We start from the raw sequence: 47,710 nt of genomic DNA on the forward strand, positions 1-47,710 counted from the left end.
TGTAGTTACCGCGCGCGGGGGGGGGGGGGGGGGGCGGGGGGGCGCCCCCGCCGGGGGGGGCGCGCCGCCGCCCCCCCCCCTCCTCCTGTCGGCGCGGAAATGGTGGCTCCAGAGGGCAGGGCCACACGGTTGGAGCAAAACACGGCGACACCACCCCGATGCAAGCGGCCATCGTCGGCGACTTTGTTGGCGATGTCGTACCTGCGCGTGGTCTCGGGATCGTCGTCGATGTCGACCTTCGCCACGATGAGGCGGCCGTCGTATTCCCTGGCGACATCCGCGAGAACGGGGTCCAGCGCCCGGCACACATCACTCCACACGGCGCCGAAAGCCGACAACGACGGCCGTTCACGGACTGCAATGGCGTTCCCGCGAAGTGTATCGGCCCGCGGATCGAGGACGCAGGGGCCAGTCGAGCTGTGGAATTCGCCGCGAAGACCCGAGCAGGACCACCGGCGACCCCACCACCCCACGGCGAGAGAGCGTGCTTGCACCCGCATCGGTCATCGGAAGTCGCGCGAGCCGCCGGCGAGCACACGTAAGTCCAATGTGGACACTTTGTTCGCGGCGAGGGAGCCGGTGTCCTGAGCGGATGGCTCCGGCAGGCCAGGCCTCATGAGCCTTCGGGTGAGTCCAGTACTTCGGTGGCGAGTCGTTCGAGGTAGCCCGCGAAGCGGGTCCGGTCGGCGGCGGGCCAGTGGCCGACGAGCGCGTCGAAAGCCTGCCGCTGGAATGTCTGCGCCGAGTGCAGGAACTTCCCGGCTTCGTCGGTGAGCTGGAGTGCCGCGCGCCGCGCGTCCCGGCTGGACGTCTCGCGTCGTACGAAACCGTCGCGGACGGCGTCGGTGATCATCCGGCTGGCCACCGAACGGTCGATTCCGAGCTGGCGGGCGACGTCGGCCACCGTCACTTCATCGGGGCCCGCGCCGGCCACCGCCTGGATGACGAAGAGGTTCGGCACCGTCCAGGTGGGCGGTGCGTCCTCGTCGAACCGCTGGACGACGTCCGGTGCCCACTGACGTGCCCAGTGCCGGACGAGCCGGAACAGTGCCGGACCGCCATCGGGCCTTGATGCGTGCATAAGGCACGTTATAACGTGTGCTTTATGCACGCAAACTCGCCTCGTGCCCGGAACCTCGCGTTCGCGGGTGTCCTGCTCGGCATGGCCATGGCGCAGCTCGACGGCCTGGTGGTCGCGGCGGCCTTGCCGTCGATCGCCGCCGACCTGCACGCCGGCTCGGGCCTCGTCGCCGTCACCGCGGCGGGCCTGCTCACCACGACCGTCGCGACGCCGCTGCACGGCAGGCTCGGCGACCTCTACGGCAGGCGCGCACTCTTCGCCATCACGTTGCTGATCTTCGCGGCGGGCTCGGCCTGGTGTGCCGCCGCGCCGGACATCGGCAGCCTGATCGCGGCGCGCGCCCTGCAGGGGCTGGGCGGCAGCGGCCTGATCGTCACGGCGATGAGCGCGCTCGGCGAGCTGTTCGACCGCGACGAGCTGCTGCGCCGCCAGGGCTGGCAGACCGCGGTGTTCGCGGCGGCATCGGTCGGCGGTCCGCCGCTGGGCGGGCTGATCGCCGCCGGGCCGGGCTGGCGGTGGATCTTCCTGATCAACCTGCCGCTGTGCGTGCCCGCGCTGGTGCTGGGGTTGCGCGGGTTGCCGAGGAAACCCAGCCGTGCCAAGGAAAGGTTCGACGTCTTCGGCAGTGTCCTCCTGGTCGTCGGTGGTTCCGCGCTGGTGGCGCTCGGCAGCGTCGACGGGCTCGCCACCAGTCCTTTGTGGACACCCATGCTGGCGGCGGCAGCGGTGGCGTCGGCGGTGCTCTTCGTCCGCCGTCAGCGGAGTGCCGCGAGCCCGTTGATCTCGCCGAAGGTGTTCGCCGACCGGGTGCTGGCCCGCTCCGTCGTGGTCAACGGCCTCGCCGGGGCGGCGCTCTACGGCACGTATACCTACGTCGCTCTTCTCGTCGCGCTCGGTGCGGGAGGCGCCGCGCGGACGGGGCTCGTTCTCATCGCGATGACCGCCGGTCAGCTCGCGTTGTCGGCGTCTTTCTCCGTGCTGGCAAGGAAACGGCCGAGGATGACGGCGTGGGCGCGGTTCGGGTGCGCGCTCGGTGCCGGAGGGCTGGCGTTGTGCGCGGTGGCGCCCGCGCTCGACGACGCCGCGCGGTGGATGGCCCTTCTGCCCGGTCTGTTCGCGATGGGGGCCGCGTTCGCGGTGTGCACGGCGGCGTACACGGTGCTGGGGCAGTCTCGCGCCGCCAGGGAGAACATCGGCGTCACGATGGGTTCGCTGACGTTCGCGCGGCAGGCGGGCGGATTGCTCGGGACCGCGGTGTTCGGCTGGCTCGCCCTCGCCACGACCGGAGGGCTCGAGGCGCCCGGCCTCACCGTCGTCTTCGTGGCCGCGGCCGGGGTCATGATCGCGGCGTGGTGCACGTCACCCGCGCGGGGCGCGGAAGCTGTCACATCCTCCGGCGCTGTCTCGTCCTCCTCGTAACCGCAGGTAAACGAGTTGGAGGAGGCAATCATGCCGCGTATCCCCGCGAAGAAGACCAGCGAAGCCGGGCTCTTCCTCAAGCTGTTCTACAAAATGGCGGGCAAGCGTTACGGCGCCGTCCCGGAGCCGGTGGCGGTCACCGCCCACCACCCGGGGCTGCTGCGGGCGAGCGTGGCGCACGAGATGCTGGTGGAGCGGGCGATGAAGAAGCTCCCCAAGAACGTCTGGGAGCTGGCCGTGTACCGCGTCGCCACGCAGCTCGGCTGCTCGTGGTGCGTCGACTTCGGGACGATGCTCCAGCTGCACAGCGGTCTGGACATCGAGCGGCTGAAGCACATCGACGACTACGCCACTTCACCCGCCTTCGACAAGCAGGAGCGGCTCGCGCTCGCCTACGCCGACGCGATGACGGCGAGCCCGATCACCGTGACCGACGAGCAGGTGGCCGAGCTGGAGGCCGAGTTCGGCAAGGAAGGCGTCCTCGAGTTGACGTACCAGATCGCGTTGGAGAACTCGCGGGCTCGGATGAACAGCGCGCTCGGCATAGTCGCGCAGGGCTTCACCTCCGGCGACGCCTGCCAGGTCCCGCTGCCGTGAACGATTCGTAACCCTCGGCCGTGTCGTCCGACTAGGTACGCGTGTCGTCCGGCCAGGTACGCGTGTCGTCCGATTCTGGACAACGGGAATGGACGACACGCGTACCTCAACGGACGACACGCGTACTCAGGTGGACGACACGTGCGGCGGGTCCGACCTCGGGCGGACTCCGCGACTCCGGCCCCGGGGCGACGCGCGGGCAGGCCCGGAAAGCCAGGATTCCCTTGTCACGAAAGGGGAATCCATCATGCACCTGCTCGCAGCCGAGCGGATCAAACTGCTCAGCACCCGCTCGCCGTGGGCGTGCGCGCTGCTCACCCTCGCGGTTACCACGGGATTCGCGATGCTCGTCGCGGGCGGCGCCAGCGAGTCGAAGGATCTGCCGACGGTCGCCACGACGCAGTTCGGCTACCGGTTCGGGCTCGCCGTCGTGCTCACCCTGGCCGCGCTCGCGGTGACCACCGAGTACCGCACCGGCACGATCCACACGACGTTCCAAGCCGTTCCGTCGCGGACCCCGGCGCTGGTCGCGAAGGCGGCGGTCGTCGCGGGTTTCGCGTTCGTACTGGGGGAAGTCGCGGCGTTCGGGTCGTGGGCCGCGTGCCTGGCGGTCGCGCCGTCCGGTGCGGACCTCGCGCTGGACAGCGTCGCGGACTGGACGATCCTCGCGGGCACCGGAGTGGTGTACGCGCTGGGCGCGGTCGCGGCGGTCGGCGTCGGCCTGCTGATCGAGCACAGCGCGGGCGCCGTCGCGGTGTGCATCCTCTACCCGCTCGCGGTCGAGGACCTGATCAGCGCGATCCCGGAGGTCGGCGAGCCGATCCACCGGTGGCTGCCGTTCAACGCCGCGACGAAGTTCCTCAGCGGCACCGGCGGCGCGAGCGGCGGACGCAGCGGCGGCAACGCGAACGTCCTGTCCGACTCGCCGCTGCCGCAGCCGTTCGCGCTGGCCTACTTCGCCGCGTTCGCGTTCGCGGTCCTGATGGCCGGGATGGTCACTGCTCGACGACGGGACGCGTGATGCCGGTGAGCTTGTCCGGGTTGACGACGTCGTAGAAGGCGACGATCTTCCCGTCCCGGATGCTCACCGCCTGCACGTGCTCGTCCATCGGCAGGAAGCCGTCCTCGGCGGGCGCCGGCGGCATGTAGATGCCGAGGTCGCCGTTGACGAGCACCGCCGCGCCCCGGCCGAACGCGCCCGGCGGGTACTTGCGCTGCAGGCCGGTGTAGAAGCGCACCAGCTTGTCCGCGCCCACGATGATCTGGCGCGTGGTGCGGCCCTTGCCGTTGGAGTCGCCGATGAGCACGACGTCGGGATGCAGCACCTCGGCCACCGCGCGGACGTCGCCGGTCATCAAGGCGGTGACGAACTTCTCGAGGACCTTGGCCTGCTCTTCGAGGTCGACACGCGGGGGCGGGTCGGCGTCGGCCAGGGCGCGCCTGCCGCGGGAGCCGTGCTGGCGCGCGGCTTCCGTGCTGCAGCCCAGGATTTCGGCGATCTCGCCGAAGGGCACGGAGAACGCGTCGTGCAGCACGAACGCGACGCGTTGTTCGGGGGTGAGCTTGTCGAGCACCACCATCGCGGCCATCCGGACGCCGTCGTCGCGGACGGCGGCTTCCAGCGGATCCTCGCTCACCGGCTGCCCGAACGGGGTCACGATGGGTTCCGGCAGCCACTGCCCGACGTACCGCTCCCGCTGCACCGGCGCCGACCGCAGCCGGTCGAGGCAGATCCGGCCGACCACGGTGGTCAGCCAGCCCCGCAGGTCGCGGATGCCCGCGCGGGTGCTCTCGGCCAGCCCGCTCAGCCGCAGCCAGGACTCCTGGACGGCGTCCTCGGCGTCGGACCGGGCGCCCGTCAGCCGGTAGGCGACCCCGATCAGGTGAGACCGGTGTTCGGCGAACTCGGCGGCGAGTCCGTCCAGGGCCGTGGGCGTGCTCATACATCGAGTGTGCCGTATGGCTCCGGAACGGGGAGAACTAGAGTGGTTCCCGTGGCGGGACGTATTCGGGAGAGCGATATCGCGGAGGTGCGGGAGCGGAACCGGATCGACGAGGTCGTCGGTGAGTACGTGGCCCTGCGCCGCGCCGGTGGCGGCAGCCTGAAGGGGCTGTGCCCGTTCCACAACGAGAAGACCCCGTCGTTCAACGTGCGCCCCACACACGGCACCTTCCACTGCTTCGGCTGTGGCGAGGGCGGCGACGTCATCAAGTTCATCCAGAAGATCGACCTGATCTCGTTCGTGGAGGCGGTCGAGCGGCTCGCCGACCGGGTCGGCATCCGGCTGAACTACGAGGGTGGCGGCGGCAGCGTCCAGCGGGATCGCGGCACCCGCTCGCGGCTGATCGAGGCGCACCGGCTGGCGCAGGAGTTCTACGCCGAGCAGCTGCTGACCGACGAGGCACGGACCGCGCGGGACTTCCTGTCCGAGCGCGGGTTCGACCAGAACGCGGCACGCACGTTCGGCTGCGGCTACGCGCCGGGCGGCTGGGACAAGCTGACGAAGTTCCTGCTGACGCGCGGGTTCGAGGTCAAGGAGCTGCTCGCGTCCGGGCTGTCGAAGGAGGGCCAGCGCGGCCCGATGGACCGGTTCCACCGGCGGCTGGTGTGGCCGATCCGCGACGTCGGCAACGACGTCGTCGGCTTCGGCGCGCGGCGGCTGTTCGACGACGACCGCATCGAGGCGAAGTACCTCAACACCTCGGAAACGCAGATCTACAAGAAGTCGCAGGTCATGTTCGGCCTCGACCTGGCGAAACGCGAGATCGCCAAGCGGCACCAGGTGGTGGTCGTCGAGGGCTACACCGACGTGATGGCGATGCACGCGGCGGGCGTGCCGACCGCGGTCGCCTCGTCCGGGACGGCGTTCGGCGAGGATCACATGAAGGTCCTGCGGCGGCTGATGATGGACGACGACGCCTTCCGCGGCGAAGTGATCTTCACCTTCGACGGTGACGAGGCGGGGCAGAAGGCCGCGCTCAAGGCGTTCGAGGGGGACCAGACCTTCGCCGGGCAGACCTACATCGCGGTCGCGCCGGACGGGATGGACCCGTGCGAGCTGCGCCTGGCCAAGGGTGACGCCGCGGTGAAGGACCTGGTCGCGCGGCGGACTCCGCTGTTCGAGTTCGCGATCAAGAGCATGCTCAAGCAGTTCGACCTGGACTCGGTCGACGGCCAGGTCGCGGCGTTGCAGAAGACCGTCCCGATGGTCGCCTCGATCAAGGACAGGGCGCGGCGGGACGGTTACGCGTCGAAACTCGCCTGGTGGGTCGGCTGGCAGGACGTCGCCCAGGTGGTGAACCGGGTCCGTGGCAGCGCGGGCGCGGCAGACAAACGAGGCGGCGCGGCGGTTCCCACGCGACGTCAGTCCCAGCGGCAGCAACAAGAGGCCGCGGCGTCCGCCGCCGCGGAGGCGCAGGACCTGCCCCGGCCCGCGCCGGACGACCCCCGGTTCATCGGACAGCGCGAGGCGCTCAAGGCCGCGCTGCAACAGCCCGCGATCGCCGGGCCGGAGTTCGACTCGCTGCCCGAGGAGGCGTTCACCCACCCGGTGTACGTCGCGCTGCACCTGGCGCTGCTCAAGGCGGGCGGCGCGGCGTCCGGCCTGACCGGACCGGCGCTGCTGGACGCGGCCACGCCGCACTGTCCACAGGGGACGGTCCGGCGGGTGCTCAGCGAGCTGTCGGTGGAACCCTTGCGCGCCAAGGGTGAAGTCGATTCCCGCTATATCTCCGGAGTCCTCGCGGGCGTCCAGGAGAACCTCGTCGGCAGGCAGATCGCCGACATCAAGTCGAAGCTGCAGCGGCTGTCGCCGGTCGAGGCGCCGGACGACTACCGCGCGTTGTTCGGCGACCTCGTCGCGCTGGAGCAGTACCGGAAGGCGCTGCGGGAGCAGGCGAGCGGCGGCTGGGAATGAGCCTGCTGCGCCGGCTGCTCGGCGACCGGACCCCGGACGGTTTTCCCGGCGAGCTGGCCGAGGGCGAAGACGTCGTCGACAGCGCCCGCGTCGAAGGTGGCGGGCATCTCGTGGTCACCGCGCTCGGCCTGTGGGTCCCGGACGGCGACGGCGCGCGGCGCGTCGGCTGGCACCTCGTGGGCAAGGCGGCGTGGGCCGACGGCGTGTTCACGCTGACCGAGTCCGAGGAGGCCGGCATGGCCGGGGGAGCGGTCCTGCTCACCGACCGCGCGCCGGTGTCCTTCCGTCTTCCGGCGCCGGGCAAGGTGCCGCACCACGTGCGCCTGCGCGTCGACGGCTCGGTCCGCTCGCGGCACCGGCAGGAGCTGGCAGGCGGTGGCGCGTGGTTCGTGCAGCGCAAGATCCCCGGCCGCGACGGCGTCGTGCTGCAGGCGCGGCCGGACCCTGGCACGGACGTCGAGCTGGTCGCCGCCATCGCCGAAGAGGTCGCCGCGAAGCTGGCCAACCCCCGCGATTAGCAGTACGCTCGTACTGGTTGCAGCAGTACGAGCGTACTGTTTGCTGCGCGGAGGTGAGCCATGTGGGATCCCGCCAAATACCTCGACTACGCCGATCTGCGGGCGAGGCCCTTCTACGACCTCGTCGGCCGGATCGGTGCGACCGCGCCCCGCCGCGTCGCCGATCTCGGCTGCGGGCCGGGAAATCTGACCGTCGACCTGGCGAAGCGCTGGCCTGAGGCGATCCTGGAAGCGAGCGATAGTTCACCCGAAATGGTGGCCGCGGCGCGAGGGCGCGGCCTCGACGCGCAGGTGCTCGACGTGCGGGACTGGGTGCCTGAGCCCGACACCGACGTCGTCGTGTCGAACGCCGTCCTGCAATGGGTTCCCGGCCACGAGGAACTGCTGCGCCGCTGGGTCCGGCAGCTGCCGGAGGGGGCCTGGCTCGCCGTCCAGGTTCCCGGCAACTTCGACGCGCCCTCGCACGCGCTGACCCGCGAACTCGCCGCGTCGCCCGCCTGGGCCGACGTGCTCGGCAAAGGCTTCCTGCGCGACGAAGACGCCGTCGGCACTCCGCGTGACTACGCCGACCTGCTCGCCGACGCCGGATGCGGCGTCGACGCCTGGGAGACCACGTACATGCAGCCACTGTCCGGCCAGAACGCGGTGCTGGAGTGGATCACCGGCACCGCGCTGCGGCCCGTCCGCGCCCGGCTGGACGACGCGGACTGGCGGCGATTCCGCGCGGACCTGATCCCGTTGCTGGACGAGGCTTATCCGACGCGCCCGGACGGGACGACCTGGTTCGAGTTCCGGCGGGTGTTCTTCGTGGCCAGGGTCTGAGCGTTCACCGGCCCCGGCCGAACTTCTCGGACAGCTTGGCGCGGGCGATCCCGGCGGCGCCCTGGACCATCGGGTGATCGACGATCCGGCGGTAGGCCTGCACGAGCTGGTCGTACCGCGCCCTGCCTGCCTTCGCGCCCAGCACGTAGCCAAGGCCCGCACCCAGCAGGAACTTCTTCATCCGCCCCACGCCTCCTGTCGATCTTGCCCCGACGGCCATTGTCCAGGAAAACCGGCCGCGGTGGGCGGGACGGTTAACAGGGGGGTGCCGTGCGGGGGCTCGGCGGCATGGGCTAAAGTTCTTCTCGTCGGACGGAGAGAGCAACTCCGGCGGCGCGAGAAGTGAATAACGATCCCCTGTAGCTCAACTGGCAGAGCATTCGGCTGTTAACCGGAGGGTTCTTGGTTCGAGTCCAAGCGGGGGAGCGCAAGCCCAGGTCAGTGACCTGGGCTTATTCGCGTTCAGGGTACCAGGGGCGATTTCGATTGCCCGGGACGGGCCGGGAGGTGGCGTGGCGCAGGAATCCGAGCAGCCTTTGCCGGGGGTGGACCTGGAGCGTCCCAGTGTGGCGCGGGTCTATGACTGGTACCTCGGTGGTACGGCCAACTGGGCCATCGATCGTGAGTTCGGCAAGAAGGTCCTGTCGGCGTTTCCGGCCGGGTTGTACTGCGCCAGGGCCAATCGCGCGTTCCTGCATCGCGCGGTGCGGTACCTGGTGCGGCGGGGTGTGCGCCAGTTCGTCGACATCGGCTCGGGTGTTCCCACGATGGGCAACGTGCACCAGATCGCGGACGAGGTCGCGCCGGACTCCCGCGTCGTCTACATCGACCACGAACCCGTCGCGGTCGCGCATTCCCGGATCCTGCTGGAGCGTCACGGTGATCCCGGCCGTCACGCGGTGATCCACGGCGATCTCCGTGACCCCGACGTGCTCTGGCAAGCCGTCGCGGACACCGGAGTGGTCGATCTCGGCGAACCGCTGGCCCTGCTGGTCACCGCGGTGCTGCACATCCAGCAGCTCGGCCCGGACGGCAGGGATCTGGGGCCGGAGGCCATCGCGCGGTATCGGGAGATGCTGCCCTCTGGCTCCTTTCTGGTGCTGTCCCAGCTCACCCATGAGGGACTGCCCGCCGACATCGCCGGCCAGCTGCACGCGGTCATCCGGATGTACGACAACGACGTCAGCAAGCACGTGCTGCGGTCGAAGGCGGAGATCGGCGCGTTGTTCGGCGACTTCGAACTGGTGGAACCCGGCGTGACGTGGACGGCGGCCTGGCACCCCGAGGAAAGCGGGCCCGACACCCCCGTCATCGACTTCGCCGATCCTGGCGAGGCCGCGATGCTGGCCGGGGTCGGGCGCAAACCCTGACCGGCGGCGCGAGGCCGTCGTCCGGTCAGAACACGGCGATGGGGTTGACCGCGATGCCGGTCAGGCCGTGGACGCGCGGCGGGGCGACGGTGAGCAGGAAGCTGTAGCGTTCGAGCTCCGCGCACAGCGCCGCGAGGTCGTCGAGCTGCGATCCGTCGATCAGCGGCATCGCCATCCGGCCCAGCGCGACGCCGTGCAGCGGGGACGGGCCGCCGGGGTCGAGCGGCGGGTAGGCGTCGCCCCGGTCGCCGGTGTAAAGGGCGACGCCGCGGCGGTGCATCCAGCGCACCGCGTCGAGGCTGATTCCCGGAGTCGGTTTTCCCGGAAGGAGCGGGTCGGCGGGCCAGCCGAACCGTACGGCCAGCGCGTCGCCCGGCCGTACCTCGACGCCTTGCCGCTGCTCGGCGTCCTCGAGGTCGCGTGCGGTCACCGCGTGCCCGGACGGGAGCGGTTCCTCGATCGCCAGATCGAGCAGAACCCCGCGCGTCACGATTCCGGCGGCGAAGGCCGTCGTCGAGGCGAAGGTGACGCCTTCGGCTGTCACGACCTGGTTCCGCGGACGACCGGGGTAGACCTCGTCGCCGGTCGACCAGTGCGCCAGCGCGTCGATGTGCGTCGACTTCGCGTGACGGTTCGTGAGCAGCATCAGATCGGCCGCCACGCCGATCCCGGTGTGGGACATCATCTGCTGCACGGGGGAGACGTCCACCGTCGTGGGCGCGAACGGGCTGCTGATCATCGGGTTGGGCGTGATCGGCTGCGCCAGCGACGCCCATCGGCCGGTCCGCACCTCCGCGGCGGCGTTCGCGCGCACGTCGTCGGTGATGAGGTTGAGCGTGCCGAGTTCGTCGTCGGATCCCCACCGGCCCCAGTTGCCGGGCAGGTCAAGATCAGTCGGATTAGCCACGCGGCCAGGATCGCGGAAGAGGATGCCGCGGGGAAGCGGGCCGGGCAGGTCCGGGACTTTCGGACACCACGAGGTCGCCGGCGGGGCATATCCCGCCCCGGGCGATGCCGAACGTTGCGGTGTGGTCAGGAGCGGGGCACCGCGTCGGCCCGCTCCAGTGCTCCCATCAGCGCGCCGACACACATTTCCCGCAATTCCGTCCGGGAGAAGGACTGGGTTGTCAGCCATTCCACACACAGCACGCGGACGAACAGCAGCCATCCGGTCAGCGCGGCGGACATCAGGTCCCGTGCGTGCTTCGTCAGACCGGAGGTGTCGAGGAGCCGTTGCCGCAGCACGGCCAATTCACCGGTGATGACGGCCTGGATCACCGGATCGCCCGCCAGGGTGTGGTTGGCCGCCAGGACCGTGTTGCGATGGGCCAGGAAATAGTCGAAATGCGCGTCCAGGCCCGCGGTGATCTGTTCGGCCATCGGGACGGCCGGGTCCGGTTCGGTTTCCGCGAGCAACCGGTCGGCCGCCTGCTGGTACACGGCCGCGAACAGGTCGCGTTTGGTGGGGAAGTGCCGGTAGAGCAGTGCCCGGGAGATGCCGGCGTGCCCGGCGATCTGCTCCATCTGTACCGCGTCGTAGGGCTGGGCCGCGAACGCCCTGGCGGCGACGTCGAGGAGCTGAGCACGGCGCTGGGCGGGATCGAGCCTGCGGCGGGGCGTCACGCCGCCAGCTTAGTTGACACCTGCCTACCACGGCCGTACGGTCAGTCTTAGTAGACAGGTGTCTACTTATAGTGAGTGAGGTATTCCGTGCAGGTTCAGCGCATCACCATCGAGCCGGCCGACGCTGTCGGCGCTCTGCCGTCGTCCGGCTACGCCGGGGCGTTCGAACTCAGCCATCCGGTCACCGGCGACCGTTCACCCGAGCAGTGGGCGCGCGCCGTGTGGGAACAGGCTCCGGCGCTGGTGCGCCGGCTCCTGCTTGGCGGGTGGCGGATCGGCCTCGGCCTGCGTCTCGGCCCTCGGGACACGCCGGCACAGGTGCTGGGCTGGACGCTGACCAGCGCGACCGGGCAGGTGGCCGTCCTTGATGCGCGGTCCCGGCTGCTGACCGCCCGCAACGTCGTCGAACTTCGCGGTGCCCGGGTGCGGTGGACTACGTTCGTGCGCTTCGACACGCGGCCGGCGAGGGTGCTGTGGTCCCTCGCCGTGCCCGTGCACCACGTCATGATGTCCTACCTGCTCCGGCGCGCCGCGGAACAAGAACAAGGCTGACGCGCCGGAGCCGGTACGGCCCGGCGTACCCGTAAACAGCCGACCGAACGGATCACGGCCTATGCTGCGCGACGTGGACATCACTCTACTGTGGATAGTCGTCGCGCTGCTGGCCCTGGGCATCGTCGCGGGCGCGACCCGGGGATCGGGCACCAGGTCACTGGAGTACCGGCTGGCCAGGGTGGAACGCAAGCTCGATCTCGTGCTCGATCACCTCGGCGTCACCGAGCCTGCCGACGATCTCACCGCCGAAGTGACGGCGTTGCTGGCCCAGGGCAAGAAGATCGTGGCGGTCAAACGCTATCGCGAGGTCACCGGCGCCGACCTGCGCGATGCCAAGGAGGCGGTGGACCGGATCGGCCGCGGCACGACCCGGTGACCTCAGGCGAGCCCGCCGCCGGAGCGTCGCCGGGTGACCTCGGCGATGCTCGCCCAGTCGAGGTCCGCGCCGATCTGCTCGACCGCGGTGGCGAACACGTCGCGCAGGACCGGTCCGGTGGGCAGTTCGACGCCGAGTTCACGGGCGGAGCCCAGTGCGAGGTCCAGGTCCTTCAGCCCCAGCGTCGTGGTGAATCCCGGCGGCGTGTAGGTGCCCGTGGCGATGGCGTCGCCGTAGCCTCGGTAAACCGGGCCGGGAAAGACGGAGTCGGTGATCATCTCGACGAACCGCCCGGCGTCCAGACCGGCGCGCTGCAGTAGCGTGACCGATTCGGACAATGCCTGCAACGCGTGGATGATCAGGTAGTTGACCGAGATCTTCGCCGTCGGCGCGGCGTCCACGGCGTCACCGAAGTCCCAGACCCGCCGCCCGATCGCGGCGAGCATCGGTTCCGCCTCGGCGCGCAGGCCCGCGTCGCCGGAGACCAGCACGGCCAGCTTCCCGGCCAGCACGGCTTCCGGGCGGCCGACCACCGGGGCACTGAGGTAGCCCCCGCCGAGCGCGGCGAATTCGCGGGCGGCCTCCGGGCTGACCGTCGCGTGGTTGACGTGGGTGAAGCCCTCCGGCGCGGAGCGGATCCGCTCCGCGGTGAACACCTGCCGCACCGCCTCTTCGTTGCTCAGCATGGAAAAGACGGTTCCGGTGGCGATCGCGTCCTCGGGCGCCTCGCCCCGGGTCGCGCCCCGCGCTACCAATGCGTCGGCTTTGTCCGCGCTACGGCTCCACACGGTGACCTCGTAACCCGCGTCGAGCAGGCGGCCGGCGATGGCATTGCCCATTCTTCCGAGCCCGATGAAGCCCACCCGGCGCGATGTGTTCGGCATGATTGTTTCTCCCTTTTCTCGGAACAGCGTGCGGTCATTGGCCGTCGGCGAGCGCTTCGGTCATTTCTTCGTCGATCTTGCGCAGCAGGGCGCGGTTCGGGCGCAGCGTGCCGTCGAGGTCGCGCAGCTGCCAGTTGTCGTCCACGTCCTGGTCGGTGATGACGGCTTCGACATGCGTGTCGAGCACCCGCATGTGCAGTCCGCGCAGGACGCCGATGAACTGTTCGGCGGCCTTGTTGCCGCCGCGGGTGCCGTAGGTGAGCAGGCTGGCGGGCCGGTCGTGCCATTCCCGGTAGAGATAGTCCAGCGCGTTCTTGAGTACCCCCGGATAGCCCCAGTTGTACTGCGGGAAAACGAACAGGAATCCGTGGTAGCTCTGGACGAGCTTGCTCCAGGCCCGGGTGTGCTCGTGCTCGTACTGCTGCAACGCGGCCTTGACGGGCTCGTCCAGGAACGGCAACGCGATTTCGGCGAGATCGATCAGGTCGTAGCCGAGGTCGCTGTCCTCTTGCAGGCCGTCGCGTGCCCAGGCGGCGATACCGCCGCAGATGCGGGTGGGACGGGTGCTGCCGATGACGACGGCGACGCGCTTCTTGTCTCCCATGGGAGCGCACCCCCTTTGGTTGGTCACACGTACTGTTGGTGTCACGAACCAAAATAGTTGGTGTCACGAACTCGGTCAAGCTAACCTGGGCACTGTGACCACTTCCTCAGCCAACGGCGCCCGGACGCCGGACCTGGACCTGATCGACGGACTCATGCAGCTGTCGTTCATCGTGCAGGCGATCCTGGGGCGCCTCGCCGGAGAACAAGGCCTGTCGGTCACCCAGCTGCGGATGCTCGCCGTGCTCGACGACCGCGAGATCGGCATGCGGCAGCTGGCCGGCATCCTGGAACTGGAGAAGTCCAGCGTCACCGGCCTTGTCGACCGCGCCGAGCGGCGTGGGCTGGTGCGGCGGATCGCGGTCCCCGGCAACCGGCGCGCCGTCCACGTCACCGTCACCGAGGCCGGCCGGGCCGTCGTGCACCTGGTGCGCGAGGCGGTCCGGGCCGAGCTCGGCCAGCTGGCGGGCACGCTGAGCGACAGCAGGCAGGATTCCTTTCGCCGCTCGATGGAAGTGCTGATCCGGTACTACGTCACCCAGCACGCCATTCCGTTGTGAGCCCGGGCCGCGAGATTTCACCGGCACTCTCGGCATTCCCCGGCGTGCCGTCGCCGCGATACCGCAGGGTCAAGGACCCGGATGCGTTCGTGGCCCGGAGGGGTCCTTGCTCATGCGCAGGATCAAGGCGACCGCGTCCTCCGAGTGGGCGCCTGGAGTCAGAACTTCCTGCAGGAGCAGGCCGCGAATCGCGGCAACGGTGACGGTGGCCAGGGTCAGTGCTTCCTTGGCGTCGAGCCCTTCGCGTTCCGCGAGCGAGGCCAGCATCTTGGTCAGGTCGCCGAGCGAGTCGATGAACTCGCGAAATTCCTCCGGGCTGTACGCGGCCAGTCCTACGACGTGGAAGAAGCCGCGAATGCGGGACAGCTGTTCCGGGCGGGTGTAGGCCCGCCAGATCGCCACGACGAAGTCGTCGAAGGTGCCCTGCCGGGCGACCTCGAAGAGCGCCTCGTTGTCACGGGATCGCAGTGCCCCGAGCATGGCGGCCAAGACACCCGGGAGCGACCCGAAGTGGTATCGCAGGAGGGCGTGGCTGGTCCCGGCCCGGGCTGCGACCTCGCGGAGCGACACCTCCGGCGAGGGAAGGGCACCGTCGAAGGCGTCGAGAAGCCGGGTCAGGAGACGCTCGCGTGCGTCGCCGGTGCGTTCCGTGCTTGACAGGATCACTCCCACAGTTTATCCATTGGAAAAGAGAGGTCGAGGGCGTTGTGCTGCGTCACACATGGTCGCAGCAGGCTCGCGACGGCGGAGGGAACGACTCGTGGGAAGACTTCGGATAACCGGCGCGACGGTCGTCGACGGGTCGGGTCGCGACCCCGTCGACACCGACGTCACCGTCGAAGACGGGCGTATCGCCCAGCTCGGTGCCTCCAGCGCATCCGGCGAGCGCCTCGACGTCACCGGACTGACGATGACGCCCGGCCTGATCGACGCACACGTCCACTTAGGACTGTCGAGCCCGATCCAGCCGCAGTTCTCGTTCCGGCTCAGTGCCGCCGAGATCGCGGCGGACATCTTCGCCACGGCCGGCACGACGCTCGACGCCGGTTTCACGACCGTCCGGGACACCGGCGGGATCGACGGCGGTGTCGTCACCACGATCGCCAAGGGCAAGGTCAGGGGGCCGCGCGTCCTGTCGTGCGGACCTGTCCAGTGCCAGACCGGCGGGCACGGCTACTACGGAGCCGACTGGGAACCCACCGAGCTGTGGAGCAGTCATCACGTTCCGGGTCTGTGTGCCCTGTCCATGATGTCGGGCAACGCGGACGAGCTGCGAGGCAACGTGCGCGAGGCCTTCCGTCGCGGAGCCTCCTTCCTGAAGCTCTGTGTGACCGGCGGAGTGGTCGGGGCGCACGACCGGCTGACCGACACCCAGTTCACCGTCGAGGAGATCGCCGTCGCTGTTCAAGAAGCCGCGGCACGGGGCACCTACGTGACTGTTCACGCCCACAACAACGACGGCATCCGGAACGCGGTCGAGGCCGGGGCGCGCTGTGTCGAGCACGGCACCGACCTCGACGAGTCCACGGCCAGCCTGATGGCTGCTCGCGAGGTCGCCCTTGTGCCCACGTTCGCCGTCGTCGAGCAACTGCTGCGGGACACCGCTGGAACCGGCCTCGACGAGTCGGTCCGCGAGCGTGTGCTGGGTGTTCGTGAGCGGATGACCGAGGCGCTCGCTGTCGCAAGGGAAGCCGGAGTGCGGATCGGGCTGGGCTCCGATCTCATCGGTCCGGTGCAGGACCGTCGAGGCGACGAGCTCAGGATCCGCGCGGAACTCGAGACGCCGATGGACGCCCTCGTGGCGGCCACCAAGACCAACGCCGAGATCCTCGGACTGGCCGATCAGGTGGGGGTCATCGCTCCCGGCATGCAGGCAGATCTCGTGTTGTGGAACGGAAACCCGCTCGAAGACCCGGAATTGTTCGCCGACCCCGCCAACGCCGTCCTCGTTCTCCAGGCCGGCCGAGTTGTGAAGGACCTCCGATGAGCACCATGTGGCAGGGTTGCCTCGCCGGCACCGACTACTTCGAGACGCGTTCCAGCGGTGGGCACGACTACGGCGTCTGGGTCACCACGCCACCGGGCTACGACCCCGCCACGACGCGAGCGCCTGTCGTGTATGTGCTCGACGGCAACTGGGCCGTGGGCATGACGGCTCCGCTCATCGTCACCCAGCTCGACCCCATGCAACGGATCCAGCCGTATATCCAAGTCAGCGTCGGCTACGCGGGCGAGGAAGCACGGCACTGGGATCGGCTGCGCAACAGGGACCTCGTGCCACCCGGCGAGCCCATCGCCCAGGAACTCGTCGACGCCGTGGAGATGGGAGTGCGAGCGGGCGCGAGGACACGCGAGGAAGCCGACGCCTACCTCGCCGAATTACGCGACACCCACGCCGACGCGTTCCTGAACTTCCTCACCGCGGAACTGTACCCGCGGATCGAACGCGACTACGGCACAGCCACGAGCGGTCACGGCCTTTTCGGCTACTCCTACGGCGGACTTTTCGGCCTCTACACCTGGCTCACCGGCAGCACGCTCTTCGAAAGCATCGGAGCGGGCAGCCCCGGCGTCACCGGTGAGGACAGTCGGATCTTCGCCCAGCTCCGAGAAATGGGGGACAGCCGGCCTGCCGCCGAGCTGCACGTGACCCTCAACGAGCAAGAGCTACTCGGAGACCTGGCCATCTACCAGAACCTCACGAAGAACGCGGCCACCGTCCTGCACCGCCTCACCTCCCGTGGCGCGGCCGTCACCAGCGCGATCCTGCGCGAAACGCATGTGACCGGCTTGCAGGCCTCCTTCCTCAGCTACCTCAGGACCTGCCGTGCCAGGCGCCGGTAAGGCCACGCCCGCAAGGTGGCCTTACCGGCCCGAGAGTCCTCTGTGGACACTGCTGGTTCAGGCGCATGGGATCCGGGGCAGCAGCAGCCGCGGTCGCTGCTTTTCGGTGCCCTCCCGGGTCTTCACCTGCCCGGCGACCGCGTGCGCCCAGCCGAGACCGCTCGGACACTTCCCGCACCGACGGCTGGTCCTGTCCCTCGGCGAACAACTCGCGCACGGCGTTGTGCACCGCCGCGCGGGTACGGGCCGTACGACCTCCAGGACGAGTTTCTGCCATGCGGCCAGGCTATCCGGCGGGATGAGCGACGGCATCGGAGCTGCCGGTCGCGGCAGGGGTACCCGGCTCGCCGGAGCGGCGTGTCCGCTGCCAGTGGGCGACCAGTGCGCGAGACAGCACCAGCAGCACGGCACCGTTGAGCAGGTGCCAGAGGAAGTGGGTGCCGAGCGGGAATCGGGCGCAGGCCGCGAAATCCAGGGTGCGGAACAGCAGCGCGCCGGCGAACAGGACCGTCGCCAAGGCGAACGCGCGCCAGTGCGCGGCCCGTTCCCGTTCCCTGGACAGGGCGAGCGCCACGGTGCAACCCGCGAGGGTCGCCAGTACCGGAAGATAGGGCAGCGAACCGTTGATGCTGCGGTTGCCGAACACCAGCACGGTCGCGGCGCAGACGCCGGCGAACACCAGCACTCCCAGCCACGCGCGAGACCAGGTCCAGCGCCAGAACCAGTGCAGGTACGCGGCCAGATAGCAACAGACGAACACCCCGATCGGCACCACGTCCAGCAACTGCGACCACGCGGTGGCCACGGTGTGGAAGACGAAACTGCCCACCCCGATCACCGCCATCAACACCACGAGCACCGTGAGACTGGCCGGGACCGGAACCCGGGTTCTGCGCTGCGTCCGCCAGACGATCACCGCCGCGAGGACGAACACCGCGTTGCTCAGCGCGTTGACCGGTTCGGCCCAGAACGCCGGGGAAACCCGCTCGCAATAGTCGTGTAGGTGGTTCTGCCAGTTCACTCCAACTGCTTTCTTCCAGCGAATAGCCGAAAATTCCGAGCGTCGCGGCTTTCCGGGGCGGAGAATTACCTGCGAGGTTTACGCGGAGCATAACGGGACTTTTCGCCGCGGCTCCGCAGTCGTGCCCTTCGGGCCACGAATCGTATCCGCGGTCCCGGGACGATCGCGTGAGGTCCTCCTGGGGGAGGGCCCGGGTCGTTTCGGGGCACGGCCGGACGCGGCCGTGGTCTGACGTCTTCGCGGCCGTCCGGCGGCACCGTGGGAGTCACGCAGCGACTCGACCGCGCCCTCAGTCGGGACAGTCACCTTCGCCGACAGTGGCGCGCGTGTCGACTCGGAGAACCAGTCCGCCGACGGGGCCGCCGTACCTGTTCTTGGCCTGGCTTATGCCGGCTGCGCCTGCGGCTAATCGGCCGCAGGCGGACCGATCGGCAGTTGAAAGAAGACCCAGAGCTCGTGGAGGTCCTGCGGGATTTCCGTCCCCGGGCAGGGCGGCCTCTCGACGAAACCACGTGAGCGGTACAAACGCTGGGCCTCCACCATGAATCGGGCAGTGTCAAGCCTGACAGCCGACGCCCCCATCCGCTGTGCCTCTTCCAGCAGGCCATCGAGCAGGAGCGAGCCGACGCGCAGGCCACGGCACTCAGGCACCACGTACATCCGCTTCACCTCCATGACACCGGGCTCCAGAGACCGCAGTCCCGCCACCCCCACCAACCCGCGGTCCGAGTCCTCCGCCACCAGCAGCACATTGGACGAACCACCGTACTCTCCCAGCGAATCCCGCAAGCCGGAAATATCCGTGGGTGCACCACGAAAACCAAACGTTTCCAGGAACTGCCGATGAGCCTTCGTCATGTAGTCCACCAACAGTGCGGTGACGTCCTCGGCCTCGTCAGCGAGATCGGCAGGTCGGATAGTGATGGACATGTTTCCAGTACCTCCTGGGTGTTCCTGCCCGCTCGACGGGTAGCCGAACTTGTTATCAGCGGTTCGCCACCCTTGCTCGCCTGTCGTTGAGAGTACAGACGCTGTTCATAGAGCCGACCGGCGTAGGTGACCACGACATTTTTCCTACCCGGAAAAACCCGGGGTTTGTCCACCTTGGCCACCATGCCGGGCGTCGATGCGGCACGGGCGGTCGTGTACGGGAGCGGCAGGACCGAGCTGATGGCCGACAACAGGTTGTTGAGTGCCTTCAACGCGTGCGCGGATCCGGCGGGGCCGACGTGCCCATTGCGCGCAGCAGGGGAAGGGCTCCCTCGTAGTCTTCGGCCGAACCGCGCGCCATGATCGTCAGCTCGCCGGTCGCGGCCTTGCGTGGCCCGCCGGAAACCGGCGCGTCCAGCATCGCTACGTCGCGCTCCCGGAGACGCCCGGCCAGCTCCTGAGTGGCGTGGGGCGCCGACGATCTCGCGCCAGGCTTCGAAACCGGTCTGGAAGGCAACGATTCCGGCCCCGGGCAAGGAGATCTCTATCGCTCCAGGATCTCCCTCGGGGTGACGCCCAGGTCGAGGGCGACCTTGATATGCCTCTGGATGTGCCCTACTGGTGGAGAGGTGTTATTCCGAGCGTGCGCAATTCCCGCCGATCCGATCAAGAGGGGCCGGGCGGCCCCTCTTGATCACGACACTATCGTCGCCGGTGACGAGCTACTTGCCCTGGCTGACCGGCGCGGGCGTCGGCCGCCCGGGGACGGGGATGTCGCCGGGGCCCGGCGTCCCGACCGGCGCGGGGATCAGGCACCCGGCGGGGATCGGGGTTGCCGGGACGGCGCCCGGACCGGGATCCCCAATCTGGATCGGGCCCTTCGGCGGCTCGAGGACCGGGCACCCGGACGACGGTGCGGATCCGCCGCCAGCCGGCATGTCAGTGGTGCTGGCGAACGCGGAGCTGCCGGTGCCAAGCATGATGGCCAGGCCGGCGACGACCATGGCGCTGCGCTTCAAGAACAAGGACATCAAGATTCCTTCGGTTGGCTGTGGAGTACGCCGAGGCGGTTGGGCCGCGGCGTACTCAATGAAGCCAGATCGGTATTATGGTCAGCCTATGCCGATCTCCATATGGTCGCCATAAGTCCGTGATGGGATAATTGCGGTGGCACCGATTCGGGGCAGCGCTCCGGTCGGTCCGGGAACAGGAGAGTGGAATAGCATGCGGGTGCTGGTCGTGGAGGACGAGGTGTTCCTCGCAGAGGCGTTGCAGTCCGGTCTGCGCAGGGAAGGCATGGCCGTCGACATCGCCCACGACGGAGCCACCGCGCTGGAATGCGTGGCGGTCAACGAATACGACGTGCTGGTGCTGGACCGTGATCTTCCCGGGGTGCACGGGGACGAGGTCTGCCGTCAAACGGCTTCCGCCCGGCCGGAGTGCCGGATTCTCATGCTGACCGCGGCGGGCCGATCGGCCGACAAGGTCGACGGACTGCGTATCGGTGCCGACGACTATCTCGTCAAGCCGTTCGACTTCCCCGAACTCGTGGCCCGGCTGCACGCCTTGCGGCGGCGCGCAGGCACGGCGCACCCGCCGGTGCTGACCCACGCCGGCCTCTGGCTGGATCCCGCACGTCGCGACGCCCGCCGGGACGACCACTCCCTGCGCCTGACCCGTAAGGAATTCGCCGTCCTGGAACTGCTCCTGCGCGCGGATGGGGCAGTGCTGAGCGCAGAACAGCTGCTGGAGAAGGCGTGGGACGCCCACGCCGACCCGTTCACCAACGCGGTCCGCATCACCATCTCCACGCTAAGGCGCAAACTCGGTGATCCGCCGATCCTGCACACCGCCACCGGCGTCGGCTACTACCTCGCCGCGAGCCCGTGAGCGTCCACGCCACGCTGCGGCGGAGCCGGTTGTCCATCCGGCTGCGGCTCACCCTGCTCTACGGCGGCCTGGTGCTCGCCTGCGGCATCGCATTGCTGACCTCGGTGTACTTCCTGATGCGCTACATCCCGGACTACGCCGAGCCAAAGCTGCTATCCCCAGGGGACAGCCACGAAGCCCTGATGCCCCCCTCGGCTGTGTGCCCCACCCATATCGCCGCTCCGTCCGACCTGATCGTCAGCAAGGACGACTTCCTGACGATGCTGCTGCGAGTGTATGGGGTTGCGCTGATCGGACTGGCCCTGGTCGCACTCCTGCTCGGTTGGATCATCGCGGGGCGAATCCTTGCCCCTGTCCACCGCATCACCCAGACCGCACGCACGGTCGCCGGGCACACCCCGGACGAACGCATCCACCTCGACGGACCCCACGACGAGTTCACCGAACTCGCCGACACCATCGACACGATGCTCGACCGGCTGCAGACGAGTTTCCAAGCCCAGCAACGTTTCGCCGCCAACGCCTCGCACGAACTGCGCACCCCGCTGACCACTATGCGCACCATGCTGCAGGTCGCCGCCGCCCATCCGCAGGACCACGATCTCGCCATCCTCGCCCCCAAGCTGCTGGCCACCAACGAACGCAGCATCGCCACAGTGGAGTCCTTGCTCCTGCTGTCCCGGGCCGACCACGGCATGAACGACACCGAGCCGGTCGACCTCGCTTCGGTGGCCGAACGAGCGCTCGAACAGGTGCACAACGAAGCGACCGCGGGCAGGGTCAGCCTGCGTGGCGAAGTACACCCGGTTCACCTGCGTGGTGACCAGGATCTGCTCCACCACCTGCTGATCAACCTGTTGTACAACGCTATCCGGCACAACCACTCCGGAGGTATCGCGCGGCTAACCATCGTGGCCCGGGACGACACCGCGGTAGTCACCGTCACCAACACCGGTGAGCTCATTTCCGCCGAGGACGCCGACCGGCTGTTCGAACCGTTCTACCGCGCGGGAACCCGCACCCGGGCGAACGGTCATGGCCTGGGCCTGGCCCTCGTCCGTGCCATCGCACAAAGCCACCACGGCACTGCCACCGCCACCCCGAATCCCGATGGGGGGCTGACCACGACCGTCATCCTCCCAGCAACGGACCCCTGACAAAGCACTATTAGGCGCCGGTGGCCGGTGAGCCAGGCACATAGTTCGTTCGATCACCCAGTGGCGCCTGCCGAGTTTTCGCTGGAGTCGATGCCTGTGCGGGCGATGCGGACCTTGATGCCGCGGTCGCGAACCCAGCGTTCGCAGGTCGGGTTGGTCGTAGGCCTTGTCGGCGTGCAGCTTGCCGGGCTTGCGTTGTCGTGGACCGCGTCGCGACTTGATTGCCGGTATCGCCATCACCAGCGGTTTGAGCGCGTAGGAGTCGTTGGTGTAAGACGTGCTCTAAGCGCACACGCCACTGTCCACACACACCCAGGACCGAAACCGGCCTTGCTATTTCCCTCCGGCAAGGAAAACGACCGCCGAGCGATGGTGTTCATCAAGAACAGATCACGTGGTGCCCGTGCCCGAAAGCGCCAGGGGAATGTTCACCGTGACCGTGAGCCCGCCTTCGGGCTGCGAGACCGCTGAGACATGGCCGCTGTGCGCAGTGACGATGGCGCGCACGATGGACAGACCGAGACCGCTGCCCTCGGGATGCCCGGCGCGCTGGGCGCCGCGACGGAATGGTTCGAAGAGTTGCTCGACTTCGTCGGCGGGGACGACCGGTCCGGTATTGCTCACCCGTAGGCACGCGGAATCCTTGACCGGGCGAAGGTCGAGCGTGACCTTCCCCTCGGTGTCCTCAGTGGACGGTATGTTGTAGCGCACGGCGTTGTCCACCAGATTGCGGACGACCTGACCGAGCAGCAGCTCGTCTCCCAGTGTTTCGCAGGGAACCACGTCCAGCTCGATTCGCGGGTTATTCGAGCCGGTCTCCTGCACGGTTCTCCGGGTTATCTCGTCGAAACGGGTCGGCACCAGGCTGTGGAGCCCTTGCTTCCCTCGCATGAGCTGGAGCAAACCGTTGATCAGGGCGATGCTTTTGTCGTTGCTGCGCAACAGATACTGCTTCACGCGAAGCAGTTCGGGCGAATCGACCGAGCCGAGGCCGACCTGGATCGCCGTTCGTGTCACCGCGAGTGGCGTGCGCAGCTCGTGCGAGGCGTTCGCGATGAACCGTTCCTGGGCGTGGAACGCCTGGTCGAGGCGATCGAGCAAACCGTCGAGCGTGTCGGACAGCTCCCTGGTCTCGTCGCGTGGGCCGGTAAGGGCAATGCGTTCGTGGAGGTTCGCCGTCGAGATCCGCCGCGCCTGCTCCGCGATCCGATGGACGCGGTTTAGGACTTTCCCGGTCAGCCACCAGCCGAGCAGGGCCGCGATCGCGCCGAGTGACAGGAAAGTGCCCACGGACGCCCACACGAGCTTGTCCAGTGCGTCATCGACGCCGCTGTCCAGCGGCTGCTGCACGACTTCCGGGACCGGAAGCGGGGGCGCACCGATTTGCGGTATCTGGGGCGTCCGGGGGATCGGCGCCATCAGGTGCAGCAGCGAATCCCTGTTCGCCAGGTAGACCAGTGACACCACCACGGCGCTCGCGGCCACGAACATCACGGTGTACACCACCGTGAGCCTGGTCCGTAAGCCCACCTGCCTCATGGCCCCGCACCTCGCACGCGGTAGCCGACGCCGGGGAGGGTTTCGATCACCGCGGGATCGTCCAGTTTCGCGCGCAGCCTGCTCATCGTGATGCGGACGGCGCTGGTGAACGGATCGGCGTTCTCGTCCCACACCTTGGTGAGCAGTTCTTCGGCGCTGACCACGGCGCCGTCGGCGGCGATCAGCGTCCTCAGGAGGCCGAACTCCTTGTTGGACAAGCTGATGAACCGGCCGTATTGGGTCACCTGCCGCAGTGCGGGGTTGAGTTCGAGACCGCCATGGCGGAGTACCGGAGGCAGACCCGGTCGTTCTCGGCGGCGAAGCGCGTCGACCCGGGCGACCAACTCGTCGAAGTCGAAGGGTTTGGGCAGGTAGTCGTCCGCGCCGAGGCGCAGGCCGGCGACACGGTCGCGGACGTCACCGGCTGCTGTCAGCATGAGAATGCGGGTTGCCGATCCTTCGGCGGCGAGTCGCGCGCAGACCTCGTCCCCGTGCAGACCGGGCAGATCACGGTCCAGCACCAGGACGTCGTACTCGACCAGCTGCAGCTTCTCCAAGGCAGTGGTCCCGTCGTGCGTGATGTCCACCGCCATGGCGTGCCGACGAAGGCCTTCGGCGACGAAGACAGCCAAGTCCTCCTCGTCCTCCACGACAAGCACTCGCACGCTGACCTCCGTTCTCTGCGGCATTTCCGCACTCGGTCGGCTCCAGTATTCCGCGTCCGGTGTTTCACGGACATAACGACTTCGCGAAGCGCCGCTGAAACAGCGGGCACCGTAATGTTCCCCATGTTCGCCACGTGACTTCTGGTGAACGAGATCCGGGGGACCTCCCGGTAATTGCTGGAAGCACATCTGAAACACGTGATTGAGGAGTCTCGCATGAAGCTCACGGTGAATACCGTCAAGCGCGCGGCAGCATCCGCCATCGTGCTCGGTGCTCTCGCTTCGGCAACCGCACTGGCCGCGTCCACGCCCGCTTCGGCCGCTACGAACGGAGGCAAGCTCGAAGTGTGCTCCGAAGGGAACTACGCGTCGTTCGTCGTCTTCCCCGACCGGCCCGGGTACAGCACGTCCCCCGTCGACAAGGGGGCCTGCCGGACGTTCGACGTCCTCGGGAACAGCACTTCCGTCGAGTCCATCGAGGTCCGAGGCATCAACACCGTAACGGGCCAGTCCTTCCTGGTCAATGATCTCCCTGCCCAGATTCGTCCGAGCAAGGGCGGCGCGGTCATCACCCAGGGAAGCGACACGGGTAAGCACTGGGCCATGGTGCCGCAGATTTGATCCCCTGACGGGCTGTCCGGAATACCACCCCTGAATCGAGCCCCATCGATCCACAAAGGACCGAACCGGTAGGCCGGAACGCCTCGTTCGGGGCAGGTATCAGCCGGCGGTGTTTTGCCGGACGGGGATATTCGCCACCGCGAGGTCGGATCGCAGCCGGTCGATCAGGTCACCGACCCTGCCCGGGTCCGTGACCGCGCCGTAGGCGTAAAAATCCGGCCGGACAAGCACAACGGTGACACCGGCCGCGACGAACCAGTCACGGACTTGCTCGTCCCCCGCGGTGAGCGAACGGGTCCGCGCCGATCTGGCGAGGTATTCGCTCGCCTGGTGCGCCTCCACCAGCATCACCGATCGCACGCCGAGCACGTCGCACACCGCGGTTTGTTCCTCGGTCAGATTCACCGCGGGGTCGACGCCGTAACCCAGGAGCAGGAATCCGGGACCGCCCTCGGACACGTCGTCGAGCAGACCGGAGACATCGCCGTCGCGCACCTGGAACTGCGGAGTGAGCGTCGCCCGCACCGCCGGTGGCGTCAACACCGCCTCCCAAGCACCTTCGCCGAGGCGTTCGGGAGGCATCGGCGGCAACGCCTCCCGCGGGTCGCCGTGCGAGGCGAGCATCCGCTTGTCACGCGCTCGCGCCTCGTCCTCGTCGAGCACGCAGATGGTGCGCCCCAACGCCACCGACATCGAGACGGCGTGCTGGAGGTGGTCGCGGCGTTCCGTGGTGTAGGTGTCCAGGATGGCCGGTTCGCATACCCCGCCCAGCACCCGATCCAGCTTCCAGGCGAGATTCGCGGCGTCGCGCAGGCCGGAGCACATTCCCTGACCGGCGAACGGCGGCATCTGGTGGGCCGCGTCCCCGGCGAGCGCGAGCCTGCCCCGCGTCCATTCCTCCGCCCATCGCGCCTGGAACGTGTACACCGCGTGCCGTTCGATCGTGGTGTTCTCCGGTGTGCGCCCCCACGGCTCGAGCAGCCGCCAGGCGGTTTCTTCGGTGTCGAGGCGGTCGCGGTCCTCGCCCGGCAGCCGCATGAATTCCCACCGCCGACGGCCGGGGCCGCCGGAGACGATCGTGGTCGGGCGCGCCGGATCGCACAGTTGCCAGTTCATCGGCGACCAGTCCTGCTCGTCGTGGGGGAGCACGTCGACGATCAGCCAGTCGAAGTGGAAGCCGAGGTCGATCAGGGTGGGATTCAGGTGCCGGCGTACGAAGCTGTTGGCGCCGTCGCACCCCACGACGTAGCGAGCACGCAGCCGGTGGTGCCGCGCGGCGCGATCGGACACGGTCAGCTCGACGTCCCGGTCGCCCTCGCGGATCCCGACGACCTCCAGGCCGCGCGACAGCCGCACGGTGGGTAGCTCGCCGAGCGACCCGGCCAGCACGGCTTCGAGATCGGGCTGCGAGAAGAAGTTCGCCACCGGCCAGCCGCACGAACCGTCCAGCGACCAGTCGATCTTCACCAGTGTTTCGCCGTCACGGTTGCGCCATTCGTAGTGGTCGGGAACCCGCGCGCTGATCTCGCGCACCCGATCGGCCAGCCCCGCCGACTGCAGCAACCGGCCGATCTCGTGGTCGAAGTGGACCGCCCGGGGCAACGGATAGGGCTCCGGCCACCGCTCCACCACATGGACGTCGTGGCCGGCGAGCCCCAGCAGACGGGCGGTCAAGAGGCCGACGGGTCCGGCTCCGACGACGATCACGTCGTGGATGTCCATCTCGGAGACTCCCTCACGTTCGGCAAATCGGTCATTTCGATTGCTATTAATCATGATTAATTATCGGGTATGCTGCCCGAGTCGCGGAGTGAAGTCAAGGATCGGACGCGGCTCATCGTGAGCCGTAGAGGAAGGGGATGGCCCATGGCGGACCTCACGGGTGCACCCGTGGCGGCCCCCGGCAGCCACGTCGGCAGTCGCGCGGAGTACGCCGCGCGTGTTCTGGAGCAACTGGCCGAGCGCGCACAGCCGGGTGAGCGTCTCGGGACGAAGGTGTCGCTGCGGCCGGCCTGTGGTGTTTCCGTCGGCACCTTCAACGAGGCGGTGAAGCTCGCGCAGAGTCGCGGCTGGATCGTTTCCCGATCCGGCCCGGGGGGAGGGATCTTCGCGGCCGAGCGTTCGGCGGTGGTGCGGCTCGGAAACTCCGTACTCGCCCTCGACGGCGATGCGCCGTCGGTGGCCGACGCGGTGCGGATGCGCGACGCCCTCGACCCCCTTCTGGTCGAGGACGCGGTCTGGCATTCGTCGGCGATCGATGTCCGCGAAATGCGGGATCGCCTGCGTGACATGGCGAACGCGCGCGACGACGGCGACCCGGTGGCGTTCGTCCGGGCGAACTGGGCGCTGCACCGGAAAATCGCCGAGGTCAGCCCGAGCGTCATCCTGCGCTCGGTGTACCTCAGCCTCCTCGATATCGTCCAGGCGCACACGCGTGGGGTGGGCGGCACCGAGACCTCACCGCTGCCGCGGTACATCGCCGAGCGCTACTTGCTGCACGAACGTCTTGTCGACGCCATCGAAGCGCGTGAGCACGACGCGGCGCAGCGGCTCATTCGCGAGCACAACAACACGGCGAAGGCGCGTTGAGCGCCCTTTCTTCACGCCGCTGGGCGGAGCGCCGGATCGGTCTGAGCGGACGGCGGAAGGGTGACGACGAGATCGGATCCGCCGGTCGTCCGGGACCCTTACCTCGATTTGTGGTCGCGTGCCGCCGATCCGGGCGGCTGGTGGCCGTGCCGGTCGCCGGAAAACCCCCGCTGTGGGGCGGGGGTGGTTGATTCCGGTACGGGTGTTCAGCGCGAGACGAGCTGGTTTTCCGGGAGTTCGGCGGGGGCGGCCTGGGCCTGCAGCTTCTGGGCGCGCCGGGCGAGGAAGATCATCACGGCGGGGAAGAGGACGTCGCAGACCAGGACACCGCCGGTGTTGCCCGGCGCGTGGTCGCCGTTGGCGAAGAACTGGTAGAGGTGGCCGATCGTGGCGCCCCAGAGGAACATGCCGGCGCCCAGGCCGATCGTCACGCGTTCGCGCAGCGATGCCTTGACGGCGCGGAAGCCCATGATCGCGAGTCCGAGGTTGGCGAAGGCGATCTCGAAAACGAAGGGGGTGCGGGCGAAGCCGATCGTCTCGGCCATGTAGTCCGGGATGGTCAGGAAGCTCAGGGTCATCCACAGGCTGCCGAAGCCGAGTGCGGCGACCGCCCACCACCGCTGCCAGATCTCCAGTCGTTCGAGGCGGGTGTGTGCGCGGCGGGAGCGCACGAGTGCTCCGATGCAGGCGATCACCGGCGTGATCAGCGGGAAGCAGGTCTGGAAGGTGTAGTTCGTCGCGGTCATAGTCTGAGTATTGCATGGTTAATATTAACTTGTCAACACTCGCGGTAGGGTCGGCCGATGGACGACGGACTCTCGGATCTGCTGCACCGTGTGGTCTCCCTGCTGGGGGAGCACGCGCGCCGGAACACCGGCCGGGAAGGAGCGCTCAGCTACGCCCGGCTGCGGCTGCTCGGCGCGCTGGAAGACATCGAGCCGGCCACCCAGCATCGGCTGGCGCGGTCCTTGGGGGTCTCCGACCCCGCGGTCAGCCGGGCGTTGCGCCCACTGGAGGAGGACGGACTGCTCCGGATCACCACCGATCCGCACCACGCCCGCCGCCGGCTCGTCGAACTGACCCCCGCCGGTCGCAAGGCCTACCACGCCGACGGAAAATCCCTCGCCGAGCTACTCCGCCGCGGCCTGCGAAAACGGGGATTCCCCTGCGACCGCTACCTGATCGACACCCGGTGGCTGGCGGAGATCCTCGAATCCTCCTGACCGGAAAGGACAACACCGGCCTCGGCCTGTCGCGAACACTCCGTCCGGGAGACCGGGCGCCGGTGTCCTTTTGCGCCTTCGGTGGTTACCGTCGGCATCCCCCAGCGGGTGTGCGCGAAATCTGTGAAAACCTTCCGTATCGCCTGGCCGGTACTTTCCCCGGATAGCTTCGTATCGGGTGTGATCTTTCCGTAAGTGGTTCGGATACGTTCCCAAGCCGAAAGTCCTCGATCCCCGCTCGTCGAGTTCCGGGGCCGCCGCGCGGGCCGCATGCTGGTGGATGTGGACACCGTATTTTCCGCTCTCACCGCGGGCGCGCCGATCGTGGCGATGACCGGCCCGCCGGGGATCGGCCGGACGACCGCGCTGCGCAAAGCCGGCGAGCGGCTGTTCGAGAGAGGGACGGCGGTCACGGCGATTCGTTTCACCCGCGACGGCGATGCGACACCGGTACGGTCACCCGGCTCCGACTCGAGTTCCGTGCCGCTCGCCCCGGTCGTGGGTGCGCACCGGGATCCGGAGATCGCCCGGCGGGCCGCCTTGGCGGTGGCTGCCGAGCTGCTGCGCGATGGCCGCGCCGCCGCGTTGCTGATCGACGACGTGCAGTGGAGCGACCGCGACTCGCGCGCCGTCCTCGGCGCACTGGTGCGCGAACCGGCCGGAAAATCGGTCACCTGCGTGTGCGCGGTCCGCACACCGATTCCGGTCGAGCAGCTGCCTTGGTGGCGGAGCCTGCGGGACGACAGCCTGGTTTCCTCCGTCCGGCTTCGGCCGATGGCGGAAGGCGAAATCGTGGCCGAAATCGCGGCGGCCACGTCGGCCGAACCGGACGACGAAGTGACCGGCAGGGTGAGGGAGCTTTCCCGGGGTATTCCGGCCGCGGTACGCGATTCGATCGAGATGCTCCTGCACAACGGCACCATCCGCGTGCTCGACGGTAAGGCGTCTTGTGTGCCGCCCGCGTTCCCCGTGCCGTCGTCACGGGACGACGGCGTGCTGCGGCGCCTTCGTGTCCTGCCTTCGCCAGTCCGTGCCGCGGCGACCGCGGCCTGCGTGTTCGCGCCGCTCGGGGAGGCGGTACCGCGCTTGGTCTCCGGGGTACTCGAGACGAGCGAAGCCGAGGCCGTGGCGCTGCTGGACACCTTGCGGCAAGAGGGAATTCTGCATCGTGGCCGGAATGGACACTCGTGGCGGGTGCTCGTGCCGGTCGTCGCTTCGTCGCTCACCGGCGCCATGGCTCCCTTCGAACGCCGGCAACTCGCGGCCACGGCCATCACCGCGGTGTGGACGGGCGAAGCACGGTGCGACGACCTGGACTACCTGTGCGATCTGGTCGTCGACGCCGGAGGGCTGATCGACCGCGCCCTCGCCTTCCCCGCGCTGATGGAGCGGGCAAGCGAGGTCGGTGCGCGGTCGCCGTCGCGGGCGTTGCGGTGGCTCGACGCGGCCGTCGACCTCGCGCGGAACCCCGCCCAGCGGGTGGCGGCCACGCTCGAGCGCATCGAGATCCGCCACGCCCGCGGTGATCACGAGCGGAGTCATCGCGATGCCCAGCGGTTGCTGACCAGTTTCGCCGACCAGCTCGCGCCGCAGGCGACGCAGCGGCTTCGAGCGCTGGCACATCGTGCCCCGGACACTGCCGGGTACGACGAGAAACCGCGCATGATCAGCTGATCACGGCTTGAACGCGAGAGGCCGGTCTCGTTCGATTTGACTTCGCCCGGGTGGATGCTACGTTGACCCGGGTTCGGGTTACCCGTTTAACCTGGTAGCGATGACGGAGCGCCGGGGGTTGACGCGTTGTGCTTGATGATCTGCGACATCCCGGGACAAGCGCTCAGAACGCGTCACGACCACCGTGCGACGGGGCGGGTTCCCGGTCGGCGACGGTCAGCTTCGATCGGCGCCTCACCCAGCGTCTGTCCGAGGTCGCGTAGGCATGGAGGACCGGCGCGTGGACGAGGTGGTGCGGCCGCTGCCGGTACGCCGGGGGCGGCGTTCGTTGGCTGACCGTGTGCGGCCGTTCTTCCGTACGGGCTTTATCGGCCGGGCCGAGTATCGGCAGGTTTTCGGCTCGGCCCTTCGTGGTGGCCCGGACGCTCCGCAGGTGTTGTTCGTCCATGGTCCTGGCGGGATCGGGAAGTCGGCGTTGTTACGGCAGTTCGCCGATGACGCCGACGAGCGGGGTCGCACGGTGGTGTGGGTGGACGGGGAGTACGTGCTCACCTCCACCACCGCGCTGACGGAGGCTGTCGCGCCGGTGCACACGACCGAGCGGCCGGTGCTGGTCATCGACGGATTCGAGCATTGCCAGGCACTGGAGGCCTGGTTGCGTGAGCAGCTCCTGCCGACGGTGCCCGAGGACACCGTCGTCGTCATCGCCGGACGGCATCGCCCCGAGCCACAGTGGACGCTCGACCTCGGCTGGCGTCAGCTCGTCCGGACGATTCCCCTGGCCCCCTTGACCCAGGACGAGGTCAGCGATCTGCTCACCCACCGCGGTGTTCCCGGCGACCTGCACGCCACGGTGAACGGCTTCGCCGCGGGGCACCCGCTCACCCTGTGCCTGGCCGCCGAAGAAACCTCCGCCAAGCCCGGTGCGGTCCGCGACGCCGCGTGGGAACCCAGCCAGCACATCATCGAGACCCTGCTGGCCCGCATGATCGACCGGGTGCCCTCGGCCGCGCACGAGTACGGCCTGCGCGTGGCCGGTCACGTACGCCACGTCACCGTCGGACTGCTCCGCACCAGCCTGGACGAACAAGACGCGCACCTCGTGTTCGACTGGCTCGCCGGATTACCGTACGTCGAAACAGGACGCCACGGACTGGTCTGCCACGAACTCGTCCGCGAGGTGCTCGACTCCTCCTTCAAATGGCGCGACCCCGTCGCCTACGCCGAGTTGAATCTGCGTTTGTGGCGGCATTTGCTCCACGGCCGGTCGCCCGTTTCGGACGACGAGATCGAGGTGGCGGCGGGGGACCTGCTCTACCTCAGCCGGTACCTCTCCCCGGCGGGCGCGGAGATCCTCGCCTTCCGGGAACGCGAGGCGCTGTTCGAAAGTGCCTACCGGCCGGAGATTCGTGAGGATCTGCTGCGGCTGGCGCGCGAGTACCGGGGCGAGGAGCATGCGCGTCTGGTGGCCTACTGGCTCGACAGGCAACCGGAAGGCTTCTCCGTCTACCACCGCGCCGAGGACATGACGATGGTGTCCTTCTACGCCTGGCTGCGCCTGCACCCGGGGACGGACGAGCTGAGTGGTGACCCCGTGCTCGCGCCGGTACGGGAGTATCTCGATCAAGCCGGGCAGGTGAAACCCGGTGAACATGTCGGGGTCGCTCGCTTCGGTGTTCCGGCGTTGTCGGCCGAAAACTACGTGGCCGAGGTGACCGTCCATACCGGATACCAGTCCATCAAGTCGTTGCATCGCAAGGACGGGCTCGTCGCGAGCTTCCTGCTCGTGCCGAACGCCGCTGCCGCCGTGTCCCAGGTCGAACCGTACGACCTTGCGCTGTACCGGGCGATCCCGGAACTCGGGGACGGGAGCTGGGGGCTGTTCATTCGTGACTGGCGCGAGATTCCCCTGGGGCAGCATCTCGAACGAACCGAGGAGAGGCTGCGGGGCGGTGTCATGCTGGGCGACGCCGTTCGCGAAACCCGTGCGGCACCGGCGATGTCCCAAGAGGAGTTCTTCGCCGCGGTCAAGCAGGCCCTGCGCGACTGGCATGACGACGAGGCGCTCGCGGTGAACCAGCTCATCCGGGTCTACGGTGACCTCGGTGCCTTGCGCGCGGCCGTTGTCACCACTGTGGACGCCCTGCGCCAGGACCCACGTCGTCTCAGGCAGCAGCGCGCGGTCGGGGCCACCTACCTCGACCGTGACACCAATCAGAGAGCCGCGGCGGCCCGGCTCGGCGTTCCGTTCAGCAGCTACCGCAGGCACCTCCAGTCGGGCGTGCGCGAGGTCTGTGACGCTCTTTGGCAGCACCATCATCGGCACGACGAGGCGCCTCCGCCGGACACACCTAGCGAACAGAGCTGACCGGCAGGCAACGGCCGCGCACCGCCAGTTCGCCCTGGGGTCCGCGGCCGGTCCCGGACGCTAGATGATTCCATGGCGAATCGCGTGCGCCACCGCGTGTGAGCGGCTGCGCAGGCCGTAACGATCCATCAATTCTTTGATCGTTTTCTTGATCAGGCTGCCGGAGTAGGCGAGTTCGGCGGCGATCTCGTCGGTGTCGTACCCGTTCGCCAGTAATCGGATGACCTCGTGCTCACGGACCGAAAGTCCGCTCAGGGTGAGCCCCCTCGGTTTCAGTACCTTGTTCACCACCCGGTCGAACTCGGCGAGCAGGCCGGCTTGGAGCCGAAGTGGCAGGCACACCATTCCCTGACTGACTCCGACAATCGTCCGGGCCAGCACGCCGGCTTCGATCCTGTTTCGCGGGAGCAGCGCGGCCATGCCGCACTCGATCGCGGGAACCAGCATGTTGTCCGGGAAGTCGTCGGTCACGATCACACAACGCGGGGGTGCTTCGTGTGGTGAGGCCGCGCGAACTTCCCGTGGTAGGGAGAGAGTCTCGGAACACACCGATTCCTCGACCACCACGATCACGTCGGCGGCCGGGAACTCGGCCGCGTCGGTGAGTATCTTCAACCGGCGTTCCGCCGCCAGCATACTCGTCATACCGATCTTGCTCATCGCGTCCGGCGCGTGTACCGCGACCGCGACAAGTGCGCCCGCCGCGTTTTCAGATGCCCAAATCCCATTGTTCATTGTGCGGTTCCCCTGACATTTACCACCGATCGGCGACCGCGGAATGGAACGTCATTCGCCGATGGTGGCGTTCCGGATGCCGGTGCGGTCGCGTCACGGACGACTAGGCCGATAGCCGTACCCACGGCTGCCTCGTGTTCATCCATCACACCAATTGCTTGCCCGGCGGACCGGCGTGGTGCCGGGAATGGCTTCCGGGCGTCCGCCGGTCCGTATGGACGATCATCATCGACGCACCGGGGTTCGCGCCAGCCTTGCGCCGTGCTCACTGGTGCTCACTGCTGCCCGGGCACGGGCCGAAGGGGGGGGGGCTGTATACGGGCTGGGGCTTATCCGTCGATCGAGTGTGACAGGGACACTTTCTCGCCGGAACCAGCTCGCCGGAACGTCGGGTCGCCGAGGCACGCGGGGGGTACCTTCGGGCAATCGTGATTGCCTCTTCTTCGGCAGGGTACTCGTCGGCAGGCGGTATTCAGCCGGGGTAGTCGCCGCGGAACATCGCGGCGGCCAGCTCGGTGCGTGATCGGTAACCGGTCCGCGAAAACAGCCTGCTCAACCGGCCTTCGATGCCTTTCTCCGTGCTGTGCAAGACCGTCGCGAGCTGCTTGTTGCCGAGTCCTTCGGTGACCAGGACCGCCAGGAGCCGTTCGTTCTCCGCGATCGTCGTCTGCCTGCCGCGCACCGCGATGTCGTGCCGGCGCATGAGATCTCGCGACCAGGAACGGTAGAGCAGGGCGTCCAGCTCACCGAACAGCTCATAGGACTGCGGCAACAGGCCGGGATCGCCGACGCCGTGGCGGACCACCGTGTCGATGACACGGGCGAGTTCGAACGGCTGGCCCCGCTCCTGCGCCAGGCGTACCGCGCTGCTCGCCGCCTCGCGGTCGTGCTCGACGAGTGCGCGGGCGAGCAGCAGATGCAGGGTGGCCCGGCTCGTACCCATCTGTTCGGCGACGTGGTCCAGTTCCGCCAGGCAGGTTCGCGCCCGCGCGTGGTCGGCGTGCAGGATCGAAAGTTCGGTGAGGTGCCACCACAGCGCGTCGGTGTCGAGCACGACTCCTTGTCCGGACGCGAGGGCGAGGCCCTCGCGCAGCCGTCGCGCCGCTTCGTCCGGTTCGCCGAGTGTGCTGTCGAGCAGCGCCTCCGGGGCGGACAGCAGATGCGGCAGTGGCGGGCGTGCCTCACGCGCGGTCGCCAGCAGGTCCCGGGCGCCGGTGATCCGGCCCCTGGCATGGAGGATCGTGGCCATCGCGTGGTGCACCAGCACCTGGCCGGGGCCGGAGCCGAGCGCCGCGCCGGCCGCGGTGGCCGCCCTGCCCAGCTCGAGTGCCTCGTCGAACCGGCCCTGGTGCATGGCCAATACCGCCTGCTCGGTGACGTGCAGCCGGTCAGCGGGCAGCTCCTCGACGATCAGCAGCTTTTCCGTGCGAGTGGTGTCGCCCAGTGACAGCAACGCCCGCACATGGGCGGAGATCTGTTCGTAGCGATACTGCTCCGTCTCGCGCAGCGGCCATTCCTGCGGCCGCGCCAGGCTCCGCTCGAAGTGTCCGGGCCTGCCGGTGACCAGTCCCGCGTGCCAGCGCACCATGGTTTCCAGGTAGCCCGACGGCGCCCGGTCCGCCACCAGTTCGTACGCTTCCCGCCATCGGCCGAGCAGGGCCAGCGCCGTCGCCACGACCGGCACCTGCTGCTTTCCGCGGTGTGTGCCTGACACGATGTCGTTCAGCGCCTCGAAGTCGCCGACGCTGTAGAGGGCGATGACGTGGCGGATCTGGAGCTCGTCGAGCTGGCCGGACGTGAGGTGCCCGGCGAAGTCGCCGAGCAGGGTTTCCGCGGCGGCTAAACAGCCTCGGTAGTCACCGTGGGCGAACCGGCCCGAGACCCGCGCCAGCTGGATCCGGGCCTGGCGGGCACGGTCGCCCGCCAGGTCGGCCGCCGAGGCGAGCCATCGATCGGCGCGGGCACCGTCGGTCAGCATCGTGGCGGACGCGCGGTCGACGAGCGTCGCCTCGGCGTCCGCCGGGTCCACCAGCCGGCCCGCGTTCGCGAGCTGATCGGTCAGATAGCCGGGGTCATCGCACCGCGCGTCGCCCGAGCGCAGGGCCGTCACCGCGAGCTGTGCCAGCTGCCGCCGTTCGTACGGGCCGCACGCGTCGAGCAAGGCGACGGCGACGAGCGGTACGGGGAATCGCCAGCTCCGATCACCGCCGCGGAATCGCAGCACACCTTCTTCGCGCAGCAGCTCCAGCAGGTGGAGCGTTTCTTCAGGGGAAGTGCCGAGTGCCCGTTCGACCAGCCGGGGCACCGCCGGGCCCAGTGGCTCGAATACGGCGACGGCCTTGGCCGCCCGCCACGCCGCTTCCCCCAGTCCGGTGATCGGAGCCAGCAGTTCGTGTCCGGCGGGCAGCTCCGCGAGCCGGGGACGGGTGAGGTAGGCGTGCTGGTCGACCACGTGCACGGAGTCCGCCCGCTGGTAGGCGTCGAGGGCGGTCACCAGTGCCAGCGGCGTTCCGCGGCTGAGGTGCCACAGCCGGTCGATCAGTCCGGAGGAGGGCCTGGCGGCGAGCGTTTCCGCGACGATTTCCGTGATGTCCACTTTGTCCAGTGGCCGGAGTACGTGTTCGCGGACGAGCAGGTCGGCACGCAGCCGGTCCATGGCTTCCCGCCCGGCGGCCCGGATGGCTTCGGGGACGGGCGTCCGGACCGTGCAGACACAGTGGACGGAGGTGCCCGCCAGCCGGCGCACCACCGCTTCCAGCACGGCGAGGTTGTCGAGATCCATCCACTGGGCGTCGTCGATCAGCAGGACGGCCGCACCGCGCGCGATCAGATGATCGGCGACCGCGCTCGCCGCGCGCCGGGCGATGCCGGGGGAGTCGTGCGCCCCGGTGGTGGATCCGGTGACCGGCCATGCGGTGCCGGACACCATGGTCACGGCCGGTGATCCGGTGGCCGGAGCCCGCGGGGATTCCGCTGGGGCACCGCGGTGGAACCGCAGCGTCGCGGTGGGCGTACCGCGCTCGAAAAGCTCGTCGTGGAGCGCGTTCAGGACACTGGTGCGGCCGAGCCCGGGGCGGCCACCCACGATGGTCAAGGGTGCTTCGGCCGGTGCGGTGACCGTGCGAAGCAACGCGTGCACGGTTCGGCCTCGTCCAGCCAGTCCCATCCTCGTCCCTTTTTCGGTAAGCCGCCGACCGCGGTCATCGCAGTCTGCCGCTCGTCCCGGCCTTTTGCCCAAGGCTGGAAGGAGTTCGGACACAGCCCGTGACCGCAAGTCATCGGATCCGCCGGGCAGGTGGCCGCGCGGACGAGGATGGAACCCATTCGGAGGTACCGAGGCGACGCGACCGTGGGTGATCGGGGCCGGGAGGAGGCGGGGCGAGATGATGCGGGACCGGGACAGGGTCACCGGGCGGGACGCGGAACTGGCCGAGGTGCGCGCGGCCGTGCGCGAGGAACACGGGCGGGCGAAGCTGTTCATGGTCCGGGGGCCCGCCGGAATCGGCAGGACGGCTTTTCTGCGTGCGCTGGGCGAGAGCTGCCGAGAGTCCGAAGTGGACGTCTTCGAGATCCCGTACCGGGACGGCACCGAGCCGTGGGACCTGTTCGGTGCCCAAGCCGCGGTGCGCGCGGCCCAGGAGCGGGTCGATCCGGCCGGTGACGTGCGGCTGGCCGACGCGATCAGCCGGGTCGGCAGGCTGTGCACTCCCGAGACCTATCGCACCGAGCGCGACCGGACCGCGCTGCTGATCGCGCTGGCCAGGATGTTCGGCGGACTCCGGCGGACCGGCCCGGTCGTGCTGCTGATCGACGACGTGGACCGGGTGCCGCGTCCGGAACTCCTGCTGACAGCGGCGAGCCACGCCTTCTCCCTGGTGGCCGCGACCTGCCGCGACGACGACTCCGCGGCCGGTGTGCCGTGGTGGGTGACCCAGCTCGCCGACCGGCTGATCACCCTGCCCCCGTTGCCCGACGACTGCCTCGGCGCGGTGGTGACCCGGCGGGCACACCTGCCGCTCGACGAGTCGGTCCTGCCCGAACTGTGTGGCGCGCTGGGCCCGCTGCGCGGGAATCCCGCCACCTTGGTGTCTACTGTGGACACTCTGGTGTGTGAGGGCCTGCTGGTCGCGGTGCAGGGCCGGCTGTGTCTCCGGGACAGCGCCGCCATCATGCTGCGCGCGGACCACGAACTCCTCGGCCGGATCGACCGGTTCGGCGAGCCGGGCTGGAACCTCGCCGCCGTGGTGGCGAGCGCGCGACTGTTCACAGTGGACGATCTGCCCGCGCTCGCGGCGGCCACCGGTTTTCCGGTCGCGGTGTACGGGCAGACGGTCGACCGGCTGATCGAGGCCGGGGTCCTGGTCTGTACCGCGCAGGGGCGGCTGGCCTGCCGCTGTCCGGCGCTCGCCCGGTCCGTCCTCGCCGCCGTGGGTACGGGCACGGTGCGGCGCCTGCACCGGCTCCTTGCCGAGCGGTGGCTTTCCGGCGGCCCCGCCACCGGTCTGGACACCGCGGCGCTGGCCGAGCATGTCGCGCTGGCCGGTGTGTCCCTGCCTGCTACCGCGCGGGTGACGGGCCTGCTGATCGAGGAAGCCGACCGCATCGCCGACGTCGACCCGCACCGCATGGCGCAGCGCTATCGCGCGGCGCTGCGGCACGCCGGGCCGGACAGTCCGGAGTGGCCGTCCCTGCTGTCCAGGACGATACGAGTTCTGGTGCGTGGTGGTTGCTACCCCGTGCTCGGCGGGATCGTCGCCGAGGTGGTCATGGACGAGCAGGCCTTCGGCCGCCTCGCGGCCACGCACCGGGCGGAACTCGCCGTGGCGGCCGCGCTGTCCGCGGTGCACACCGGATGGCCCGTGCCCCCGGCGGTGGCCGCCAGGCTCACCGGCGGTCCCGGTGGCGGCGCGCTCGAGGCGACGGCCCGCTGGTTCGCGGGAGAGGCCACCGGGGAACCGGAGAAGTTCTTGCGGCACTTCACCCCGCTGTTGGCGCGCTACCCGTCGGCGTGGCCCGGTGAGCTGTCGCCGGCGGTACTGCACCGGGAGGAGATCGCGGAAGCAGCCGCGCTGGGTGACCTGGTCACCGTCTTCGCACTGGCCTTCGGCCCGGCCTACGGGGCACCGGCCACCGGTCCGCCGGCGCTGTATCACCGCGTGGTGCGCGGATTCGCCGGGGGCGCGTGGACGGACGCGCTGTCCGCGGCGCGGGCACTGGAACTGGCCGGCGACGCGGGCGTCCCCCTCCGCCGGTACGCCCGGTTGTTCGCCGCGGAGATCTGTTCGGCCAGGGGCCACGGGAAAAGCGCGGCGAAATGGGTGGAGACCGCGTCCCCCACCTTCCTCGACGGCTGGGTGCGGGCCGGGATGCTGCTGGGCGAAGGAGACGCGCGGGCGGCGTTCACCGCGGGCAGGTCGGCCTACGAACAGGCACGCGCACTCGGTGGCGGGCCTGGCCGGGAGTGGTTGCTGATCCGGTTGCTGTCGCTCGCGACGACAGCGGAGTGCGCGGAGCACGTCGACTATGTCGTCGGCGAGATTGCCCAGCTGCATCGGGACGTGGACAGCCGGATGACCCGTGAGGCGGCGTTGCTGGCGCGTGGCGTGGTCTTCGGGGACGCCGCGAGCGCGGAAGCCGGCGTCGCGCTGGCCCGTCGTCGCGGGCATGTGGTGGACCTGGGTGTCGCCTGTCTGCTCGCCGGACTGGTGGCCGAGCGGCCGGAAGCCTGGCTGGGCGAGGCGTATGCCATCGCCAGGCACCTGGATTCGGCCGTGCTGCGCGGAAGTGCCCGGAAGCTGATGGCCGAACGCGGTGTCCCGCTGCCTGGGTCGCGCACGCCGCGGAAGGTGTTTTCCGACACGGAGTCCCGCCTCATCGAGCTGATCGGGCAGGGCCGCACGAACCGCCAGATCGCCCAGAACATGCGCATCAGCGTGAAAACGGTGGAGAACTGCCTGACGAGGTTGTACGCGAAGACGGGTTGCCGATCGCGGCTCGATCTCGCGGCAGCGAGCCTGAGAGGAAACCTGACCGCGATCGTGGCGTAGCCGGGATCGTCGGCACGGACGCGGAGGACGGAGAAATGTGGGCCACGACGTGATCACGGTGACCAAGGGATCGCCGCGAGGACACCGATCCATCGCGACCGCCGTGGAAGAGGCGTCGGATGGTGCGGTCATCCTCGTGGGTTCCGGTCTCTACAAGGAGAACGTGGTGTTGACCAAGGCGGTGACGATCACCGCCGAGGACGGGCCCGGCACGGTGCGCGTCGTCGCCGCCAGTGGTGTCGCGATGATGCTGGCCGCGGAGTCGGCCGCGCTGACAGGGCTGGTCATCGAGGCGTCGGACGGGGAAAGCCCGGCGGTGTTCGCCTCGGCGGGGCAGCTCAGTCTCACCGAATGCGAGGTGACCGGTGCCGCGTGGACCGCGGCCTACGCGATGCAGGACGCCACGCTCCTGATGCGGAACTGCGAGGTGCACAATCCGGCCGGGGCCGGGGTGGTGATCACCTCCGGCACCGGGAACCTCCTTGATTCCTGCCACCTCCACGACGTGGGCACCTCGGCCGTCGTGGTCGCCGAGAACGGCTCGCTCACCGTGCGTTCGTGTGCGATCCGCACCGCCGGGGGCAACGGCATCTGTCTCAACGGGAGCGGCCGGATTTCCGTGCACGACACCGAGATCGCCGACGCGGTCAAGCCCGCGGTGGCCGTCGAACAGCAGGCGAGCATGACGGCGAGCAGACTCTCGGTGTCCCGCACCGAGGGCACCGGGTTCTTCCTGGCGAGTTCGGGATCGGTGGCACTGGACGAGTGTTCGGTCACCGGCAGCGGGGCGGAAGGCGTCTTCACCGCCGAATCCTGCGCGCCCGTACTGCGCGGGTGCCGGGTGACCAAGGCGCGAGGGCACGGCTATCACTTCACCGGGCAGTCGGCGGGCAGGGTCAGTGACTGTGTGGCCGAGGAAGTCGCCGGGGTGGGGGTCGGCGTCGTCGAACGCAGCCGGACCGAGTTCACCGCGATGACCGTTTCGCGCTCGGCCTCGGTCGGGGTCCGGGTGGCGGGCGGCGCCGACCCGTTCTTCCGTCGTCTGCGCGTGCTGGGATCGGACGACGCCGCGGTCGAGTTCGGCGATGGCGCGCGCGGCAGGCTGGAGAACGCGGAGATCGACGTCAGCGGCCGGAGCGGGTTGCGGGTGACCGGGTCGGCCCGGCCCGAGGTGATCGGGCTGAGCGTGCGCGCCACGGCCGGGGCGGGCGTCGAGGTGTCCGACGCGTCGGTGGAACTGGCCGACTGCGACATCGCGGGGTCCGGTGCGGACGGGATCCAGGTGGGCGAGGGCGGCGAGGTGTCGCTGGCCCGCTGCCGGGTGCGGGAGTCCGCCGCGAGCGGCTGCCGGTTCGGCGGCGGATCGTCCGGGACGGTCGACGACTCGGAGTTCGTCGGCAATACCGGGGACGGTATCCAGGTGGACAGTGCCGAATCCGTGCGGGTCTCGGCCACCACGGTCCGGGACAACGGCGGCTCCGGGGTGCGGCAGCTCCGGCCGGGTGGCGACGTGGTGATCACCGGGCTGGCCAGTTCGGGCAACCGGCTTCCGGACGCCTACGGCAGTTCCGTGGCGGCCACGGCCGACGTGCCCGCCGCCGAGCAGACCGCGAAACCGGCGGCGTCCGCGGCTCCCGGCGATCCGCTGCGGGAACTGCTGGGGCTGGTGGGGTTGGACGGGGTGAAGCGGGAAGTCACGTCCCTGATCAACCTGAACAAGATGGCCAAGGTACGCAAGGACGCCGGCCTGTCCGCGCCGCCGATGGCACGGCATCTGGTGTTCGCCGGCGCGCCGGGCACCGGCAAGACCACCGTCGCCCGGCTGTACGGGACGATCCTGGCCGAGCTGGGCGTGTTGCGGTCGGGGCATCTGGTCGAGGTGGCGCGTGCCGATCTGGTCGCGCAGATCATCGGTGGCACCGCGATCAAGACGACCGAGGCGTTCACCTCCGCGCTGGGTGGCGTGCTCTTCGTGGACGAGGCGTACACGCTCAGCTCCGGTCAGGGCGGGACCGGGCCGGACTTCGGCAGGGAAGCCATCGACACGCTGGTGAAGCTGATGGAGGACCACCGCGAGGACGTGGTCGTGATCGCGGCCGGGTACTCGCGGGAGATGCAGTCGTTCCTGGAGGCCAACCCCGGGATGGAGTCGCGGTTCAGCCGCACCATCGAGTTCGCGAACTACACCCCGGAAGAGCTCGTGACGATCGTCCGTTCGCACTGCGGGAGGCACGACTACCGGCTCGACGAGGACGCGGCCGAGGCGTTGCACGGCTATTTCGAGCGGATCCCCAAGGACGGCACCTTCGGCAACGGCCGCACCGCGCGGCGGGTCTTCGAACGGATGGCGGATCACCAGGCCTCCCGGCTGGCGCTGTCCTCGTCGGTCGCCACCGCCGATCTCACTCTGCTGACGGTGGCCGACCTCGACGGCGTGCTGGAGGGGAGTACCTGAGGTGGGGAAAGCGTCGCAGGAAAGGGATTCAGCCCGGCCCGCGGAGAAACTGGCCGGTGGGCTGGTGGCGCAGTGGCACGGTCCGCACGCGCTGATCCGGCATCGGGACGAGCCGCCCGGGCACGAGTTCGTCGAGAGCCTGCCGGAGATGCCCGGCACGGTGCTGGTGCTCGCGTCCGAGCGTGCGCGTCAGCAGCCTTCTCTCTTCCAGGCGGCCGTGTTCTTCCTGCGCTCGTCCGTGCTTCCGCATGCCGAGGCGGACACGCCGACCGCGGTACACGCGGTGTGGCTGGGCGTGGCCGACGCGAGTGCGTTGTCCGCCTCCGACCGCGAACTCCTGCACCGCCTGGCCCACGCGCTGTCGGTCGATCTTCTGGTCCCGGACGGCACGCTCGCGGGCAAGCCGGGTGCGGGGCTGTACGTGGGGCACGGGACCGGCGGGACGGGCTGGCTCCGCTTCCGCGCGGGCGCGGACGAAAAGGTGCTCACCAGCCGCTGTCCCATCCCGTCCTGGGAGTTCCTGGTGCCGAGGGAACCGGTGGGCAAGGGCGGGCTGGTGGCCGAACCGGTGCCGGCGGGGATGCTCGTCCGGGACAAGCGCACGGCGGCGGTGTCGGTGGACGAGCGGGCGTTCGCGGTGGCGGTGCACGGGCAGCGGCCGCGGTTGATCGTCGGCAGGCCGGACGACCCGCTGCCCGCGCCCCTCGAGGTCGCCACGCTGCTCGGCCAGTTCGACCCCGGGCTCCGGGCCCGCTGGGTCGTCGCCCCCGGTCATCCCGGGGTCGCCGAACCCACCTGGATCGGGGAACTGGCCTGGCGGCTGGGCGAACCGGTGCTGATGAGCACCGAGACCCCGCCGGAAACCGGCGACGACGAGCCGTTCCGGCCGTTCGTCACGTTGCTGCGACAGCATCCGGAAATCGGCAGGCAGACCGTGCTGGGCGCCGCGCCCGCGCCGCCGGGATGGGAACGGGTGGCGAACACGCGTTACCGGTTCGCCGGAAGCGAGCCCGGCGTGGTCGCCGAGGTGGTGCCCTCGGGCCTGGCGGTACGGCACGGCGACCAGCGAGACGCGGGACCCGCGCACCCGTTCGACACCGGACGCTGGACGCTGTGGCTTGGTGTCCCCGGCAAGGCTGTCGACAAAACGCTACTGGCCGCCGCGGAATCGATCTTGGCGCAACTGGACAACGCCGAACGGCGGAGCGTCCGGCTCCAGGTCGTCGGGAAGCTGGACGCGGACGGTCAGGCGGACCTCGCCCGGATCGTCGGCGAGGCGGGGCTCGCGGCCCTGCCGGGGCCACCGCCACCGCCTCGGGTGCCTCCCGTGGTCGCCCCGGTACCCGTGGCTCCACCCGAACCCGCCGAACCGCCGCGGCAGGAGGCCCTGTGGATCAGCGAGCGGCTTTCCGGCACACCGGTGTCGCCGTCGCGCGTCCCCGGTCCGGTGCCGGAGAAGTCCTCAGTGGACACTGACTCGCCGGAGACAGCCGCTCCCGCCGGGTCACGCGGGGAAACCGCGAGGTCTGTTCCGGGTCCGGTCCTGCCGCCTGGACCCGGGCAACCCGTCGTGACGGTTTCCTCGACTCCCGACGCCGTCTCCGGCGGGCCCGATGTGGCGCGCCACGACGAGCCGGAGCAACCGCCCAGCCCGCTGCCACCGGAACCCGAGGTGACCGATCCGGCCCCGGTGCCCGGCGTCGATGTGTCCGAAGTGGACACCGAGCCGCCCGAGCCCGTTCCGCAGCGGCCGAGCGGGTCCGGTCCGCTGGTGCTCGCCGACCGGCTCAGCACCGAAGCCGAGCAGACGCGGTTCTCGGTCGAGGCGGGGGAGACCTTCACCGAAGCGCTCGCCACGGTGAACGCGGCGCTGGCCACCTGGCCCGCGTTGCGGCACATCGACGATCGTGCGAAAGCCGATTACGTGGCCGTTTGCCTGTATCTGGGGACGGGAGAGGGCGTCGCGGCCATGGTCCGCGAGGCCCTGCGCACCGGCTCCGCGTCCCCGATCGAGGGTTACCTTCCCTGCCTGGTGTCCGGCATCCGGCGGCTGCCGACGCATCGCCGCGCGCTGTTGCGGCAGGGTGCGCTGGCCGAGCCCGTCGAGCGGCAGTACCCGGTCGGTGCGGTGCTGACGTTCCCGGGTTTCCTGAGCGCCAGCGTGCCGCTCGACGTCACGGTGCCCGGTGCCGATGTCGACCTGCTGATCTGGCCGCGCTCGGCGCGGCGCACGTCCGAGCTGGGCATCGACGGGCCGGTCGACGAGGCCGTCTTCCTCGCCGGTCCGCGCTTCAAAGCGCTGGCTGTCCGAACGTCCGATGTGGACACGGAGTCCGAAGAAGTGCGGCCGCCCCGTACCGCGGTACTGGTCCGCGAGCTGTGGCCGGGAGAGGAACCCGGGACGTCCGAAGTGGACGAACGAGATCGGGAGGCACTGGCGAACCTGGACCGGGTGTGGGAGTACCGGCTGCACAACGCCGTACGGGTGATCGATGATCCGGAACTGGGTGCCCGGCTGACCGCTCCCTTGCTCGACGTGCGCGCGGCGGCGGTCGCGGGCGGGTACGCCATGCGGCCGCTGCCCGGCGCGGCGACGGCGGCGGCCTCATGAACGCCTTCGGTGCGGTGGTGGCACGGTCGCTGGTCGTCGTGAGCGTCGTGCTCGCGGCGCAGGCGGCGGGCCCGATGGCCATGGCGGACCGGGGAACCGCGCCGCCGCTTCCGTCGGGCACCACGACCTGTCTGTCACCGCCCACGGTCAGCGAACCCGAGGTGCCGTGGGGACAGCGGCAGCTCGCGCCGGAGCGGGTGTGGCATCTGAGCCGCGGCAAGGGAGTCACGGTCGCCGTCGTGGACACCGGGGTGGACGCGGGCACTCCGCAGCTGGCCGGCCGGGTGCTGACGGGGACCGACGTGCTGGATCCGCACGGCAAGGCGAACACCGACTGCTTCGGCCACGGCACCTTCGTGGCGGGCATCATCGGCGCCGCCCCGGATCCGGGCACCGGATTCGCCGGCGTCGCCCCGGACGTCACCATCCTGCCGATCCGCGCGGCCACCGGCCAGAACAACCCGGCCGGCGGACTGGCGACGGGCATCCGGACCGCGGTGGACCAGCACGCCCAGATCATCAACGTGTCGGCGAGCACGAGCGCCCCGTCCCCGGAACTGCGCGCCGCCATCGACTACGCCTCGGCGCGTGGAGTGCTCGTCGTGGCTTCCGCCGCGAACGGGGCGAAGGACGGCGATCCGGTGACCTATCCGGCGGCCTACCCCTCGGTGCTCGCCGTGGGCGCGATCGACTCCGCGGGCGCGCGGGCGGATTTCTCCCAGACGGGCGGATATCTGGGCCTGGTCGCACCCGGCGTGGACGTGATCAGCATCGGTCCCGGTGGCCCCGGCCAGTGGCAGAGCAGCGGCACGAGTTACTCCGCACCGTTCGTGACCGGTGTCGCCGCGCTGGTACTGGCCTACCGTCCCGGCCTGACCGGCGAGCAGCTCCGGCACCGGTTGGAGACCACCGCGGATCACCCGCCCTCCCGGCTGCCCGATGCCGGTCTGGGCTGGGGAACGGTGAACCCGATGGCCGCGGTGACCACGGTGCTCCCGGAGGAAGAGGCCCACGGCGCGCAAGGTGGCATGGTCACGCCGCCGCCCGTGCGGCCCCCGGCCCCGCCGCGGAACGACGACCTCGCCATCGGGATCGTCGTCGCCGGACTGTTCGTGGTGGCGGGGTTCGCGTTCGCGGTCCGGCTGGCCTGGCGGCTCGTCCCGGCCGGACGTCGCCGCCGCTGGCGCCCGGCCCGCGTCGCGTGGCACGGCTCCGAAGGCCAGGACGGCTGACCGCAGGTCCTGAAGGCTCGAGGCTGGGAAATCAAGCCGGCGTGGGGTTCCTCAACGGTCCCGTGCCGGGCGGCTGACTCGGCAGACGGCCGATGTGCCGAGGGACACCTTGGGTGCGTTGGGTGTGACGGGGGCGTCCCTCGGTGCGGTGAGTGCGCCGAGGGCGTCCCTGGGATCAGCGGTGGCTCCCGTGCCGACGGTCAGAACGTCGCGAACGCTCCGTACGAGACGCTGAACGTCCCTTACGCGTCGCTCGTGACACGTCCGCCGCGGCGTCTTCAGGGGCGGTGTTTCAGTCTTCGGTCCAGCCGTGTTGGCGGGCGAGCGTCACCACGCACTGCCTTACGGTGGCGAGCTGTGTCCCGGTCAGGTCCGGCGCGGCCTCGACGAGCGCTTCGAGTAGTTCCGATTTCAGTTCGCTCACGGACAACACGTCGCACAGGTCGTCCTCGTTCTCCGCCGGCTCGGGTTCATGGCTGATCACCGGCGCTGCTTGGACGGTCGGCGCGAGCCGGACTTCCCGAGGCCTTTCGAGCAGCCGGACGTGTGATGCCTTGAGACCTCGTTCACCCTCTTCGGGAATGAACTCGACCTGGACGCCCGCGCTGAGCAACTGCTTGTCGAAAAAGAGGTCGTTCACATGGACGAAGACATCCTCACCGCCGGTATCGGGCGACACGAAGCCATACCCGCGAATGTCGTCAAACTTGATCACCCTGCCTGTCGCCGATTTCATCACACATCCTCGATACTCAACTCTCCCGAGGTGTCAGCGCGCCTGCCGTGACACCAATGCTCAGCGTGAACGGTACTCGGAACTCCTCGACGACGGTGGATTCGTTCCCCCGGGGGCCAGGTGTTCTGTCCGAATGTCCCGGTGCCGATACGGCGGTGTTCGGAAGAGAGAAAAGAATAGTCCGGGAAGCGGGGGAGAAGAGCACCCCAAGGCGGCGCTCCAGGGATTCCAGGAGCGGGGCTCAGTTCTGCTTCGGCGTGGCTGAAGGGCACCGCATCCTGGAACGATTCTTCCCCCGGGCGCGTCGCGTCCGGGGGAAGAACGTTGTCGGACACGCCGGAGGATTCACTTTCCACCGGCGCGAAATCGGTCAGCGGTAGTAATACGGCATGATGTGTTTGCTGTCGTCGCACCACACCTCGTGGTAACCGTTCTGCCGAGCACCGCCGATCTCGTACGCTTCGCACTCCGCCTTCGAGTTGTAAGGGAAGGCGCCGGCCGGTACCCAGCCGTCACCGGGCGGCGGGGCGGCGAAGGCGGTGGTCGCGGTCAGGGGAACGGCGATCACCGCCGCACCGATGGCGAGGCCGACACTGATACGGGAACGCCAGGACTTCATCGAACCTCCAGGTCAAAAGGGTTTACGACTTCGCCGGTGCCGGTACCAGGCACAGAGGCACGCACGCGTGGATGGGCGTGGTGCTCACCCCTGCCCGCCAGGACAGCTCATGCCCACTGGAAAGGCCGCACGCTTCATGAAGATCCCGATCCTCATGAAGATCACTTACTTGTCGAACAGCACCGGTCAGAAGACCGAACTTTTCGGCAAGGTCATCCTCGCACCACAAGGAGCTTCGACCATGTTCCTTGATCCACTTCTGCCTGATCACACAAGAGGTCTGGCCTTTCGTCCTTGGCACGGCCTGGCCGGGGGGGGGGGGGGCGCCCCGCGCGCGGGCGGCGGGGCCGGGGGGGCGGGGGGCCGGCGCCCCCCCCCCGCCGGGCGGGCGGCCCCCCCGCCCCCCACGACCGTGTTCGGTACACTGTG

44 protein-coding genes, 1 tRNA gene and 1 pseudogene are annotated in these 47,710 nt (G+C 69.3%); 24 read left to right on the forward strand and 22 right to left on the reverse strand.

The genetic code is table 11. The annotated features are described in order from the left end of the window. Positions 1–5 precede the first annotated feature (5 nt). A complete protein-coding gene (locus ACFWX1_RS02050; protein ID WP_378382954.1) occupies positions 6–500 on the reverse strand; it encodes a thioredoxin family protein in 495 nt (164 codons plus the stop codon). A gap of 113 nt (positions 501–613) precedes the next feature. Further along, positions 614–1,081 carry a MarR family winged helix-turn-helix transcriptional regulator gene (locus tag ACFWX1_RS02055; protein ID WP_378382955.1) on the reverse strand — a complete coding sequence of 156 codons (468 nt, stop codon included), beginning with the start codon at positions 1,079–1,081 and terminating at the stop codon, positions 614–616. A 24-nt stretch (positions 1,082–1,105) separates the two neighbouring features. On the opposite strand from ACFWX1_RS02055, the gene ACFWX1_RS02060 reads away from it, so the two are divergent. From ACFWX1_RS02060 to ACFWX1_RS02070, 3 genes are all read left to right on the forward strand, one after another. Then, positions 1,106–2,500 (forward strand): MFS transporter, encoded by a 1,395-nt coding sequence (locus tag ACFWX1_RS02060; RefSeq protein WP_378382956.1) that lies wholly within the window; start codon positions 1,106–1,108, stop codon positions 2,498–2,500. A 30-nt stretch (positions 2,501–2,530) separates the two neighbouring features. Next, on the forward strand, positions 2,531–3,097 hold the full coding sequence (locus ACFWX1_RS02065; protein ID WP_378382957.1) for a carboxymuconolactone decarboxylase family protein: 567 nt from the start codon (positions 2,531–2,533) through the stop codon (positions 3,095–3,097). 247 nt (positions 3,098–3,344) lie between these two features. After that, the gene (locus ACFWX1_RS02070; RefSeq protein ID WP_378382958.1) at positions 3,345–4,118 is read left to right on the forward strand and encodes a hypothetical protein; all 774 of its coding nucleotides are present in this window, start codon (positions 3,345–3,347) and stop codon (positions 4,116–4,118) included. Here the strand turns inward: ACFWX1_RS02070 and ACFWX1_RS02075 are convergent. After that, complete coding sequence (locus tag ACFWX1_RS02075; protein ID WP_378382959.1) at positions 4,093–5,040, reverse strand: sigma-70 family RNA polymerase sigma factor; 948 nt, start codon at positions 5,038–5,040, stop codon at positions 4,093–4,095. The two genes, ACFWX1_RS02070 and ACFWX1_RS02075, sit on opposite strands and share 26 nt — an antisense overlap. Positions 5,041–5,091: 51 nt before the next feature. Between ACFWX1_RS02075 and dnaG the strand changes: the two genes are divergently transcribed. From dnaG to ACFWX1_RS02090, 3 genes are read left to right on the forward strand one after another with little or no spacing between them, the layout of a single operon-like run. Beyond that, positions 5,092–7,014 (forward strand): DNA primase, encoded by a 1,923-nt coding sequence (dnaG, locus tag ACFWX1_RS02080; RefSeq protein WP_378382960.1) that lies wholly within the window; start codon positions 5,092–5,094, stop codon positions 7,012–7,014. Then, the gene (locus ACFWX1_RS02085; RefSeq protein WP_378382961.1) at positions 7,011–7,532 is read left to right on the forward strand and encodes a hypothetical protein; all 522 of its coding nucleotides are present in this window, start codon (positions 7,011–7,013) and stop codon (positions 7,530–7,532) included. Before dnaG ends, ACFWX1_RS02085 begins: the two co-directional genes overlap by 4 nt. Before the next feature lie 60 nt (positions 7,533–7,592). After that, positions 7,593–8,354, forward strand: coding sequence for a trans-aconitate 2-methyltransferase (locus tag ACFWX1_RS02090; protein WP_378382962.1), 762 nt, complete (start codon positions 7,593–7,595; stop codon positions 8,352–8,354). A gap of 4 nt (positions 8,355–8,358) precedes the next feature. On the opposite strand, the gene ACFWX1_RS02095 is transcribed toward ACFWX1_RS02090, so the two are convergent. Beyond that, positions 8,359–8,535, reverse strand: coding sequence for a hypothetical protein (locus ACFWX1_RS02095; protein WP_378382963.1), 177 nt, complete (start codon positions 8,533–8,535; stop codon positions 8,359–8,361). Between the two features lie 172 nt (positions 8,536–8,707). Here ACFWX1_RS02095 and ACFWX1_RS02100 point away from each other — a divergent pair. Together ACFWX1_RS02100 and ACFWX1_RS02105 are read left to right on the forward strand one after the other, a co-directional pair. After that, a tRNA-Asn gene (locus ACFWX1_RS02100) sits at positions 8,708–8,780 on the forward strand. Positions 8,781–8,866: 86 nt separating this feature from the next. After that, entirely contained in the window at positions 8,867–9,724 is an 858-nt protein-coding gene (locus ACFWX1_RS02105) for an SAM-dependent methyltransferase (protein ID WP_378382964.1), read from the forward strand. 25 nt (positions 9,725–9,749) lie between these two features. Here the strand turns inward: ACFWX1_RS02105 and ACFWX1_RS02110 are convergent, their stop codons facing one another. Then, a complete protein-coding gene (locus ACFWX1_RS02110) occupies positions 9,750–10,631 on the reverse strand; it encodes a cyclase family protein (protein ID WP_378382965.1) in 882 nt (293 codons plus the stop codon). 125 nt (positions 10,632–10,756) lie between these two features. After that, on the reverse strand, positions 10,757–11,347 hold the full coding sequence (locus ACFWX1_RS02115; RefSeq protein WP_378382966.1) for a TetR/AcrR family transcriptional regulator: 591 nt from the start codon (positions 11,345–11,347) through the stop codon (positions 10,757–10,759). 87 nt (positions 11,348–11,434) lie between these two features. On the opposite strand from ACFWX1_RS02115, the gene ACFWX1_RS02120 reads away from it, so the two are divergent. After that, a complete protein-coding gene (locus ACFWX1_RS02120) occupies positions 11,435–11,899 on the forward strand; it encodes a hypothetical protein (protein WP_378382967.1) in 465 nt (154 codons plus the stop codon). Positions 11,900–11,972: 73 nt separating this feature from the next. Next, a complete protein-coding gene (locus ACFWX1_RS02125) occupies positions 11,973–12,278 on the forward strand; it encodes a hypothetical protein (RefSeq protein ID WP_378382968.1) in 306 nt (101 codons plus the stop codon). A 2-nt stretch (positions 12,279–12,280) separates the two neighbouring features. Here the strand turns inward: ACFWX1_RS02125 and ACFWX1_RS02130 are convergent, their stop codons facing one another. Together ACFWX1_RS02130 and ACFWX1_RS02135 are read right to left on the reverse strand one after the other, a co-directional pair. Beyond that, positions 12,281–13,162, reverse strand: coding sequence for an NAD(P)-dependent oxidoreductase (locus ACFWX1_RS02130; protein ID WP_378382969.1), 882 nt, complete (start codon positions 13,160–13,162; stop codon positions 12,281–12,283). A gap of 34 nt (positions 13,163–13,196) precedes the next feature. Then, positions 13,197–13,766 (reverse strand): NADPH-dependent FMN reductase, encoded by a 570-nt coding sequence (locus ACFWX1_RS02135; protein ID WP_378382970.1) that lies wholly within the window; start codon positions 13,764–13,766, stop codon positions 13,197–13,199. 94 nt (positions 13,767–13,860) lie between these two features. Between ACFWX1_RS02135 and ACFWX1_RS02140 the strand changes: the two genes are divergently transcribed. Continuing rightward, the gene (locus tag ACFWX1_RS02140) at positions 13,861–14,325 is read left to right on the forward strand and encodes a MarR family winged helix-turn-helix transcriptional regulator (RefSeq protein ID WP_378382971.1); all 465 of its coding nucleotides are present in this window, start codon (positions 13,861–13,863) and stop codon (positions 14,323–14,325) included. Between the two features lie 69 nt (positions 14,326–14,394). Here the strand turns inward: ACFWX1_RS02140 and ACFWX1_RS02145 are convergent, their stop codons facing one another. Then, positions 14,395–14,991, reverse strand: a complete 597-nt coding sequence (locus ACFWX1_RS02145; RefSeq protein ID WP_378382972.1) for a TetR/AcrR family transcriptional regulator — start codon at positions 14,989–14,991, stop codon at positions 14,395–14,397. A 55-nt stretch (positions 14,992–15,046) separates the two neighbouring features. Here ACFWX1_RS02145 and ACFWX1_RS02150 point away from each other — a divergent pair, with 55 nt between their 5' ends. After that, positions 15,047–16,312 (forward strand): amidohydrolase family protein, encoded by a 1,266-nt coding sequence (locus tag ACFWX1_RS02150; RefSeq protein ID WP_378382973.1) that lies wholly within the window; start codon positions 15,047–15,049, stop codon positions 16,310–16,312. After that, positions 16,309–17,169: an alpha/beta hydrolase gene (locus ACFWX1_RS02155; RefSeq protein ID WP_378382974.1), complete on the forward strand. Its 861-nt coding sequence runs from the start codon at positions 16,309–16,311 to the stop codon at positions 17,167–17,169. The genes ACFWX1_RS02150 and ACFWX1_RS02155 overlap by 4 nt, the downstream gene beginning before the upstream one ends. Before the next feature lie 286 nt (positions 17,170–17,455). Here ACFWX1_RS02155 and ACFWX1_RS02160 read toward each other — a convergent pair whose 3' ends face one another. The 4 genes from ACFWX1_RS02160 to ACFWX1_RS02175 all read right to left on the reverse strand — a co-directional run bounded on the left by ACFWX1_RS02160 (position 17,456) and on the right by ACFWX1_RS02175 (position 20,151). Then, entirely contained in the window at positions 17,456–18,190 is a 735-nt protein-coding gene (locus ACFWX1_RS02160) for a ceramidase domain-containing protein (RefSeq protein WP_378382975.1), read from the reverse strand. A 405-nt stretch (positions 18,191–18,595) separates the two neighbouring features. Further along, positions 18,596–19,120: a GNAT family N-acetyltransferase gene (locus tag ACFWX1_RS02165; RefSeq protein ID WP_378382976.1), complete on the reverse strand. Its 525-nt coding sequence runs from the start codon at positions 19,118–19,120 to the stop codon at positions 18,596–18,598. 268 nt (positions 19,121–19,388) lie between these two features. Continuing rightward, on the reverse strand, positions 19,389–19,541 hold the full coding sequence (locus tag ACFWX1_RS02170; RefSeq protein ID WP_378382977.1) for an NAD(P)-binding domain-containing protein: 153 nt from the start codon (positions 19,539–19,541) through the stop codon (positions 19,389–19,391). Between the two features lie 301 nt (positions 19,542–19,842). Next, positions 19,843–20,151 (reverse strand): hypothetical protein, encoded by a 309-nt coding sequence (locus ACFWX1_RS02175; RefSeq protein WP_378382978.1) that lies wholly within the window; start codon positions 20,149–20,151, stop codon positions 19,843–19,845. Between the two features lie 193 nt (positions 20,152–20,344). Here ACFWX1_RS02175 and ACFWX1_RS02180 point away from each other — a divergent pair, with 193 nt between their 5' ends. Together ACFWX1_RS02180 and ACFWX1_RS02185 are read left to right on the forward strand one after the other, a co-directional pair. Continuing rightward, positions 20,345–21,010 carry a response regulator transcription factor gene (locus tag ACFWX1_RS02180; protein WP_378382979.1) on the forward strand — a complete coding sequence of 222 codons (666 nt, stop codon included), beginning with the start codon at positions 20,345–20,347 and terminating at the stop codon, positions 21,008–21,010. Continuing rightward, positions 21,007–22,167, forward strand: a complete 1,161-nt coding sequence (locus tag ACFWX1_RS02185; protein ID WP_378382980.1) for a sensor histidine kinase — start codon at positions 21,007–21,009, stop codon at positions 22,165–22,167. Before ACFWX1_RS02180 ends, ACFWX1_RS02185 begins: the two co-directional genes overlap by 4 nt. Positions 22,168–22,172: 5 nt before the next feature. On the opposite strand, the pseudogene ACFWX1_RS02190 reads toward ACFWX1_RS02185, so the two are convergent. From ACFWX1_RS02190 to ACFWX1_RS02200, 3 genes and pseudogenes are all read right to left on the reverse strand, one after another. Then, positions 22,173–22,449 (reverse strand): annotated as a pseudogene (locus tag ACFWX1_RS02190) (transposase); the annotation flags it as partial. 108 nt (positions 22,450–22,557) lie between these two features. After that, positions 22,558–23,706: a sensor histidine kinase gene (locus ACFWX1_RS02195; RefSeq protein WP_378382981.1), complete on the reverse strand. Its 1,149-nt coding sequence runs from the start codon at positions 23,704–23,706 to the stop codon at positions 22,558–22,560. Further along, complete coding sequence (locus ACFWX1_RS02200) at positions 23,703–24,371, reverse strand: response regulator transcription factor (protein WP_378382982.1); 669 nt, start codon at positions 24,369–24,371, stop codon at positions 23,703–23,705. The genes ACFWX1_RS02195 and ACFWX1_RS02200 overlap by 4 nt, the downstream gene beginning before the upstream one ends. A 216-nt stretch (positions 24,372–24,587) precedes the next feature. Here ACFWX1_RS02200 and ACFWX1_RS02205 point away from each other — a divergent pair, with 216 nt between their 5' ends. After that, complete coding sequence (locus ACFWX1_RS02205; RefSeq protein WP_378382983.1) at positions 24,588–24,992, forward strand: hypothetical protein; 405 nt, start codon at positions 24,588–24,590, stop codon at positions 24,990–24,992. A gap of 99 nt (positions 24,993–25,091) precedes the next feature. Here the strand turns inward: ACFWX1_RS02205 and ACFWX1_RS02210 are convergent, their stop codons facing one another. Then, a complete protein-coding gene (locus ACFWX1_RS02210; protein WP_378382984.1) occupies positions 25,092–26,714 on the reverse strand; it encodes a bifunctional 3-(3-hydroxy-phenyl)propionate/3-hydroxycinnamic acid hydroxylase in 1,623 nt (540 codons plus the stop codon). Between the two features lie 144 nt (positions 26,715–26,858). On the opposite strand from ACFWX1_RS02210, the gene ACFWX1_RS02215 reads away from it, so the two are divergent. Next, positions 26,859–27,581, forward strand: coding sequence for a FadR/GntR family transcriptional regulator (locus ACFWX1_RS02215; protein ID WP_378382985.1), 723 nt, complete (start codon positions 26,859–26,861; stop codon positions 27,579–27,581). A 206-nt stretch (positions 27,582–27,787) separates the two neighbouring features. On the opposite strand, the gene ACFWX1_RS02220 is transcribed toward ACFWX1_RS02215, so the two are convergent. Further along, complete coding sequence (locus ACFWX1_RS02220; RefSeq protein WP_378382986.1) at positions 27,788–28,327, reverse strand: DUF6790 family protein; 540 nt, start codon at positions 28,325–28,327, stop codon at positions 27,788–27,790. 57 nt (positions 28,328–28,384) lie between these two features. Here ACFWX1_RS02220 and ACFWX1_RS02225 point away from each other — a divergent pair, with 57 nt between their 5' ends. From ACFWX1_RS02225 to ACFWX1_RS02235, 3 genes are all read left to right on the forward strand, one after another. Then, positions 28,385–28,804 (forward strand): MarR family winged helix-turn-helix transcriptional regulator, encoded by a 420-nt coding sequence (locus ACFWX1_RS02225; RefSeq protein ID WP_378382987.1) that lies wholly within the window; start codon positions 28,385–28,387, stop codon positions 28,802–28,804. 282 nt (positions 28,805–29,086) lie between these two features. Next, positions 29,087–30,478 (forward strand): AAA family ATPase, encoded by a 1,392-nt coding sequence (locus ACFWX1_RS02230; protein ID WP_378382988.1) that lies wholly within the window; start codon positions 29,087–29,089, stop codon positions 30,476–30,478. A 265-nt stretch (positions 30,479–30,743) separates the two neighbouring features. Next, positions 30,744–32,846, forward strand: coding sequence for a hypothetical protein (locus tag ACFWX1_RS02235; RefSeq protein ID WP_378382989.1), 2,103 nt, complete (start codon positions 30,744–30,746; stop codon positions 32,844–32,846). Between the two features lie 60 nt (positions 32,847–32,906). On the opposite strand, the gene ACFWX1_RS02240 is transcribed toward ACFWX1_RS02235, so the two are convergent. Then, positions 32,907–33,482: a response regulator transcription factor gene (locus tag ACFWX1_RS02240; protein WP_378382990.1), complete on the reverse strand. Its 576-nt coding sequence runs from the start codon at positions 33,480–33,482 to the stop codon at positions 32,907–32,909. Positions 33,483–34,053: 571 nt separating this feature from the next. Beyond that, positions 34,054–37,062, reverse strand: a complete 3,009-nt coding sequence (locus ACFWX1_RS02245) for an AAA family ATPase (protein ID WP_378382991.1) — start codon at positions 37,060–37,062, stop codon at positions 34,054–34,056. On the opposite strand from ACFWX1_RS02245, the gene ACFWX1_RS02250 reads away from it, so the two are divergent. Genes ACFWX1_RS02250 through mycP form a run of 4 tightly spaced genes read left to right on the forward strand, consistent with a single transcriptional unit; the run spans position 36,965 to position 45,926 of the window. Further along, positions 36,965–39,628 carry an AAA family ATPase gene (locus tag ACFWX1_RS02250; RefSeq protein WP_378382992.1) on the forward strand — a complete coding sequence of 888 codons (2,664 nt, stop codon included), beginning with the start codon at positions 36,965–36,967 and terminating at the stop codon, positions 39,626–39,628. The genes ACFWX1_RS02245 and ACFWX1_RS02250 overlap by 98 nt on opposite strands. Positions 39,629–39,665: 37 nt before the next feature. Beyond that, positions 39,666–42,083, forward strand: a complete 2,418-nt coding sequence (locus tag ACFWX1_RS02255; RefSeq protein WP_378382993.1) for a right-handed parallel beta-helix repeat-containing protein — start codon at positions 39,666–39,668, stop codon at positions 42,081–42,083. Between the two features lies 1 nt (position 42,084). Next, the gene (locus tag ACFWX1_RS02260; protein ID WP_378382994.1) at positions 42,085–44,694 is read left to right on the forward strand and encodes a hypothetical protein; all 2,610 of its coding nucleotides are present in this window, start codon (positions 42,085–42,087) and stop codon (positions 44,692–44,694) included. Beyond that, positions 44,691–45,926 carry a type VII secretion-associated serine protease mycosin gene (gene mycP / locus ACFWX1_RS02265; RefSeq protein WP_378382995.1) on the forward strand — a complete coding sequence of 412 codons (1,236 nt, stop codon included), beginning with the start codon at positions 44,691–44,693 and terminating at the stop codon, positions 45,924–45,926. Before ACFWX1_RS02260 ends, mycP begins: the two co-directional genes overlap by 4 nt. Positions 45,927–46,218: 292 nt before the next feature. Here the strand turns inward: mycP and ACFWX1_RS02270 are convergent, their stop codons facing one another. Further along, positions 46,219–46,662, reverse strand: a complete 444-nt coding sequence (locus ACFWX1_RS02270) for a cold-shock protein (RefSeq protein ID WP_378382996.1) — start codon at positions 46,660–46,662, stop codon at positions 46,219–46,221. A 370-nt stretch (positions 46,663–47,032) separates the two neighbouring features. Continuing rightward, positions 47,033–47,281 carry a hypothetical protein gene (locus ACFWX1_RS02275; protein WP_378382997.1) on the reverse strand — a complete coding sequence of 83 codons (249 nt, stop codon included), beginning with the start codon at positions 47,279–47,281 and terminating at the stop codon, positions 47,033–47,035. Between the last annotated feature and the right edge of the window lie 429 nt (positions 47,282–47,710).

This window comes from Amycolatopsis sp. NPDC059021 (genome assembly GCF_042739895.1).
In the GTDB taxonomy this organism is placed as follows: Bacteria; Actinomycetota; Actinomycetes; order Mycobacteriales; family Pseudonocardiaceae; genus Amycolatopsis.

Bases quoted from the DNA above. Each gene is read 5' to 3' on its own strand.
- ACFWX1_RS02165 (WP_378382976.1), bottom strand. From the start codon at position 19,120: ATGTCCATCACTATCCGACCTGCCGATCTCGCTGACGAGGCCGAGGAC.
- ACFWX1_RS02150 (WP_378382973.1), top strand. From the start codon at position 15,047: ATGGTCGCAGCAGGCTCGCGACGGCGGAGGGAACGACTCGTGGGAAGA.
- ACFWX1_RS02240 (WP_378382990.1), bottom strand. From the start codon at position 33,482: ATGCTGGCGGCGGAACGCCGGTTGAAGATACTCACCGACGCGGCCGAG.
- ACFWX1_RS02205 (WP_378382983.1), top strand. From the start codon at position 24,588: ATGAAGCTCACGGTGAATACCGTCAAGCGCGCGGCAGCATCCGCCATC.
- ACFWX1_RS02050 (WP_378382954.1), bottom strand. From the start codon at position 500: ATGCGGGTGCAAGCACGCTCTCTCGCCGTGGGGTGGTGGGGTCGCCGG.
- ACFWX1_RS02130 (WP_378382969.1), bottom strand. From the start codon at position 13,162: ATGCCGAACACATCGCGCCGGGTGGGCTTCATCGGGCTCGGAAGAATG.
- ACFWX1_RS02135 (WP_378382970.1), bottom strand. From the start codon at position 13,766: ATGGGAGACAAGAAGCGCGTCGCCGTCGTCATCGGCAGCACCCGTCCC.
- ACFWX1_RS02175 (WP_378382978.1), bottom strand. From the start codon at position 20,151: ATGTCCTTGTTCTTGAAGCGCAGCGCCATGGTCGTCGCCGGCCTGGCC.
- ACFWX1_RS02220 (WP_378382986.1), bottom strand. From the start codon at position 28,327: ATGACCGCGACGAACTACACCTTCCAGACCTGCTTCCCGCTGATCACG.
- ACFWX1_RS02085 (WP_378382961.1), top strand. From the start codon at position 7,011: ATGAGCCTGCTGCGCCGGCTGCTCGGCGACCGGACCCCGGACGGTTTT.
- ACFWX1_RS02055 (WP_378382955.1), bottom strand. From the start codon at position 1,081: ATGCACGCATCAAGGCCCGATGGCGGTCCGGCACTGTTCCGGCTCGTC.
- ACFWX1_RS02250 (WP_378382992.1), top strand. From the start codon at position 36,965: ATGATGCGGGACCGGGACAGGGTCACCGGGCGGGACGCGGAACTGGCC.
- ACFWX1_RS02070 (WP_378382958.1), top strand. From the start codon at position 3,345: ATGCACCTGCTCGCAGCCGAGCGGATCAAACTGCTCAGCACCCGCTCG.
- ACFWX1_RS02235 (WP_378382989.1), top strand. From the start codon at position 30,744: ATGGAGGACCGGCGCGTGGACGAGGTGGTGCGGCCGCTGCCGGTACGC.
- ACFWX1_RS02155 (WP_378382974.1), top strand. From the start codon at position 16,309: ATGAGCACCATGTGGCAGGGTTGCCTCGCCGGCACCGACTACTTCGAG.
- ACFWX1_RS02210 (WP_378382984.1), bottom strand. From the start codon at position 26,714: ATGGACATCCACGACGTGATCGTCGTCGGAGCCGGACCCGTCGGCCTC.
- ACFWX1_RS02245 (WP_378382991.1), bottom strand. From the start codon at position 37,062: ATGAACAGCTTCGCCCGCCCGTGTTCCTCGCGCACGGCCGCGCGCACC.
- ACFWX1_RS02090 (WP_378382962.1), top strand. From the start codon at position 7,593: ATGTGGGATCCCGCCAAATACCTCGACTACGCCGATCTGCGGGCGAGG.
- ACFWX1_RS02170 (WP_378382977.1), bottom strand. From the start codon at position 19,541: ATGCTGGACGCGCCGGTTTCCGGCGGGCCACGCAAGGCCGCGACCGGC.
- ACFWX1_RS02270 (WP_378382996.1), bottom strand. From the start codon at position 46,662: ATGAAATCGGCGACAGGCAGGGTGATCAAGTTTGACGACATTCGCGGG.
- ACFWX1_RS02060 (WP_378382956.1), top strand. From the start codon at position 1,106: ATGCACGCAAACTCGCCTCGTGCCCGGAACCTCGCGTTCGCGGGTGTC.
- ACFWX1_RS02095 (WP_378382963.1), bottom strand. From the start codon at position 8,535: ATGAAGAAGTTCCTGCTGGGTGCGGGCCTTGGCTACGTGCTGGGCGCG.
- ACFWX1_RS02180 (WP_378382979.1), top strand. From the start codon at position 20,345: ATGCGGGTGCTGGTCGTGGAGGACGAGGTGTTCCTCGCAGAGGCGTTG.
- ACFWX1_RS02075 (WP_378382959.1), bottom strand. From the start codon at position 5,040: ATGAGCACGCCCACGGCCCTGGACGGACTCGCCGCCGAGTTCGCCGAA.
- ACFWX1_RS02215 (WP_378382985.1), top strand. From the start codon at position 26,859: ATGGCGGACCTCACGGGTGCACCCGTGGCGGCCCCCGGCAGCCACGTC.
- ACFWX1_RS02065 (WP_378382957.1), top strand. From the start codon at position 2,531: ATGCCGCGTATCCCCGCGAAGAAGACCAGCGAAGCCGGGCTCTTCCTC.
- ACFWX1_RS02275 (WP_378382997.1), bottom strand. From the start codon at position 47,281: ATGAAGTCCTGGCGTTCCCGTATCAGTGTCGGCCTCGCCATCGGTGCG.
- ACFWX1_RS02225 (WP_378382987.1), top strand. From the start codon at position 28,385: ATGGACGACGGACTCTCGGATCTGCTGCACCGTGTGGTCTCCCTGCTG.
- ACFWX1_RS02195 (WP_378382981.1), bottom strand. From the start codon at position 23,706: ATGAGGCAGGTGGGCTTACGGACCAGGCTCACGGTGGTGTACACCGTG.
- mycP (WP_378382995.1), top strand. From the start codon at position 44,691: ATGAACGCCTTCGGTGCGGTGGTGGCACGGTCGCTGGTCGTCGTGAGC.